Consider the following 57,671-nt stretch of genomic DNA (forward strand, 5'->3'; position numbering starts at 1 on the left):
GGCTTAGATGCGTATAGTTCATGGTTGCAATCTCACTTTGGTCGGTGGATAAAGACTTTGATGCTAGCGCATCTAGGTCTTTTTTTCACCTTGCATTTGGTATTGCACTTCATGTGTTAATCTAAGAATAAATAAGTTGCACGCTCCACTGCATCAGTTAACTATACGTAATAAACACTCTGCGACACATCTGCACGTTTTAGGATCCAAAGGTAGGAATGGCTTCACTCTCGTTGAACTTATTGTTACTGTAACGGTATTGGCTATCATAGTAGCGATTGCAACGCCAAGCATATTGACACAGTTAACGCGTATGGAAGCCAAACGCGTCAAAACCCAATTACAGAACACCCTCGCTTTGGCAAAAGCTGAAAGCTATATCACTAGACAGGATGTATTGGTTTGCTTGTCAAATAATGGACGACGCTGCAATAGAAATGCTGACGAAACCCTTTTGGCATTCGTAGATACAAATGATAATAAACGTTTTGATGCTCGAGTAGATACTCTATTAATTCAAGAGCAGCTGAACTTGAAATATAGCACCTTGAAGCTAAGAGTCGGGAGCAGACGTCACTATACAAAGTTTTGGGGTGATAGTGGCAAGCCTCGAGGTCACTTCGGCCATATCAAATACTGCCCTACATCTTCTTATAATGAATCGATGTATCAAATCTCGTTTAATCAAGCAGGTATTGTTAAATATAAGCTTAATTCAGATCATCCTACTGACTGCTAGCTGTGCTAAGCAGTAAAGAGATTCAAAAATAATAATCTATCTATTGATAACGTTGCTGCTGTTGCCATAGCAGCCGACTTTGTAATGGTTGATAATCAAGTAGATGATCTATCAGATGCCGATGCAGCTTTGACCAGTTATTGAGTGTCGATATCGTTATACCTAGGTAGGCCATCTCTATAATGTCGATACCCCTAAACACAGTCTGACCAGTGTTGCTTTCTAAATGCTCAGACTCTGTAGCATTCTGCATGATTGGCAGTAACCCCACATCAGGTAAAAAGCGATACACACTATCAGGTTCGATAGTATCTTCGATGTTGTCATGCGTTAGCGTTAAGGTAAAACCTAACTCATTGAATAGGTGCTGCTCAAATTGGCGCAAACATAAACGAAGCTCATTATTATCTAAAGGTTGCTTCAGCTGCTGTAGACTGTCCTGATAATGTTGCCACAATACTGGCATTGGATCTTCGGTCGGTAACAACCGCCACAGTATCTCATTAAGGTACAACGCCGCATATTGGTGCTGTCCATTGATATTACTGTAAGGCACAGTAGACAGTGCGGCAGAGACACCCTCTTTTTGCTCGTTATTTGTTTGACGAGTGGTTTGCGAAGTAATCTGGATTTGAGTGAATGTTTTTAGGTCGCGTTTGCCAGTGGCAAATAGCTGTAAAGGCATAAATAATGGTGCGCCTTTTTTCCCAACACCATGTATCACACCATGCTGCTGAGAAAAAAGATAATACAACGCACGCTTTTCTTGATAAGGACGCTGATGTAATAAATAGCCAATTAATGCTTCGTTACGCATCGTTCATTACCTCAGCATTTAGCATATGGATAGCAATATTACCGTACTATCCTTGATTGCTATCAATATCCCAAACTGGTTAATGCACGTTCGTCATCAGACCAGCCACGTTTAACTTTGACCCATAGCGTTAGCATGATTTTTTTATCAAACAGCTGCTCCATATCTTTACGAGCATCCATACCGACTTGCTTGATGCGTTGACCTTTATCACCAATGACAATGGCTTTTTGACCACTGCGCTCAACATAGATAGTTGCATCAATAAAAGTACATGCTTTACGTGGACGCCCTGTCTTTGGATCTGTATGCGCAGGCTCATCTTTAAACGCATCGATCTGTACGGTCAAGTCGTATGGCACTTCATCACCCGCACTACGCATGATTTTTTCACGAATAATTTCACTGGCTAAGAATCGCTCTGAACGGTCAGTGATTTGCTCTGTATCATAAATAGGTGCAGCAACTGGTAAATGTGAGGCGATCACTTCTTGCAAACGATCTAAGTTTTGGTTCTTGAGCGCCGATACTGGAACGATATCAGCAAAGTCAAAACTTTCATTAAAGGTTTCAATAAGCGGCAATACGCTGCCTTTATCTTTTAAGGTATCTGACTTATTAATAACCAATACAACAGTTAAATTGGTATCACCAAGCTTTTGCAACGTCAATAGATCATCATCACGCCATTGATCTGAGTCAACAACGAACAATACTAGATCAACATCTACTAGAGCAGATACTGCCGCTTTATTCATACGCTCATTAATAGCCCGTACTTCATTGCGATGGATGCCTGGCGTATCCACAAATACTGCCTGCATCTCGTGATTGGACAAAATGCCATGAATACGGTGGCGCGTCGTTTGCGGCTTACGCGAAGTAATAGACAGCTTTTGACCCAATAAGTGGTTCATCAACGTTGATTTACCCACGTTTGGACGTCCAACAATGGCAACATAACCAGCTCTGAAGTCGTCAGCCATACGAGCATTCGTATTTGGCGCAAAAAACTCTTCAATCGCCATATCGTTGTCGATTGTGATGTCTTCTACGTTATCGGCATTCGTATCGACATCTGTATTTTCAATCATATTTTGAGTACTATCTTCATTATTCGATGGCACATCAGGGTGATTGCTCATAAGTTGATCCTATAGGGTTCATATCCGGCCAAATATGACTTAATAGTTTGTCGGTGCAGTTACTATTAGATATCGGCTGGTAATATTTGAAATAAGTAGTATATAAGGTAAATTAAGTCTATGCCGCTTCAGGTCTCATCACTCAAAAGCGGCATTGTTGACTCAGAAATAAGCCTGTAATCGCCTGCGAATATTTGCTAAGAGCGTTTTTTAGCGGATCCTGGAAGTTTATGCAGCTGATTGATCATAAGCTCTGCTGCTTTTTGCTCAGCGATACGGCGACTTTCACCAGATTCAGTAATATCAGGGCAGTTTTGAATATTCACGTGGCAACGTACCACGAAAATTTGATGGGGAGCGTTGCCACGTGTTTCCATAAGCTCGTAGTTTGGCAAATCAAATTGCTTAGACTGTAACCACTCTTGCAAACGGCTCTTCGCATCTTTTAGTGCTTTTTGGTCATTAACGTTGTCAATCAGGTCTCCATACCAAGAAAGTACGCAGTGACGAGTAATATCCATATCTTGACTGTCCAAATAGATAGCTCCAATCAAAGACTCTACCGCATCCGCCAATATAGAAGCACGATTACGGCCGCCACCTTTACGCTCACCCACGCCTAATATGAGATGGTTAGACAGCTCCAGATTTTGCGCGATAATAACCAATGATTCTTGGCGAACCAAAGTTGCACGCATACGGGTTAGACGCCCTTCGTTTTGATTAGGATAACGATGGTATAAAGCCTCACCCACAATCATACCCAAAAGCGCATCACCTAAAAACTCTAGACGCTCATAGTTTTTTTTGCTGTCAAATGAGCGGTGCGTCAATGCAAGCTTTGGCAGGCTCAAATCATTAAACACATAGCCTAACTTGCGCGTTAAGACTGCTAAGCGCTGAGTAAATTCTGAGCTAACAACAAGCGTGTCGACAGACGTGCTATTTTTTTTAGGAGTAAGAACCGCTTGGGAATGTTGCGAAGTTGGTTTCATGCGTGGCTTGTGGTTATCCCTTCTGTTTTACAGATTTAGTTTAATAAGAGTATATATTGGATTTTGTTGAGAACGCTAAAGCGCTGTCCCATATTATGATTATTTATTCTGCTGTAGCCATATCGATGTCTCCTTCGAAACGATTTACGATATCGACATTGCTAAAGAACGTATTGGTTACTTCATATTCTTTATGAATGGCCAACTGGCCTGTTTTTTTATTGGTAAAAGTGAATACATCTTCAGCATTGGTGTCATAGTCAGCATTGATGGATAGCTGTTTGTTAACACGCTCAACGAATTGCTTGGCTGTCTCGTTATTGTCATTGGCTACTTTAAGCTCTGCACTCAAGAGCTTAGTCAACTGATAGTCACCAATTTGAGCAGGTACAATGGCCACCAGGAGTTTAACCGCGATACCCAACATCATAATAATGAGAACGATGTTTGTCACACTAGCACCGCGCTGCGTGGCAAGACCAGATAACTGCTGCATGATGGAAATCCTCGATTGATAGATGACTATTTTTGATAGCGTTCTATATCTATAAATTAGATAGTAGAACGCTATTTATTGAATAGTAACGATATTAGCATAAAACTATTATCGATAAATCAATCAATAGATACTCACGATACTAATCAATAGTACCATTGCGTTCAAAGGTTGGTAGATTTAGTCCAGGTGGCTTATGCATCCATATATAGACAGCTTTACCCGCTAAATTTTCATCAGGGACAAAACCCCAAAAGCGACCATCTGCACTGCGATCACGGTTATCACCCATGACAAAGTACTGACCCTCTGGCACCTTAATACGCCACTCTGTACCTTCTGAACTCACAACTTCTGGTGATTGTTGCTGCAAGAAGGGAGCATACTGAGAGCTGTTCATACCATTTAAGTAGCGAACAAGGTGTGTGTTTTCACCCTGTGTCTCTTGGAAATACTGTGCGGCGTCCTCTTCTTCCTGACCCATCGCAGCAGCACTCTCTTCTGTGAGCACCTGACCTGGACCAACTTGTCCTGGCAAATAAAGTTGTGACGTCAATTCTGCACTTGCCGAAAAATCGACAGGCGTCGTCTCCACTGGTACATCATTAATAGAGATTGTACCTTGATTGTAGCTGACGGTATCACCAGGCAACCCAATCAAGCGCTTGATGTAGTAGATGCTTGGGTTTTCAGGATAACGGAATACCACTACATCGCCATGCTCAGGCTCGCCAGTATCCAATACTTTATTATACGTTAGCGGTAAACGGACGCCATATGCATACTTATTGACAGCAATAAAATCACCCGTATATAACGTCGGCACCATGGAGGATGATGGAATATTAAAAGGCTCAATTAAAAATGAGCGTACTATTAATACCACTGCCAACACAGGAAAGAAGTCATAAGCCCAGCGTACCAGCAGGCTCTCTTTGCCTCGTCCGCGAGTTCTACGCTGTTTAAACGCAAGCTTATCTAACAGCCAGACAATCCCTAAGCCTATAGTCAACGGCACTAAAATTAAATTGAAATCAAAATCCATACCAAATTGCCTATTAACATGCTGCTTGTCTAGCTGCTTTGACGATAAAATTAACGATATTCAACTGCTGCTATGTACAAAAATTATCTGAGATAGAACTGTCTATTAACTATCAACTTGCAAGACAGCCAAGAAGGCTTCTTGTGGAATCTCCACGTTACCTACTTGCTTCATGCGTTTTTTGCCCGCTTTTTGCTTAGACAATAGCTTTTTCTTACGTGACACATCACCGCCATAACATTTGGCCAATACGTCTTTGCGCATGGCTTTTACTGTACTACGACCGATAATTTGACTACCAATTGCTGCTTGAATCGCCACATCAAACATCTGACGTGGAATCAATTCTTTCATCTTGGTCACTAGCTGGTTACCGCGGAAACGTGCTTGATCTTGGTGCACAATCATCGCCAAGGCATCAACTTTATCACCGTTGATTAGCACGTCAACTTTAACCAATTTATCAACTTGATAACGATCAAAATTATAGTCCAGTGATGCAAAACCACGCGAGACTGATTTTAGACGGTCAAAGAAATCCATGACCACTTCACCCATCGGAATATCAAAGATAACCTGAACTTGCTTACCCATAAAGCGCATATCAACCTGCACACCGCGGCGCTCAATACATAGCGTCATGACGTTACCCAAGTAGTCTTGCGGTACTAAAATTTGACAACGCGCAATTGGCTCACGGAACTCTTCGATGTTATTGGGCTCAGGCAGTCTTGATGGATTATCAACATAGATGACCTCGCCGCCTTTCTTTTCAATCTCATAGATCACTGATGGGGCGGTAGTGATCAAATCCAAGTCATACTCACGCTCTAAGCGCTCTTGGATAATCTCCATGTGTAGCATGCCTAAGAAGCCACAACGAAAGCCAAAGCCTAACGCGTCTGAGGTATCAGGCTCAAAGAATAACGAGGCATCATTGATTTGTAGCTTCTGCAACGCTTCACGGAATTTTTCAAAATCACTAGAGTCTACTGGGAACATACCAGCATATACTTGCGGCGTGATTTGTTTAAAACCTGGGATACGATCGACGTCAGGGGTCTTTGCATGGGTAATCGTATCACCAACTGGCGCACCAGCAATGTCTTTAATACCCGCGATAATAAAGCCTACTTCACCCGCTTCTAAGATACCAGTATCGACAGGTTTTGGCGTAAATACACCGATAGAGCTTACTGGATGAGCATCGCCAGTTGATTTGATATAAATCTTATCACCTTTTTTCACGGTTCCTTGGCGTACACGTACTAAAGAGACCACGCCCAAATAGCTATCAAACCATGAATCAATAATCAACGCTTGTAGGGGTGCTTCACGATCGCCAGTCGGTGCTGGAATAAACTCGACTAAGGCTTCCAATAACTTGTCGACACCTAGACCGGATTTCGCTGATACACGCGGCGCATCTACTGCATCAATACCGATAATATCCTCAATTTCTTGAATAACGCGCTCAGGCTCGACTTGTGGCAAATCAATTTTATTAAGGACTGCCATCACTTCTAAACCTTGGTCTACTGCCGTATAGCAATTGGCAACCGACTGAGCTTCTACGCCTTGAGCGGCATCAACAACCAATAGCGCGCCTTCACAAGCGGCTAACGAGCGCGATACTTCGTATGAGAAATCGACGTGACCCGGTGTATCAATAAAGTTCAGCTGATAACGCTCACCATTTGGGTGATCATAAAATAATGTTACCGATTGTGCTTTGATAGTGATACCGCGCTCACGCTCAATGTCCATCGAGTCGAGCACCTGCGCCTGCATCTCGCGATCTTGCAAGGCACCGCACATCTGGATAAAACGATCGGCAAGGGTCGACTTACCATGATCAATGTGGGCAATGATTGAAAAGTTACGAATATTGGCTAATGCAGTCACAAAGCGCCTACTAAATTAAAGGTGATAGAATAATTAAACGAAAGAACAGATATTGTCATGTGCAATCAATAAGATACTTTTGCTTCGTTGAGAGTAGACCAGTTAAAACGAGCCGATTTTACTAATATCGTCGCCTAGAATATATAGCCAAGCATGTTAACTCTTATGCGCACGCATGAAAGAGTATTCTAGCAGTTTTCAACCACAAAGTAAGGCGATTTTAGTAGCAGAGGTATGATTTGCAGGTCAAGGAAAGTATTTAGAAACAATAAAATTAGAAAACCAGACGTTCATTGAAAGTTCATCAACATATAGATTCTGAATAAAGTGCCCATGAACAGAATTAAATGAACTATTTAGGCAAACTGTTTTTGGAAAAATCTTCCTCTATATTATAGTTTTTAGCTTGATGTAGATATTTATACATCCATGGTGATCTACCATAGAAAGCACCATTTATCTGGGTCTGCTCTATCAGATATTCACGAAACCTTAGATAAAACTCATTGTCTGGACTCTTAGGCTGTTGCCAAAAACCTTTGAGTGGCTGCTGATCTGTTAGTTTTGGAGTATCGTAGATTGCTCGGCCCATAACTTTGGTAGGCTTTTTATGATAAACCGATTGTAGCCCAGTAGTGCTATTGATAGTAACCATACCGATACTATATTTCATAAGCGTTGGTAGGTGCATATCACAGCCATAGAACACTCGGTGTGCCACTTGATAACGCTCAGCCAAACTAGCTACCAGCTCACGGTAGTCACGATGACCACGATCTAGTGGGTGATGCTTAAACACAAGCAATTGCTTTTTATTAGCATAGTCTGCAAAGCTTGCAATAGACTCATCAATGAACTGTACCACATCACGATAATCACTGTGATGAGTAATCTGTGAATCATTATGAACTTGCAAACTGATCAGAAAATAATTGTTACTTTCATATTTAGTAAGCCTATTTTGCAACTGTTTGTCGGGTATATAATCTCTCAACTTGCGCCATGGTGCTTTGAGCCAAGCGATTGCTTCTTGCCATGCGGTCATACCACGATAATGTGAATAGTGAGGATAGCGTCTCTTATAGAGCCAAGCCACAATATAGTAAACGATAGCAGCGATACTCAGACGATAAAAACGATTATGTGTATATAGCGGCTTATCATTGGCTTTTTTGAGCGCTTTAATATCATCTATACTTAGGCGTGAATAACCATTAATGCCATGTTCTTGTAAAGTAATATAATCAGGACGCAAATAGCCCTCTTCAAATACGAAAAATGAAATGCCTAGTCGTTCACTTAAACATGCCGCCTGTGTATGATGCGGACGACAATCGCCAAAACAAACAATTGCATCAATATCATGCTCTTTGATAAAAGACTTTAGCCAAGAAGTGAACTGGGCTAAAGTATCAGTATATTCATAAGTGTTGTCATGGTGATAAAAAAAAGCATCGCCAGCATTGAAATTAACTTTACTAACTTTGATATCTTGCGTTTGCAAAAATGATGAAAAGCGATTAAAAAACCCACCCATTTTCCCTTGTAGTAGCAAGACATGTCGATGAGTGAGCAAGTGAGACATCGAAGCTGCCATAATATGAGGCTACCATTAAATGAAAGAGGATATACAGAGGTAAAAAGAGTTGGTTAATAATATAAAAATACATAGTGTAATAATTATTATACCGAAAAATTACATCGTTGTCGCAATGGAATTACATAGTACTTTTGATGTTAATTAATGAGATATTTTACGCAGTCGCCATCGGTGCCGCTGCTGCATAAAACCTATGGCAGCTTGGCGCTTGATCTGTTCAGGTAGTGCTGATATAAGTGATATTGAATCTTTAACTGAATTATTTACGCTATTAGATACTTTATTTTGAACTTCTTCATTGCCCTCAAGTAGACACAAGTTTTTGGGAGGGTATAAATAGTCAATCACCTGCTCTACTTGTGCAAGACCATAACCATCAGGCAAACGGTATAATGGATAACGTATTAGCGAACAATATATTAACTGCTCAAGAGACAATGGTATGTCTCGTTGACGTCTTTCTAGATATTCAGCTTTTGGCGATAATTTTGCGTCGATATCTTTAGTTAAACCCCAGCCTGCATAAAATGGTAAACCATAGCAGGTAACATCCAAACCGCGGAGCAATGCCTCGAAACCAGTTAGTGAGCTAATCGTATGTACTGCATCGACCCACTCTAAGCAATCAGGCATCGCGGTATCATAAGCAACAGCCTCCACCTGACCTAAGCATGCTTCTGTGACCTTACCCGCTCGCAGTCCTGCTTCTACATCTGGGTGCGGCTTATAAATCAAGTAAGCATCTGGATTATCTTGTCTTACACGTTCAATCAAACCACTATTTGTCTTTATTGTTGAGCCACAGTACTGTACTGATAAATCATCTTCTACCTGACCGATAATAAGAATGCGCCGTTTTCCAGATACTTTGGCATCCTGCATCCAAGAGTTATGTCGGATACTAGAAATACCTATACCCGCGCCAACATTATATTTGCTCACTCGCTGAGTCAGCAGTTTTTCTTGAAGCATTTGTACGCGTGCATGTTGCTGTGAGCTCAGCGTCTGACATTCACGTAGAGATGTCTCTAAGTCTGAAGGCTGTGTCGCATCATAATAAATACCTTGTTTATCTACCACAACAGACAGTGGTGCCAACAGTGTGGCACCTAAACCATTCGAGCGAATAAACCCATCTTCCATACAATAAATAGTTGGTATACCTGAGGGCTGCTCGGTAGCTTTTTTCTGTAGTTTCTTATATATCTGTAGACGTTTTGCTAGTCCCCATACTAATAAAGGTTGATGGTAGTTGACACGGAAATGATCTGGATGTAATAAATTTTTTAGACGCGGTTTTGGCTTAATAAATAAAGTCGTGCGTGGAAAATTTGTAAATGCTTTTACAAACGGCAGCTTCCAGCGACTAAATTCATATATCGTCAAGTTACCATCCAGACGTGCTTGCCAGTATCGGTTCGTAATTAGCCAATTAATAGCCGTATCAATATCACAAGCTTGTTTCGTCGCTGGATCTACATATCGGCTATAATCAATATAAGCACTATAGAATAACGTTTCCAATGTAGTATTTCGCACCCTACGTGACACTGTAGGGAGCAATGCTAGACGACGTTGCTTTACTATTTTTAGTAAGCGTTTGGGTGCCCCAATATCATCAGTTAACCCCCAACCACTGTACCAATTAATTCCAAAGCAATGGACCGTTTTACCTATCATTAAGGCTTCAAACCCCATATGGGAGCTAACTGTATAAACATGATCCACTTGTGATAGTAATGCTATTGGATTGAGCGCTTGAGTCAGTATTTTGACATTTTTGGGCAATTTCAAACTGGTTAAGTAGCCTGATTTTGACGCAGGATGAGCTTTTATCCAAATATGAGCATGAGGGTGCTGACGGCAAGCTGATTTTAACATTTGCTTAAACTGGCGTTTGTTAGCACCAGCACCTTTGACAGATGCATCACCAGCTACTTGGTCAATTAATAAAACATGCGACTTTAACGAGCCTTCTTTTACATGAGTAGCTGCTTCATTGACTAAATCATCCAATAACGGACAATCGATCGTTGAGTTATATTTACTAAGCTTTTCGTCACAGATACGTGCCATCAATTGCTGAGCACGCGTTTCATCTAATTCGCAACTATTTTTATCAACAGTTTTTGCACGCTCTATAATCAACTGCTCAAGGCGCGAGGGATGCGTCATATCAAAGTAAATGCCAATATCATCGACAACCACACTCAAGCTATGGCGGCTACTGACACCTGAGTCTAATGAGCGCAAAAAACCATCTTCAATACTTAACGCGCTCAAATTCTGACGTGTAGCGGCTTTGCTAGCTCGTTGAAAACTTTTTTTATGGCCCCATCCAATAAATGCATCAGGTTGTAATGTTCTTTTATGACTCGCTAAGCTTTGGTGCAATTTTGACCATGGATACCAGCGATGGATGTCCGCTTGCAAAACTTGTGATAACAATAAGTTGTTCTGACGCATCCCCTTACCGATCACTGCAAGTTTCTTTGGTGATTCTTGATTGGTTGATGTCAAAGGTAGCGCATTATTAGAGGTAGATACATTTAATACCTTGTCTTTATCCGCTACGCTTTTTGCCATTTCTGATACCTCTATACATCACTTTTTCATTCAGTTGATAAAGTCGCTGCTTAACAAACAATGACTAAACAACCATTATAGATCTAAAATCACTTTGGCAGCGATTGCTAATTGATAAACAATCTGCGACAAACCACGAGCAATCTCTACGCGCTTAGTTTTGACTTTTGGTAATACCATAATTTCGTCGCCTTGCTGAATACGATAAGCAGTGTTCACAACTTCACTGGCACCATTTTGATGAATAATTAGGATATCTTTGCTATCAGCATTATCAGAGAAACCACCAGAATTGGCCACATAATCACCAACAGTATAGTCTGGGTTGAAAGTAAGCGCACCTTGTGCTCGTACTTGACCGTTGACTGTAATAACTGATGTTTGTGCTGGTATCTCAATGATGTCACCTTGTTGCAAGATAATATCCTGCCACGAGTTTGGCACCACGACAATTTGACCGTCAGTTTGTACATTGCGCGCTTTAGCAACAAACTGCTTGACCAATGCAGCATCATCTTGACGTAGTGCTGCCTCCTCACGAGTCGTAGACTGTGTCGCTAACGTTAGCTCTTCTAAACGATCAAGCGACTCGTTAATCATACGTTTTTGTTGTTCAGCAACAGATTGACGGTATATCGTCAAGTGTGTCAGCTTGGCCAGTGGGCTTGGCTGCAATTGTGGCACGATATCTTTTAAACGTGCACCATATGGCACGACCATTGCACCATTACCAGTATGTGCACCTTTTACCTGCACAGCGATAGTACCTGCATAGCGATCGGACGTTACTACCATTTGATCGCCGTTATAGACAGGTACGTTTTGAGCTTCGCTTAATGAGTAATACTCTGCCGTTTGTGCCCGTCCTGCACTGCGAGTAATACTGACATTAGTAGCGTTGGCTGCTGGATTGGAAACTTGCAATACATCCCCAATAGTCAAATCGTTCACATCAAACTCAAAAGTATATTCGTTTTGAACTTGTCCGCTTACGACAAACGTTTTTTTCTGTGGAGCGACAGTGATCACATCACCATCACGAAATGAAAATGCCTGCAATTTACCCGCTAGCAGGAAATCATAAAGATTGACTTGCTGTAGCATTTGACCGTTACGTTTGATTTGAATGTCGATATAACTGCCGCGTGTTGGATCAACACCGCCTGCTCTATCTAAATAAGACAGCACTGAATCTGCAGCAAGACCGCCATAGTAACCTGGCTGTTTGACAAAACCTGTGACAAATATTTTGACTGGTTGTGCCTGCTCTAGTGATGCATAAACGCCCACGTTTGAACGATAGATACGACTGACTGCACTCTTAACAACGTTTTGTAGGTTGCCATTTTGTACACCAGAAATACGAACTGGACCAACATTTGGTAAGAAAATATTACCCTGTGGATCAACCGTCATAGTAGCTGCATACTGATAGGCACCCCACATTCTTACTTGAACATTATCGCCAGGGTTTATCACATAGCTATCATTAAAAGTAGAACCAGAAGTGGTCGAGAATGCGCCGCGAAACAACTGCTCACCAAACATCATATCTTGCGTATTGATATCTTGGTAAGGGCGCGTGGTATTGATTACCGACTGACTTGGTAAACTTGCGGCATTGACCGCCTCTTGAGTGGTGGCCTGCCCCGGAACACCACCTGCAAATGCCTGCGTTGACACATTGATATTATTACGGTTTTGGTCTTGAGCCATACTATTGCTGCTTGTACCAAAGCCTGACCCTGATATTTGATCGGCATAACTGCTTGCAGCGGTTGCTGACATGCTAGTCGCTGCCATTGCCAGACTTGTTGCTATCACGATAGAACGTGGTTTCATATTCATGCGTTATATTCCTTTCCTGATCTATCGATCATTACTGGTATCTGGTTTGTCAAAACTAGCTACGATGATCACGGACAACCGCCATCACCAAACGTACAAACCCATAGAGCATTAAAAGTAAAGCCAACGATGTCCATATCAGATAGGCTTGGCGCGGATATGACGCCTCTTCAGCCTCATACGGCGTTGAAATCACAATCAAGTTTTTCATTTTCTTGAAAGCCTCCAATCTCGACTTTTCAAGCGATGATAATGATAGCTTATATAGCTCTGTTGCAAAGTCGACATCCGCTTTAATGGTCTCAAACTGTACAGCCTGTCTATTCAATTTAGTCGTGTTAGGTGAGGTTAGTTTGGTTTGCTCTTGGGCAATTTGTTCCTCAACTGCTTTTATCTGACTTCTTAGTGAAACCACTTGCGGCGCATCTGGATTTAGGTAGCTCAGTAATTGACGCTCTTCAGTGCGTAAAGAGCTCAATTGCGCCTGCAGGCTGCCAATCAGCTGATTAACAATCTGCGCATTAGCTTGCGGATCATAAATCTCATTTTTATTTTGATAATTTAATAATTGCTCTTTGGCATTATTTAGACGATCTTCTGATTCATCTAACTGAGTTTCTGCGAATGCCAATTGATCACGAGCCACCTCTTGTGAGATACGATTTACGAAACGCTCAGACTCACCTAAGATAGCTTTGTTCAGCTCAAAAGCATATTTTGAGTCAAAGCCTTCTGTCGATACCGAAAGCACATAACTTTGCTCATCAAGATCAATGTGTACACGTTTTTTGAAGTATTCGAGCAAATCCTCTTGAGTTGCATCAGGATCAATTTCATAGATAGGGTCTGAGCCATCAACATAATAAGCTTCACGGAATTTGAACTTATTATCGAGGCGCTTTACCATATCATTCGACAGAATGTATTCTGTCAAATACGTTGCATCTTCTTTACTGGTACTATTTACGCCCAATAGAGCTGATAATCCTCCACCAGACGGCACACTTGAGTCACTGACTTGTTTGACCACCACATCGGCAGTCGAAACGAAGCGTGGATGAGCAAGAGTCATCACATAATATATAACGAGCAACCAAGGCAGGATGACCAAGCCAATAAATAGCGAGAAGTTAATTATCTTACTTTTTTGCTTTGTGGATATGCTTTTCATAAACCTCAATCGCTTCTGTTGTATCGTCAAACACGTGTGCTGTTTGATCCATTAGTACAATACCAATATCGCAGTTTCGTTTGATATCGCCAATATTGTGCGACACTATTAAAAATCCGGCCTGTGCGCGGCGGGCCGCTAAAATCTCTTCGCTACGCTTACGGAATGCAGCATCACCAACCGCTCCTGCCTCATCGAGCATATAGTAATCAAAATCAAAGGCTAAGCTCAGCCCAAATGTTAGACGAGCTTTCATACCAGATGAGTAACTCTTAACAGGCATGTCGAAATAATTACCGATATCAGCGAATTCTTGAACAAAGCGGATTTTTTCATCAATATAAGGGCCGTTGGAGTATAGTCGGCAAACAAAACGTACGTTTTGACGACCTGTTAGGCTACCTTGAAAACCCCCTGCGACTCCAACGGGCCATGAGATGGTCGAGTTGGTAATAATCTCGCCATGATCGGGCTTGTCTAGTCCACATATAATACGCAACAGTGTTGATTTACCCGCCCCATTACGACCGAGCAAGCCCACACTTTTCCTATCACCAATGGTCAAATTCAAATCTTTGAATAGATAATGCCGACCTTCCTTGGTCATAAACGACTTGGAGACGTTTTTGATTTCAATCATTCATTTGCCTGCTATTACTTTGATCGAATAAGGTCTTTCTCGACCGCTTTATACATTAATAGGCCTAAAAAATTCACACCCACCATCCATTTCAAAAAATATCCTATATCAATGTGATAAGCAGGATAAGTAGGGGCCAATGCATTTCTCATTAGCTCAATATTATGGACGAACGGAACATATAATATGTAGCTTAAATAAGGTTCAGGAATAATATGAATGGAATACATAATTCCAGATGTAAAGTACAGGATAGTGAAGATTAAACCAATAACTTTACTGATTTCTCCACCATAATAACCGACCACCATCATGATCAACGCCAAGCCAAAACCAAATAAAAACAAGGTTAGCCAGCAAAACAATACTACATGTAAATGAGCTAGGCTAATAGGTATCCCTATAAAAGCCAGTATGACTAACAGCAGTATGAATGTGAAAAAATAAATCACCAACTCTAAAAACGATCTTGCAATAATAACATCGATGTGACGTACTGAACGATACATTAATAGACCTTGATTGGCCTCTACTGCTCCCAATGATCGCGTTGCTATTGTACTCATCATACGAAATGGTACTAAGCCTGCAACCAAAAACAGCATGTAATCCATTCCCGGAAGTACACGAGTCATAATAGCGCCAAATATTATTAAATAAATGGCAACTTGAAACATGATTTCTAATGGAGCCCACAGATAGCCCAAACGATAACCACCAAAGCGCGTTTGTAGCTCACGCATCAGCAACGCATGAAATGCTGCACCCATGACTTTCAAGCCACTGCGATGTTTGATAGGACGATAAGGGGGTAATTGGACAGACATGGCGTTACAGGACTTTACCGAAAACAGCCCCTATGATAAGTAAGCGCGACATAAGTTACAAGAATTAATCTGTACATAGACAGATAAACCTATGATTTGGTAAGAAATCTGTAAGTTATTAGATATGGAAGCTTAAGACACTTAGTTATAAATATTTATTTCAGGCAAAAAAAAGCCAATCCCAGAGAGATTGGCTTTTTTGATACTGCTATATATGGTGGCGATGAAGAGACTTGAACTCTTGACCTCACGATTATGAGTCATGCGCTCTAACCAGCTGAGCTACATCGCCGTTTTAGGCTGCACATTATGCCTAAGCTGCTGACTGACGTCAACCCCTAATGGGCATTTTTTGCAAAAAAATGAATGTAATTCAAATTAACTGCAAATATTACTACGACAAACGATAAAAAAGGTTTGGTAAACCGATAAGCCGGGTTCTGTCGTGGACGATCATTCCTCTAGGCGTATCATCGCTAATACGCTCAAGCAACCTACCCGCATCGAACGCGGGCCGCGCCATGCCGATGCCTATTTGGTCTTGCTACGCGTGGAGTTTACCATGCCGTGAGATGTTGCCATTCACGCGGTGCGCTCTTACCGCACCCTTTCACCCTTACCGATAATACCCTAAGATACTAAAGGCGGTCTACTCTCTGCTGCACTGGTCGTCAGATTACTCTGCCCAGCCGTTAGCTGGCACGCTGCCCTATGTAGCCCGGACTTTCCTCCCCTGCTCATCTGTTGCCAGTGTGCAGCGGCGATCGCCTAGTCTACCAAGCGCGCTAGTATAGCAAAACTAACGCCTGTATGGGAATGTCTTTTCGTCTTATTTTCAGGATGGCTGAAACTACCTCAAAAACATCTTAAAAACTTAGATAAACGCTGTTGGCAAAGGTATATCGATATTGCCTGAATGTTCATTTGATTGTTTGGCTAAAACCAGCCAATGCGCTTCAGGATAATAATTGGCTAAATACGCTTGTAGAAAATCAATAGTACTATTTGCGATCTCAGTATCCGTTTGCTCAGCATCATCATGAATATGATTGTAAATAACACTGTGTACCGTTAAGCCGCGCGATTTTATCGCCTCCAAACTAAGCAACGTATGGTTAATGCTGCCCAATCGACCAGAGGTGACTAAGACGATAGGATAGCCTTGCTCAGCGATATAATCCAAGGTCAATAATTCAGTAGTAATGGGAACTAACAACCCGCCTGCCCCTTCTAGCAACACCACCTCGTAATCATCCTGCAATGCTTTCGTGGCTTCAGTAATCCCTTCAATATTGAGAGGTTGGTTGGCCAGTGCTGCGGATAGATGCGGTGACGCGGGCTTTTCGTAGCGATAAGGACAAGTGGTAAAATCAATATCACACGGCTGTAATGGCATTCCCATCAATTGACGGTGACTTAAAATATCATCTGCAATGCCTAGCTCGCCATCTGCTTGTTTACTGATGCCCGTTTGTACCAACTTTTGCGTGATAACGTTCACACCCTGTTGCATCAACGCTTTGGCAAGTAGGCCAGTGGCATAGGTTTTACCAATATCGGTATCGATGCCGGAGATAAATAGCACGCTCATGATTGATCTCTGTTTTCTAAATACGTATGGACCACTTTTACCAATGCTTGGCATAAGGTCGTCAGCTCATCATCAGTAATCACGTAGGGTGGCATAATATACACCAGCTTCCCAAAAGGTCTGACCCAGATACCGTTATCAATCAATAAAGACTGAAAAATGGGCATATCAACGGCGTCATCTAACTCAATCACGGCGACTGCACCCAAACAACGTACCTCGGCAACCCCTGCTAGCTGCGCAGCTGGGGACAGTTGTTGCTCCATCGTACGCTGCATATTGGCGGTACGCGTTTCGATATCATAAGACAGGATCAAATCAATCGACGCACATGCGACGGCACAGGCCAGTGGATTGCCCATAAAGGTTGGACCATGCATGAGGGCTGGATAATCACTATTGTGAATGGTATCGGCGATATTGCGGGTACATAGCGTTGCGGCAAAAGTCATATAGCCACCCGTCAGCGCTTTACCAATAGTAATAATATCAGGACAGATATCAGCATGCTCACACGCAAATAGTTTGCCACTACGACCAAAACCAGTGGCGATTTCATCCGCAATCAAGAGCACATCGTACTCATCGCACAATTGACGCAGCAACTGCAAATATTCAGGACTATAAAAACGCATCCCACCTGCGCCCTGAATAATTGGCTCAATGATGAAACCCGCCAGCTGCGCTCCATGCGCTACAAAAAACTGAGACAGCGTGTCACGCTCATCTGCCGTCAACGCGCGATCAAAGCCAAGTGGCGGTGCTGGGACAAAATGCTGCATCGGTAATTGCTTACCATACAGGCTGTGCATCCCATTGATAGGATCACAGACACTCATGGCATGCCATGTGTCGCCATAATAGCCTGAATGGGTCGAGGCAAACTGCTGCTTGTTTGGGCGTTTGGCAGCTACTTGATATTGCAGTGCCATTTTCAATGCCACTTCTACGGCGATACTGCCACTGTCTGCATAAAAAATTGCATCGAGACCAGTAGGCACAATATCGAGCAGTTTTTTGCCCAAATCTATCGCTGGCTGATGGGTCAAGCCACCAAACATCACATGCGCCATTTTGCTCAACTGCTGGGTCAGCGCGTCGTTTAGCTTGGGGTGATTGTAGCCATGGACGCTTGCCCACCATGACGACATACCATCGATCAGGCGCGTGCCGTCTTCAGTGATGATATAAATACCTTCAGCGCGATCGATAACGATATTGGAATAGGTGGGTGGCAGGCTGGCATATGGGTGCCAAAGATGTTGCTGATCGAACTCATTCGCTGCTTGGATGGATGTGGTGGTCGTGGTTTTTTTGGTCATCGTATCGTCCCTAAAACATGGTAAACCCAATCGTCATCGCTCACTTATAAATAGCTACTGACCCGTAATCCGCTTATATTTAGATAACAGATCACTCTTGGTTTCGACATGATTGGGATCATGAGGGATACAGTCGACTGGACAAATCACCACGCATTGCGGCTCGTCAAAATGTCCGACACATTCTGTGCATAAATCAGGGTCAATGACATAAATATCATCGCCTTCTGAGATTGCCTCATTTGGACAGGCAGGCTCGCACACGTCACAGTTGATGCACTCATCAGTGATTAATAGCGCCATAAACTGCTCCTTATATTGTTGATTGTCTGACACATCACTGGCTTTTTACCATCATGGCAAATCTTGCCAGCGAACCACTTATTAAATATTTAACTTTTTGTCAAAAGCTTGCAAGACACAAGGCGGCACAAATTTACTAACATCGCCACCGAGTTTGGCAATTTCACGAATCATGGTAGATGAGATAAATGAATAGTTCTGAGATGGGGTCAAAAATACTGCTTCAAAGTTTTCATCCAGCTCGCGGTTCATATTGGCCAGTTGAAACTCGTACTCAAAATCTGACATCGCACGCAGCCCGCGTAGCACTGCGGTGGCGTGTTTTTCGCGCATAAAATCAACGAGCAGCCCTTCAAAGCCAATCACTGAGACTTGCGGTAAATCGGCAAATACGGTCTCGACCAAAGCGACACGCTCCTCAAAATTGAACAAGGGTTTTTTATGATGCCCCGAGGCAACCGCGATCACGACTTCATCAAAAAGCTTGGTTGCGCGTGTCACCAAATCCACATGACCATTGGTAATGGGATCAAACGTACCAGGATATAGAATTTTGGTGTGTAGCTTTGAGGAATTGGGAGAAATAGAGTGGCTCATAGCATGGCTAATATAATCGGTAATATTAGGCCATATGCTAGCAAATTTTGCTCAAACTTAATACTTATCTGCTACATTTGTCCTAACAGCCGATTTACCTTTTCACCAGAGGCTTTGATACAATAGACGGTTCGACTCATCTGACTTATAATCCAAATAAAATTCAATACCATTGAATGGGTTAAGATGAGGAATTAGTAGGACTGGTCAAATAAGGCGCCTGTGTTTTTAGGCAATCCTTATGGAGAAATTATGTCAAAAAAATCAAAAAAACCTGATAATCAGATTTGCGCTAATAAAAAAGCGCGTCATGAATATTTTATCGAAGAAACCTTTGAAGCAGGGTTAGCACTACAAGGCTGGGAAGTCAAAGCTATCCGTGCAGGAAAAATGACCATCACTGAAGCGTACGTCATATTTCGCAATAACGAAGCTTTCTTATTTGGTGCGCACATTCAGCCATTACTGTCGAGCTCAACGCACGTTAGTCCAGACAGTATTCGTACCCGTAAACTGCTGCTCAATCGCCGTGAAATCGAAAAACTGTCTGGAGCAATCAATCAAAAAGGTTACGCTTGCGTACCGCTGTCTTGCTACTGGAAAAACTCGCTAGTGAAATGCCAGATTGGCCTAGCACTAGGTAAAAAGCAGCATGATAAGCGTAAGACGCTAAAAGATCGTGACTGGGAACGTGATAAGCAGCGCGGCTTTAAACAGCATTTAGATTAAGCGTTATTTAGTCTATATATCAAAAAGGACGGCTCAGCAAATATTGAGCCGTCCTTTTTTATACCTTATTAATGCTCATAACTATTAACTAATAATACTCGTTATTGACAATACTCATTAACTAACTAGCTACTTACGCGACCTGTCCTTTGATCGCCAATGGCACACTTTTACGAGCGCGAAGCTGCTTTATCCCATGAGCAATCAAACAAGCAATGCCTAACCAGATCAACCCATAGCTATAAATCATCGCTGATTCAAACGGATTACCAAGTACCGTCACCGCCAATATAAATAGCAATGCAGGTTCTATATAACTCATCATGCCATAAATATTGACTGGTAGCATTTGGCTGGCATCAATATTGGTTTTCATTGCTAGGATACTCAAAACGCCAAGACCGACTAACATCATGATCAAAAATCCAGACCCTGCCACCATTACCAAATTACTGGGTGCAACAAAGTATAAATAACCGAGCGCAAATGGGGCAAACAAGGTCAGATCGACTAGCATACCTGTGATGGCGTCAATGCCTTGGAGTCTACGCACGATATAATATATCGGATAAGTACCACACACCCACAACGTCGCCCAAGAGACACTCTGCGTACGGATGATCTCACTAAACACCCCTACCGCCGCAAATGCAACTGCCAGCCACTGTAGACGACTGAGCTTTTCGCCAAACAGCAGGCAACCGAACACCACCATCATGAGTGGAAACAAAAAATAGCCCATGGCGGTTTGGACGCCCTGCCCATTAACTGGTGCCCACATAAATAGCCAAAGCTGACTCAAAAATATCGGCGTAGGTAGTAGCAGCCATGCCCACTGTTTGAACGAGCGCAGCGCACGCAATTTGTCGATGTGCATACTCAGCCTACCGCTCACCAATAAATAGCCGACCAGCACCGCCCACATTGCTAGCATCCGCCAGATAAACACTTGCGTGCCTGACAAAGGCGTCAGAAAGCTGCTGTATGCATAGAGCACGCCAAACAAGATATTGGATAAGATGGCAAATGATACTCCCAACATCAACGTCCGTTGCTGCGCGTTACCAGTCGTCCAAATCGCAGGCAATGGCAAACGTGAAGCAGTGGTTGCTAGCGCATTAGCGAATACATTGGAGAGCATTGAGATAGACATGATAAGCACCCTAGCTATTAATAGATGATAAAAAAACAATTGCTAGCTCTTTTTTTTAAAGCAGCTCTGATTGGTACGGACTATTTTACTAGGGTGCTTTGATATATTATTTCTATAAAAACTTATTTATGGATAAATTTATCAAAATAATGTCATATAAATAACTATTTTCTTAAATTTAAATTATTAGTGATAATATTTATAATCAATAACCTAGCAATAACAATTAATGAAGGTACATTATCATGAGCCATATTCTAGACAGCACTGATAAAGCCATTTTAAATCTGTTACAAGACGATGCGACATTACCGCTTAAAACTGTCGCAGAACGAGTGCACGTATCTATTGCGACAGCTCAGCGTCGTATTCAAGCATTGATAGACAGCGGCGTGATTACCAAGCAAGTCGCCATCGTTAATCCCAACAAAGTGGGCTACGGTCTGACCGCAGTGGTGATGATAGAGATGGAGCGCTCCAATACGTCGATGCAACATCGATTTGAGCGTTTGATGGATGCGCAGTCGCAAGTGATGAGCTGTTATGAAGTATCTGGCGATTTTGATTTCATGCTGATGGTCAATGCCAAAAATATGAGTGACTACCACCAGTTCACCCGCAACTTGCTGACCTACGAAAATAATGTACGCAACTTCAAAAGTCAGTTTGTGATGAACTTTACTAAGAGTGGGACCAAGATTACCTTAGACTAAATACATCTATCTGTATGAGTTGGTATCAGCTTTTTTATTAATAATTGGTGTTTAAACTGCATTCAAAACTTGTAAAAAACTAACATAAGTTGGATAATATTAGCAATTTTTATTCACCGTAGTAGACAAGGAAGCCTGAGCATGACCTCTCAACCAGACTACCCTCATAAAACAAACAGCAGGTACAGCACTCTAAATCAAATAAGCCCAAAAGCATTGATAACAGGAACTATACTGGCTTCAATGCTTGCAATGTCAGGCTGTGCGACCAGCTCATTGCTAGAAAGTAATAACCATGTCCTCACTACTAAACAAACATTATCAGAAGACCAAATTATTGCCTTTGGCCGTCCAGCGCAGGCATTGCCAAAAACACCAAATGCGACGATGGTTATCGTTGGTGAAAAAAACAGCTACGTACTCACCCAAGGTGGGACTGAGATGATCAGTTTGCTTAGCAATCTGACGCAAAAAAACATCCACGTTGACAATGACATGAATTTTTATGTACCTAATAACGATGGATATTTCCAAGGAGAGATGAGGCTGTCTTATGCCAAACTAAAAGACGAGTTTGGGCGCACGGATTATCAGTTCTTTTTACAAAATAATGGCCGAGAATGCACATCAGCCAGTGACCAACGTATTGGTGCCCAGCGCTTTTGTTTTAATGTCCCCGTTAAAGGTGCCATATATCCGCAAGTGAGTAACTTGAGCTTGATTCAGTCAAATTATCGCGCTTTAACCAAGCCTTATACCGTAAGCTTTTATACTCAAACGCAGCAAAAAAACACAAACCGTCATGGACCAAATAGTGCGCAAAAACTGGTACTACTTCCCTTTGCGCTCGCTTTTGACGTGGTGACTTTCCCGCTTCAGCTATTAGATAATTAAAAGCTATTAGCCAACTCGCTGGCTCACCTGAAACCATAAGGCACGTTACGAGGCGATATCCGTACTTGCTCGTAACGTGCGCACTTGGTACGTTAAAATAATTTTTCGACGACGGCTTTTGGATAACTTTGCTTGGCCGTTTGTGCTGCTTGAAACAGTATCTCATCAGCTTCTACGGGACCAGTAATATCGCACAAGCATACGTAGGCAAGTTGCATCAAATTGTTTAACAGGTGCTCATTGTCCGGTACAGGTGGACGATTACCTTCCAAAAACTGATTGATATTGATGTGATGCCCTTTGAAGGTGCGTTCTTGCGAAACAGTTTGGTGCATACTATGAAAAAAGCTGCGACTGTCTGCTGCCGTTAGCTGGTTGCGAAGCGCTTCTATCACGGTATAAAATGCGAGAACGGGCTCAGAGACAGGTACGGGTACATTGATTGCCTCTTTATGGCCATTGTGACTGTCAGACTCCACTGCCTGCTGATTGTCCGCTTGCAACGTAGCCCAAAAGCCTTTACGAATTTCAGACTTGTGATCTTGTAGTTCAGGATAGCGCCTTGTCGCATCTAAGATGCACTGCTGCATCATTTTGACAGAGACAGTCGAGTACTGTTGCCATTGCCTCTTGAGCAAGCGCACCTCTTCAGGATGTAAATACTCTGACAGTACCTCTGCCATTGCGGACACGGTTTGGTCGACGGATTGAGTATCAATATTCATCAGCTCTCTCCTATAAATGCCGCTCTGTTAAACTTTTAGTGTCGAACATTTGCTTTTGAAACTCAGGGTAGCCAAGCTCTGCATGCTCGGTATAATCAAGACCACGCTGCTCATGTAAGCGGCTGGCCTTTAACCCAAAGCTCATATCGATCAGCTTATACATCACCAGACCCAACCCTAGCCCCCAAACTAACGCCACGCCCACGCCTAGCGCTTGTACGCCCAGCCGTGATAAGTTAAATAAGTCCCCTGTATAAAATAATCCAGCCGCGAGTGTGCCCCATGCACCGCCGAATCCATGCACTGCCACTGCTGATACCACGTCGTCTATTTTGAGCTTCAATAATGCCTGTGTGGATAAGATATAGACCACGGAGGCGATGGCACCGATGACAACGGCGAAAACAGGCGTCGTCGTGGCACAGCCTGCCGTGATGGATACCAGACCGATCAAACTGGCGTTGACACTATCACTGAGCAAAATGGCTTTGTTCAGTGTCCGAGCAATCAGCATGTAGCTAACCACCGCACTGACCGCGGCAACAAATGTATTGACGGCGATTAGACCGACATTGCCAGTAATAGATAACGTCGATCCAGCATTGAAGCCAAACCAACCAAACCATAAGATAAATCCGCCAAGCGCCAATAGCGTCATGTTATGACCTGCGATGAGTCTTGGCGTGCCATCTGGTGCAAAACGCCCCAATCTTGGCCCAATGATCAAAATACCTGCCAGCGCCAACCAACCCCCGATAGAATGCACCACTGTCGACCCAGCAAAATCGATAAAGCCAAGCTCAGCTAGCCAACCAGTACCGCCGAAATACCCACCCCACACCCAACTGGCAAACACAGGATAGATAAATAGACAGATCAAACAGGCGGCGACTGCATAGCCGATAAACGAGACACGCTCTGCCATGGCACCACTAGCGATGGTCACCGCTGTCGCCGCAAACATCATCTGAAAGAACATCAGCGCCCAATCCATATTAGACAGATTGACTGGCATAAAATGATCGGTACCGACAAATCCAGAGTTATTGGTACCCATCATCAGCCCAAAACCCACCAAATAGAACGCCAGACCACCGATACACATGTCGGTGTAATTCTTCATCATCACATTTACCGCATTCTTTGCGCGCACGGAGCCGCTCTCTAGTAGCGCAAAACCTGCCTGCATAAAAAACACTAATACCCCGCCCCAGATAATCCAAGCGATGTTTTGATATTCGAGTAGCTGCGCCACCGTCAATGTGTCTGCCTCCGCAGCTTGTGCACTAGCTATCGTACCAAACAGTAGCGTACTGAGCGCTAATATCTTACCTAGTGATGACTTGAGTAACTTCTCCAATACATCCAGCCCAACAGATGATGTTCTCATTTTATCTCCAAACACTTATCTAGCCGTTCAATTTTTATCGGTGCACCATTTTCACTCATTAATGCACACAAATAAGCCCTAACGGGGTTGGAGCAAAAGCTATGCCAAAAGCTATGGATGAAAATTAGAACGGCTAACAAACATGAGAAAACAAATGACCAGTACTGGCCAAACCCATACTTTGATAACTGTACTTTAACAACCATACTTGCGACGATATGACAGTTCTGCTGAAACCATTTTTACCATTATTTGGCTGGGCTAGCAGCTTACTTTGCATAAGCAGTTTATCTCGCGCTATCAATAACTTATCGACAATCACCCTTCATAGAATAGGTCGCATAGTGAAGGTGATTCATGTTAAAATGAGCCCTTTTAAATCAGCCTTTATCATCAGTGATGTATAAGGGTTGTATTTTTAGTGCCATTTTTCTAATTAACAGGTCCGCCCATGTCTGCCGATACCATCGCCCGCACTGCCTTTAAACAAGGCACCAAGCCACTTTATGATTATGACAAACACTGGGCGAGCTGCTACGAGCCTGCGCCTTACCTGCCGATGAGCCGTAAGGAAATGGACGATCTGGGCTGGGATGCTTGTGACGTCATCATCATCTCAGGCGATGCTTATGTCGATCACCCAAGCTTTGGTATGGCGATTATCGGTCGCTTGCTTGAGTCACAAGGCTTTCGCGTCGGCATCATCGCGCAGCCAGATTGGAAGAGCAAAGACGCCTTTATGGAGCTAGGCAAACCCGTCTATGCTTACGGCGTGACCGCTGGCAACATGGACAGCATGATCAACCGCTATACCGCCGATCGCAAAATCCGTAGTGATGATGCCTACTCTCCTGGCAACGTGGCTAATAAACGCCCTGATCGCGCAGCTATCGTTTATAGTCAGCGCTGCCGTGAAGCTTATCCTGATGTGCCGATTATCTTAGGCGGTATTGAGGGCAGCTTACGCCGTATCGCGCATTATGATTATTGGTCAGACAAAGTTCGCCGTAGTATCCTGCTAGATGCGCGTGCGGATGTCTTACTCTATGGTAATGCTGAGCGCGCTATCGTCGATGTGGTACATGGTCTGTCGAAAGGCTATAGCTTTGAGCAAATGAGTAAGTTACGCGGCACCTCTTATCTATTGACTCCCACTCGTCGTCATTGGCAAGCGGATATGACTGAGGTCGCGAGTAACGATGTCGATACCGTTGGCCGTGTCGATCCAATTATCAACCCGTATGTCATGACCGAAGACGTTGATAGCTGCTCAATTGAGCAGAACAAACCATCGGACTCACCTGTTGGGCAAGCCATGCCGTCATCTATGTCATCACAATATCAGGGTTTTGTCGCTGAGCCAGTCACTGATAAAATCATCAACGCCGACCAAGTGGACACTGATACCCAAGTGGTACAAATGCGCGGCTTTGACAATGTGTTTGATAAGCCAAAAACCGCCCGTAAGCACAAAATCAAGATGCCACCACGTGAGCAAACGGTGATTCGTCTGCCTGATTATGAGCATGTCAAATCTGACCCTGTACTCTATGCCCACGCCAACCGTATCTTGCATTTAGAGACCAATCCGGGTAACGCTCGCGCCCTCGTACAGCGTCATAGCAGCGGTGCAGGTAACTCGCATACCTCAATCGATGTCTGGCTGAACCCGCCACCGATTCCACTCTCGACAGAAGAGATGGACTATGTGTTTGACTTGCCATATGCCCGCCTACCACACCCAAGCTATGGCGATGCGCGTATCCCTGCTTATGATATGATTAAATTTTCGGTTAATATCATGCGTGGTTGTTTTGGTGGTTGTACGTTCTGCTCGATCACTGAGCACGAAGGCCGTATTATCCAAAACCGCTCAGAAGAATCAATCTTGCGCGAAGTAGAAGCGATTCGTGATACTGCACCCAACTATACTGGCGTGATATCTGATCTTGGTGGCCCAACGGCCAATATGTATCGTCTGAGCTGTAAAGACGAGACGATTGAAAAGAACTGCCGTAAACCGTCTTGCGTCTATCCTGATGTCTGCGAAAATCTACTGACCGATCACAGTAATTTGACCAAACTATATCGCAAAGCACGTGATATTAAAGGCGTGAAAAAAATCCTGATTGCTTCAGGTTTGCGTTACGATCTGGCGGTAAAAGATCCTGAATACGTTAAAGAACTGGTCAGCCATCATGTCGGCGGTTATCTCAAGATTGCTCCTGAGCACTCTGAAGAAGGCGTGCTATCAAAGATGATGAAGCCGGGCATGGGCAGCTACGATCAATTCAAAGCGATGTTTGAGCAGTACAGTCAAGAAGCAGGCAAAGAGCAATATCTGATTCCTTATTTCATCGCCGCCCATCCGGGTACGAAAGATGAAGACATGATGAACCTTGCGCTGTGGCTAAAAAGTCATGGCTATCGCGCTGACCAAGTACAGGCGTTTTATCCAAGCCCGATGGCGACTGCGACCACCATGTATCACACGCACAAAGACCCACTACATAAGATCAGCCGTAGTGAAGGTGACATGGATATTGTCAAATCTGGCAAGCAGCGCAAACTGCACAAAGCGTTCCTCCGTTATCATGATCCCAAAAACTGGGTACTACTTCGTAAAGCCCTACAAGACATGGGCCGTAGTGACTTGATTGGCAAAAACCGTGGCTGCTTGATTCCGCCGTTCAATGCAAGCTTAGAAGGTCGCGATGCCGAGCAAAACAGCTATCAATCAGCGCGCAAAAAGAACAGTCGCCTAGGCAATGATTCAGTGAAGCGTAGCAACAACTCGTCAAACCCTAATGCAACAGCTAAAGGCGCAGCGGGCAAAAATGCTATCGGTAAAAACACCAAGAAAAAAGTTAGCAAAGGCAACTTCCAAACTCAGCATACAGGTCTGCCACCGCGCAAAACCAAATAGCTGATTGAGAAGCTACTGTGTAAAGCATCGCTTTGACGATATAAAATAATATAAAAACACGGTCTAAACGTAGGTCGTGTTCAGTGAATAAAAAAGCACCTATCAGCGCTCAGTTGATAGGTGCTTTTTTGTCTGACTTATTAACGAATAAAATTCAAATGATTATCGTTTATCTTTCAATATGTTGGCGATGGTAAGTTACATTAGTCAGCGATTGGGTAACGAAGCTAATAGGTAATGAACAATTTCTAACACGGCAATACTTCGTTTTCGCTACTATAAGCCTCATATGCTAAACGCATTATTAAGAACAAGTAAATGACACCAGTAATACTTTGGAGAGAACGATGAATACCATCACTAAAATTGCAACTGCCCTACCTGCGCTTGCCCTACTTAGCGCTTGTGCGACTACCGCACCAACTACCCCAGATGCAACTGATACCCCTGCGCCAGAAAAAGTCACTGCCGCTTATGATCGCATGGCAGCAGCCCCATATACCTGTACCGATGGTAGCACCATCATGGCAAAGCAGTCTATTAACAAAAAGCAAGTCATGCTCAATGCCACCTTACCTAAAGTAAAATGGACAGAGCAAAAGCTCGTCTTAAACGGTGATGTAAAAGGTGACGTCGCAAGCTATGTCAACGACTCAAATCCAAAAGCAGTCTATGCATGGCACATGAAAGGTGACAAAGGTATCTTTGCGATGAAATGGGCAAGTGGTCAAGAATATAAAGTAAACTGCCAACTCTAATCAATCAAAGATAAGCAGAAATCTATAAAAAATAAAACAGTCACCCTAGAGTGGCTGTTTTTTTATGCGTGCTTTTTATAAATCTTGTCTGTCTGATATTTTTATAACCATGACTTGTTTGTCTCATTTCGCTAGAGAACCATCAAAAAAGCTGTCAAAATAGCCTTAGCACACATTAATGATGATCAATAATAAAAAGGATAATCCGATGGCGACGCGTCTGATAACGATGATGGTAATCGCAACTGCTAGTATGTGGACGCTAACAGGCTGCGATAATAGCACCGAAACCCCTAACCAAGCCTCCGAAACAGCGGCGACCGCATCAGACTCGTCAACACCCGCAGCCGATCAGATAGATTGGTCGTTAGTCGACAGTGGGACAAAGCCTGCTGATCCTACCAATTATAAGTATCCATTTGCGATTGATAGTCAAAACGTCCGTGATTATGCAGAGTACTTCGATGTAGATCTTGCCACCGCTCAACACAACCTCACTATCAGCATGGCAAGTAACGAAGCGCTATCCAAAGCCTTGGATCAGCTGAGCGAAACCTATGTCTCACATGAGTTGACCGATGGTAACGAGATGACACTGGTCATTCACACCACATCCGATGTCGCTGCCAGTCGCTATGATTATGTGCTGTCTGATGACTTTGCCAAAGGGTTGGTATTACCTATCGTGATTAAACCAGATGGCAAAAAAGGTGACGCAAAGGCGCATGGTGAGATGGCGGAGTAGCGCGTTGTATTTATTACGCATCATCTAACCACTTGATTATAATAAAGCGCGAATCAGCATATAACCACCCATGCCGAACATCATGACGTTTTCGGTTAAAGAGATCGCGCCCAGTGGCACATTACTATCGCCGCCGACGCAGGCGCATTTTAGCTCACGCTTGTCAATATAGACGGCTTTAATAACCGACACCCCGCCGATCAAACCGATGATAAAGGCGACCAGACCCGCAATCGGATTGAGCCACGGCTGATCGGCAAGCATAGCGATACCGGCAAATGCTTCTAAAAATGGATATACATAGGCGTAGCGTACCATGCGGCGTGCGAGTAAATCATACCCCAAAAACCCAGTGGTAAACCCTTCCAAATCCTCAAGTTTTTTAATCGCCAATACACACATGGATAGCGCGACAAACCACATAAGCGCTTGTATCGAAAAGACGCTGACGGCAAAAGCCCAGCATAATGCCAGTGTCATCAGCGCGGTAACAGCAAATATCGCAATAATGGGCGCGTACGTGGTGTCGTCGTCTGTCTCAGGTTCATGATTGCCCAAAAATACTTGCAGATCATCATTGCCGCCAACACGCTTGCCATCAATAAAGGTCTGCGGCGTGGTCTTGACCCCAAGCGTCTCTTTAACTAGTGTATTCTCATCTTGGGTCGTAATATGGCGATCAATGATGTCGTAGCCTGCGTGCTTGAGCGCATCAATTGATTTGAGTCCAAACGGGCATAGGTGATCTGGCATCACCATCCGAAAGATAATGGCAGACTGCACGCCTTCTTTGCCGATATGCTCGCCTTGTAAGGTATCGATGAGATGCTGTACTTTTTGGCTTTGGCTGTTGTCTATGGTGTCGGACTCAGACTGATGATTGGTATGGTCTGCCATAACGCGCTCCTTACGTTTTGCTTATTCGCTACTTGATAATAGTTTTTCTTATGACTGTGACTATTATCTTATAAGCATCGATAGGGGCGCTCTGAATCAGTCTTGTTAACTTTGTTAGGTTTAATGATAAGTAAAATTTACTTTCAAACTAAAAACTGTGGCCTGCATTTTTAAACTTAGTGAATTGGAAGCAACTATCGAAATACATTTCCTGATACCTCAACTGGTACATCGACATTTTTTAGAATGTTATCGAAGTATCGTTTATGTTGGAGCGCAGCAGGGGCTATATAGATTTTATCGAGATGGTCTTTAACGCTAGGTTCATACTCGACATATAGAAAACTACCATATTCCATTGTCACTTCAGGTCTATCAATCGAAGTAATATAAATCATCCTACATTCTTGCTCCTCACGAAATGCTGAATGTTTGATTAAATACTTTAAAGGTAGAAGTATTTCATCCACCAAAATAGCTAATTCTTTCTGTTTTAAGCTACCAAGGGTAAATCTCACGTTATTGATTTCTGTTTCTACTTCTTTGTAAGTAGTTTTGAGAATTTGATAAGCAACTTCAAATTTTTCAGTAATGATCTTTATATACTCTTGATAAACACCCCACTCATATTCAGCTTGAGACTGTTTCGTACCGTTCTTTATTACTATGTTATCCCCAAACTCTCTAAAGAATGTCAAACGGTTGCGCTGTGCTAAATGAAAATAGTCTGATGTTGGGTCTAAATAAACGCATCTCATTACTGATCGTCTAACTAACTCTTGATCATCATTTTCGTTCTTAATTTTTTGACCTTGTATATCATGTGACTCTTTAACATTTATATTTGAAATAGCCTCGGTGATTTTCAATGTATTATCAATTGATAAATAGGATATCCCTCCTATTAAGTTTTTAGATTGGAAAAAATCTTTTTTGAAGACTAGGCTCATTCCAGAAGCCTCTTTGTTATCTTGTTTGCCATATAATCTAAACTGATTCAGGCTATCATGGTTAAAAGTAAAGCAACTGATAAAAGCATGGAACTTCTTATCAAAAGCTAATGGAACGAAGCTATTATCTTTTACATCTTTCAATTTCCTAATAAGTAGTTGACCTTCACTAGGATCGTTAACATTGTTAATCGTATTCAGTCTAAATGAGCTGGGGCGAGTATTATTCTTATCATTACCCAATAGTAGGTTAGAAGTATACGTAGACGTGTAATGAGCAAGCTTTCTCTCGAAAGGCTTTTCTTCATCGGCATACTTGCTAAAATTTAAAGTCAAAATATCAACTATATCTAACACTATATTTAATAAATCTAGCAAGCTCAAACCAAAGCTCTTTGTTTCTGGAACTTCTAATAGTTCTAAAATTCTTATATAAGATCGAGCTTCATAAGAAAACACCTCTCTTGCTAATTCAAAACAGGTTTTAGCAGATGTATAATCTGTCAGATCATTATTACTAATTAATATTCTTGCTATCCTATATTGGGCATTACCATAAGCACTTGAATCGTATTCATATTTAATATTGCGGAATGCTTTTACAGCACCCTTTATATCACTATTCTTACCTAACAGAATGCCAATATTAAATTGTGCTTTCGCATACGCTTCAGCATCATCCATAAGCTCAATAAGCTGTAACTCTTTAATTGCTGCTTGCTTATATTCAAACGATATTAGGAAACTTGCAATTTTAAACTGTGCCTTGGCATATGCTTCTAAATCATCTAAACGTTCAACGTTGCACCATGCTAATAGTCCACCTTGATAGTCTCCCTGTTCTGTCAGAGTATTTCCAATCCTCAATTGAGCCTTGGCATAAGCTTCTGAATTATCTTTCTTTTCAATATTATGCCAAGATAATAACGCACCTTCTACATGCTTTCTTTCTAATAAATTACTTCCGATATTATATTGAGCTTGAGCATACAGCTCTGGATCATCCAGACGAGTTATATTACTCCAAGCTAGTAAAGCCTCCTCTTTATTTAACTTCTCCGATAAACAAATCCCAATATTAAACTGAGCTTGAACATACTGTTCAGGGGCATCTGCATGAGTAATATTACCCCATACAAGTAAAGCTTCTTCAATGTCATTTTTTTCGAATAACACAAAGCCAATATAAGATTGAGCTGCAGCATATATTTCTGGGTTATCAGAATGATTAATATTTCTCCAAATACTCAATGCAGACTCTATGTCACCATTACTCTCTATTATTTCACCAATATGGTATTGAGCAGCTGCATATAATTTAGGACTGTGTAAGTGTTGAATATTAGAAAAAGCTTCTAAGGCTTCTTCAATATTTCCATTTTTTATGAATGTTGCTCCAAGATTGAACTGGGCCTGTGCAAAAAACGCATTTCCATGCTTCTCAGGTGTAATCCTCCGTAACTCTTCAATCTCTTTGCGGGTTTCTTCGTCCAGACTTTCCATGTCATCAATATTCATCATCTACTCCCCAACCATCGCCAAAAACGCTTCCTCAGCCACAATTTTGACACCCAATTTTTCCGCTTTGGTCAGTTTAGAGCCAGCCTTATCCCCTGCTAGTAGCGCAGTGGTTTTTGCGGAGATGCTGCCCGAGACTTTTGCGCCTAGCGCTTGTAGTTTGGCTTTGGCTTCATCACGCGCCATGCTATCGAGCGCACCCGTAATAACCCACGTTTGCCCATCGAGTGGCAGCCCTTCTGATGCGACCTGCTCGACCTTATCCCAATGCACGCCAGCTTCACGTAATGCCGTGATGACTTCAATATTGTGCGGCGCACGAAAGAATTTATAAGTCAGCTCGGCAGTGATTTCGCCGACATCTGGCGTTTTTATCAAGGTCTCAATATCAGCAGTCATTAATGCGTCAAGATCACCAAATTGCTGCGCAAAGTTCTGTGCCGTCCCTTCACCGACACCGCGAATACCCAGCGCATAGATAAAGCGTGCCAGCGTGGTGTGCTTGCTCGCCTCAATAGCGTTGATAATATTTTGTACTGATTTTTCACCCAGTTTTTCAAAGGTGATCATCTCATCTGCATGGTTGTGCAACTGATAGATATCAGCGACGGTTTTGACCAGACCATGCTCAAAGAAGCTAATGAGCCAACTCGCGCCAAGCCCGTCGATATCCATCGCACGGCGTGAAACAAAGTGAATGAGCGCCTCAGTCTGCTGCGCAGGGCAAAACAGACCGCCTGTGCAGCGCGCCAATGCCTCATCTTCTGGCAGGACAACAGGCGAGTCGCAGACAGGACAAGTCGAGGGTAATGTGACTGGCTCGCTGTCCGCTGGGCGCTGCTCGTGCCAGACGCGGGTAACTTTAGGAATGACATCGCCTGCACGGTGCACGCTGACCATATCGCCTGCACGTACGTCAAGACGCTGTATTTCACCAAAGTTATGCAAAGTGACATTGCTGACGGTGACGCCGCCGACTTTGACAGGTTCGAGCTTGCCAACTGGCGTGATTTGCCCTGTACGGCCGACTTGCCATTCGATATCGTTGAGGCGCGTCATCACCGTTTCAGCAGGGAATTTGTAGGCCGTTGCCCAGCGCGGTTCACGAGATAAGAAGCCAAGCTGCTGCTGTAGAGCGAGGCTGTTGACCTTAATCACCATACCATCGATCTCAAATGGCAAATCACTACGACCCTCTATCACTGACTCATAATAGGTCTGCGCGGCGCGTGGATTGGCGACCACTTCTACGGCGCTGACCGTGAAGCCAAGCTCGGTGAGCCACGCTAGCGCCCCTGATTGGGTGTCTATACTTTCAGGTAATCCTTGATTGACCGAATAACCGTAAAAGGCCAGTGGACGACTGGCTGCTATGGCAGGATCAAGCTGACGTAAGCTACCAGCAGCGGCATTGCGCGGATTGGCAAAAGTTTTACCCTCGTTCTCTTCTGCCAATCGATTAAGACGCTCAAACCCTGCCTTTGGCATCAATACTTCGCCGCGCACTTCTAACAGCTCGATATCGGCGGCATCCGCTATCCATAGTGGCAAATTGCGAATGGTTTTGGCATTTTGGGTAATGTCTTCACCCGTCTGCCCATCACCGCGCGTGACCGCTTGGACAAATTTGCCATGTTCGTATTTTAGCGAGACTGCTAGTCCGTCCAACTTTAGCTCCATCTCATACTCAGGGTTTTGCTGTGAGACGCTAAGGCGGTCGTTGACACGGCGCATAAAGTCACGTAAATCATCGTATTCAAAAACATTACCCAGCGATAGCATGGGAATATCATGCGTAACTTGGGTAAAGGCAGATAGCGGCATATCGCCGACTTGATTGATCGGACTGTCAGGTTGTATAAGGTCTGGATATGCTTCTTCGAGTTCAAGCAACGAGCGGCGCAATTGATCGTATTCACTGTCTTCTAAGATCGGATTATCCAGCACATAGTAAGCATAATTGTGCGTTTTTATCGACTCGATAAGCGTGCGCATTTGCGAGATGATCTCTGTGCTGTTCTTGGCACTGTCATCGGTCAAACTGGCCATGTTAGATGTTGCACTTTGTACTTGAGCAGATAGGTTTTTAGAATTATTTGGTGAGGTAGCGGCAGTCATAGTCGGTGTCTTTTTTGTCATTCAAGATGCCGATATGATAACAAGTTTGCAGGATACTCGGATATAGCCAATCCTATATAAATCAGCTACTGTGTCAGGCTCGCTCAGTCTACTACGTGTAGTACTTTCCCCTGCCTTCCTTGTATCTAAATTATCTTGAACTAACTCTAAATTTTTGCAGAAACTATAGCCCATTAAAAAAGGCAAATAACGTGAATCGCTATTTGCCTTTTTAACACTTTATAACCACTTTTAGCAGTTGGCTTACTTAGCCATTGAACTATGAGCCTTTGAGCACTTAGCCTTCATAATCACGAACTTGGTTACGCAGCTGCTGCTTGTATTCAGGCGTGATTGGTTGGTTCTCTTCATCGAGCATAATCGCATCAAGATCGCTTGCCATCATATAAGCAATGCTCATCATGCTATCAAAGCTGCGCACGGCTTGTGGATGTGGCAATGACAAAAACATAACAACACCATTGTAAGTGTTGGTTGCGACACTATGTGGATCAAATGGCGCGATACCACTGTCGGTGATACCCATCATGCTAAACCACAGCATACCCGTACCGTCTTTTTGCTCATAGCGATGGAACATATTCATCGCGCCATAGCGTAAACCATATTTATCAATCAATGCTAGCAGATCACGACCACGGATAATCGCGGTTGGACGATCACGATATTGGTGCGGCAATATGGTGATGTTGATGTTGTCTTTGGCATTGATCAAGGGGCCGTTTTGCGCGTCATCGCCTGACTCTGATAAATGCTGATCCAGTATCGGGCTGTTGTTGTCAAAGCTTGGCTCTTCTGCCGTGTCAATTGATGGCATTAAGCTATCTGTTGCTGACATGAGGCTAGAGAATGCATCAGGCTCTTGCTCGATATGCATCTGATCAGCCGCTTCTACAAACTCAGCGTTATCAGCGCGACGTTGCTCTTCTTGCCAGCGCGCATAGTCTGCATTGTCGATGACGTCATGATCTTCATCTGCCATAGTGTTGCGTTCAGCGGTCAGCTGTATATCGACGTTGGTATGAGGCTGCGTCAATGGCTCTTCTTCAACGACAGCATTCAGATAAGTGCGGTCAGGGCCAATGCTCGTCTCGCCAGCGACTGTATCATCAAAGTCTGGCTGATCAACGATATTGCGCTCATGACGCGGTATGATGGGAATACCGTTTTTATCATAGTTGACCGCAGCAGCTTCGGCACCATTACGGCGCTTAAAACTGCGAATGACCATAAACAGCCCTGCGAGCACGATAAACGCGGCAATGGCAATCAATACAAACTGAATAGCGGTCATGATAAATACATCCTAGTATATATAACAAAAGGGAATACACAAACGAGCATAAATGGCAATATTCTAGCATGGCTGACCCATATCGTCACCACATTGTGTACTTTATAACCAGCATGCTGGACTGAGGTCAAGCATATTTGTATTTATGCCGACGGATTGATTATATTTGCATCGCTTTGATTCTCATAGCTCTTTTAGTTTTGGCTTTTTTGCTCTTAGCTCTCTACATAACGCGCGGCTTCATCCAGCGACACACTGACTAGTGTAGAAATACCGGCGCTTGGCATGGTGATGCCTTTGAGCTCATCAGCGATCTGCATCGTCAGTTTGTTATGACTGATAAAGATAAACTGCAAATCATCTGCCAGCTCATGAATGAGGCTAGTAAAACGCGCGACGTTGGCATCATCAAGCGGCGCATCGACCTCATCAAGTACACAAAACGGTGCAGGATGCTGCTTAAATATCGCAAAAATTAGGCTAAGCGCGGTCAGCGTTTTTTCACCGCCAGAGAGTACGGCTAAGCGACTATTGCGCTTACCCTTTGGCTGCGCCATCAAAGTAAGTCCTGCCCGCCATTGCTCTGATTTTGGCGTATTGGCTGGCATCTCGTCTGTGTTCAACGTCAGACTGGCTTGCCCGCCGCCAAATACTTTAGCAAACAATTTAGCCAGCTCATTATTGACCACATCAAGTGTCTGCATAAACAGTGTCTTGGTCGTCTCATCGATCGAAGCAATCGCTTCAGTCAACGTCTGCATACTGGCGGCGATATCGGTGGTCTGCTGCGCGAGTGGCTCCAAGCGCTCATTGACCTCAGCCAACTCTGCGACGGCAGCAAGATTGACAGCACCAATCTTGCTTAACTGCTGCGCAAGCTTGGCACGTTCGGACTCCAGCTCAGCAATTTTGTCTGGGCGCACACGGCGATCATGAGCGATAAAGTCTGCCAATAAGTTTGAGACACTCATGGTTTGCTGCGGCGAATGATCTGCTGGTGCTTTATATTTCTCACTCACTCGAGTATAAGCATCTAGAGCGCTCTGCGTATGCCTACTTGCATCCTCCAAACGCGCTGCACTCAGTGCCAACTCAGTCGCATGTTGGGCAAGTTCACTTTGCTGCGTCTGCAAGGTATTTTGCAATGTATCAAATGCCGTCTGCTGCTCAGCATACGCTTGCTTTAGCGCTGTGAGCGCGCTATCACGCTCAGTCAATAACGCTTGCTGCTCATCACGCGTTGTCTGTGCGCTATGCAATGCGGCTTGCAGCTCTGGCAATTTAGCTTGCTGCTGCTTGTGACGCGTCTGTAGACTCTGCTCATTCTCTAATGACTTATCATATTGCTCGGTTGCACGAGCCAGACTGCTAACACTATGCTCTAGGCGCATCTCGTACTGCTGAATACGTAGCTGTAACGCCTGCCAAGCCTCATCATCGGCTTGGCGCGCACGATTTAGCTCACTGCGCTCAGATTGTAATTGCTGATTGGTCGCTCGTGCCTCTGTTATTTGCGGCGTAAGTGTGGCGATCTTGCGTTCGATATCCTGCTGCTCACGAATAAGCGTTTGCGCCTCATGCGCAAGCTCTTGCTTTTCTTGCTCAAGCGCCGCTTTGTCAGCATTTAGGCGTTGGCTGTCTGCTTGCAAGCGCTCCACATTGGCGCGCTGCGTGGTCAGTTGTTGCTGGTATTGATGCTTATCACGGGTTAATTGCTCAGCTTGTGCGCGCGTCTCTTCTAGACTGACCATCAACGCATCATAGTCGCGCTGGTCTTTTGCAATAGATTTTTGCTGATCGTGGATTTTGCTTTCAAACTCATCAAGCAAGTCTTCTAGCGTTTGCAAACGCGTGCGCTGCGCCAAACGCTGGGTGAGAAACTGACTGCTGCCCTCGATTTGATCGTCTTGCGCGCCAGCGAGCTTACTTAGATTAAACGTGCCTTGACAACTAATAATCCAACCATCGGCAGTCAGCAGAAGCGCTGATGGTGGTAATGATTTTAAGACATCGGCAAACACGTTAATATCATGCTCACTAGCAGACTTAAACTGCGCTGTGTATAGATAACACTGCTGCCAAAGCGTAAGCGCAGGCTGAGCAATCAGATGTGATAATGGCAATACTTTATCACTTAAGCTATCTGGTAAGTCGCTAATAAAGGCATGATCACTGCTATCGTTTTGCTTCGCAGGCAACCATAGGCTATGACCCGTTGCTAGTGTTTTTTCTTTTGTACTGGCTGACGTGTTTTGTACGGTTTGATAAGTCAGTAAAGCGCTAACGTCATCTTCAAGTACTTGCCATAAGCTGTCAGCTTTTTGAGAAACGCCATTAGCGTTATTAACGCCTGATTGCTTGATTTGATTAGCTTGTTGGCGAGCAACCAGCACATGGCTATCTAGCCATAACGCCAAGACACTATCGAGTAGCTGTGCGTGCGCTTGCCCCTTCGCGCTCAGTCCAATCTGTTCACGTAGCGTCGTAATAGCCAATTGCTGTGTATTTACAACGCCACTATCGGTATTATTTGTTATAGCTGCTTTGTCTTGAGAGTTCGTTGTAGGTTTAGGGTGCAGTATCTGATGCAGCGTATCGTATTCGCCTGCGAGTAGTGCATGACGTTTTTCATCATCGCTCAGCTCACGTTGCTGCGTGTTCAGTCGCTGCTGCAAATGATGCGCTTGCGGTTGTATGTCAGACAGACGTTCGTCCACACCCTCTTGTTGACGCTCGATCTGCTGTAGCGTTGTGCTCAGTTCAGTGACTTGCTGCGCTAGCGCTTGACTTAAGTCGCGCTTATCCGCTGCCTGACTTGCATCAGCACTGGCACTAACAGCATTATCACTGGCAGATGGCGCTATAGACTGCTGCAATTGCTGCCAGAGGTTTTGCCAATTTTGCTCGCGACGTTGCCATTTATCATCGCTTTGGTGATGGCGTTTTTGTGCTTGGGTATTAATCGCCTGCTGCTGCTCAAGCGTCCGAGCCTTGTCTTGCAAGCGTGATAGCTGGTTTTGTGCGTTGTGCCATGCGCGCTGCAATGGTTGCTCATTACGCTTGTAGTCATTACGCTTGTGAGTCAGCTCCGCGAGCTGTGGGCGTAACGCTTCTAGCGCTTGCTTCTGCTCAGCTTGTTCAGCGTTAAGCCGCTCGATATCAGCGAGTGATTGCTCGCGCTGCTGCGCTAAGTGAGACAGTTGCTGCTCAATGGCTGCCAGCTGTGAGGTGGCATCACTCAATTGATGCTCGGCATTTTGGTAGCCCAGCTGCTGCTGATAGTGCGCGCTTTGGGCATCATCTTTGAGCCACTGCTCTTGGTTGATACGAGCGGTGAGCTTGTCTTGCTGAGCTTTTAACGTGTCATAATCGGCTTGCAATGTTGACACCTCAGCAGCACTACGCTCATGCGCTATTTTTTGCTGCTGCTGATTGTGCTTGGCTTGATAAAGCTGCTGAATGGCAAGCTGCTGCTCAATATCAGCCAAGCTGAGAGAGATTTCTTCGTAACGCTGCGCGCTCGCTGCCTGTTTAGACAGTGTCTTTTGTTGGCGAATTAGTTCGCTTTGCATATCGTGCAGACGCGCCAGATTGTCTTTTGTTTTCTCAAGCTTCTTTTGCGTTTCTTCGCGGCGCGCCTGGTAGCGCGAAACCCCAGCCGCTTCTTCGATAAACTCACGCAGCTGCACGGGACTGGACTCAACAATCCGACCAATCATGCCCTGCTCAATGACCGCATAACTGCGCGCACCTAGCCCTGTCCCCAAGAACACATCGACCACATCTCGGCGACGACAGCGCGTACCATTGATAAAATAATCCGAGCGACCATCCTTATTTACCTGACGGCGAACGGACAGCTCTTGGTACAAGTTAAACTCATGGCGAATGCCCGTCTGCTCATCTTGAGTATGCTCAAAGGTCAGCTCAACACTGGCAACGCTCTTGGCCGTTTTATCTTGCGTACCGGCAAAGATGACATCACTCATCGCCCCGCCGCGCAGCTGCTTGGCAGAGGTTTCACCCAGCACCCAGCGAATGGCATCAATCACATTTGATTTGCCGCAGCCGTTTGGCCCGACGATGGCGGTGATACCATGACGAAAAGTAAAGGTCGTTGGATTGGCAAAAGATTTGAAACCTGCCAGCTTTAGAGATTTTAAACGCATGGATAGTCAGTTGATATGGCGAAAACAGGCGGCTATTCTACCTGAAATTGTTGTGAGTTTTTAGGGTTAAACGTCTAAGTGCATAAACGATTTTGCCTTCAGGCTCTGGTGAAACCCAAGCAGCAGTTTTTGCTCCACTTGGCAGACGTTATTTTCTGCTAAGTAGCGCTGATTGAACTCAATCAATGCCGACCACGTGATACTGGCCACTTGTAGATGATCGACGATTTCTAACAGCTCTGGTCTTAATAGATGCTGATACTTCTTGGGTCGTTTGTGACACAGTGCCAGCTCTCGGTCGGCTAAGCGCTGCTTGTTGTGCTCTAGCTCACTGCCACCGATGAACAACAGCAAAAACTTGGCACCTTTATCGATAAAGCCTTTTTCGAGCAAATGCTCATACATCACGCAGTACTTGAGCAGCTGATCTGGGTTTTTTCGACCATTAAATTTTAATTCATTGGCTACCAGCACATTTGACTGATGGTTGTAGGCCAAATTGTCCATATACATCGCTTTTAGCTCTGTGCTGGCCTCAAACAATCCGCTGTTGCCATGTGTCGACCACGACCCATTTGGCTCAAAGGTGATGAATTGCTGATAAAATGAGTCTAAGTAGACATCACTACATAAACTCAAAAAGATATCGAACTCTTTATTCAAATAATCTTCAGAGAAAAACGCGACTCGGCGAATAGCTTCTCTAGGATCGCAGATGCCTACCGTTTTCGGTGAATAAGTATTTAACTGCTCAGACTCATGCATTTTTGCATTGAGCTTCTTAATGACGGCGTGTTCAACTTCTTCTAGGTTTTTTCCTGCTAGCTCTGGATCGATTGCCCATTCGATGATTTGGCGCACATATTGCTTTTTGGTGATACCAAGAATTTGCTTTGGCTCCCACGCCAAAAACTCTACCATGTTTGTGAGACCAGTCGTCCATGATATCTGGTCTTTTAAATGATTTATTGATCCAAAAACACGGCGATATTTTTCTGCTGCTTTCATACTAAGAGTGTCTCATGGTTTACATTTTTTATAATAAAAATTTGGGGTTGCTACAATACGCCCAGTCCACTCAATAACAACTGCCCTCCTGCAAATATCAATAACACGCCAAATGCGCGCTTGAGCATCAGAGCAGGCAATACATGGGCAAGCTTGGCGCCCACCTTTGCCATCGCAAAGCTGACCACTGAAATACACAAAAACCCTGTGACATGGACAAACCCGATGGTGCCCTCGGGCAGATTGACCACATCTTGACCAAACCAAGCAAATCCAGCCGCACCAGCTAGAGCAATAGGAAGACCACACGCCGCTGACGTACCGACAGATTGCTTCATCGGCAGTCCTGCCCAGTTCAAAAACGGTACGGTCAAACTACCACCGCCAATACCGAAGATAGACGATGCCATACCAATGCCCGTACCTGCGCCAAACTGTACTCCAGCAGGCGGCAACGGCTTACCCACTTGCTCTTTGTTAGAAAAGAACAGCATTTTTAGCGCAACCAATAGCGCGCCAACACCGATGATGGCTTGTAGCGCCTGACCATCAATCATATCTGCGATACCAGCGCCGACCAAACTCCCCACCACCAAGCCGAGCGCCATCTTGCGCCATACTTCCCAGCGGACACCGCCGCGTTTATTGTGAGCCGTCAGTGAGCTGATCGACGTGATCACGATGGTCGCAAGAGACGTACCAATGGCTAAATGTGTCACCACTTCTGGCGAAAAGTCATAAGCGGTAAAAATCCAGACCAATGCGGGAACGATAATCATGCCGCCGCCCACGCCAAATAACCCTGCGCTGACACCCGCAAACGCCCCTGCAATCACAAACCACACATATAACATCATAGAACAAACCTTTTATAATACTGGTCTAGTATTAATTTTATTTCATACTTACTGGTTTCTTTGTGCACTCAACTGTATTTGCCAAATCTTAACGTGACCTTTATGCTGTCTTTGACAACCGCCTAGTATATCAAAGTTTCTCTCAACCACATCGACTAAACCTATGCCAACACTCACCAGTTTTTCAAGCCGTTTATCCGATCTCAACCACCGTCACGTTGCCAGTAGCGCCTCAACCAATAGCGAGCTGATCGAAGCACTGCAAGATAGGTCGTTAGATATCGCAACCGTGCACGTTTTAACCGCAGATACCCAAAGCGCTGGACGTGGACAACATGGGCGCTCATGGCAATCACCGCGCGGCAATGTCTATCTGTCGCTATATCACCCCGTGCATATGCCAGTTAGTGGTTTATTGTCTTTAATTATTGGCCTTGAGCTGGCAAAAATGCCTGTTATCCAAACACTGAATGAACAGCTACTAGCGCAAGGATTGATGCCAATTGGGGTGAAATGGGCAAATGACTTAGGGTTTTATCCATCTCAAGATGTTAAGCATGCGTTATTGGATAGCGGTGAGGCACATCAGCAAACACTACCCTTTCAAAAACTCGCTGGCATCTTGATAGAACCCGTAACTAAATCTGGCAAGTTGGTTGGTGTGGTACTGGGTATTGGGTTAAATGTACAAGCCGCACCAAAGCTCACCGCTCAAACGTCTGAGGGCATGAGTTATCAAGCGATCAGCTTACAAGACATCCATGGGTTGCTACATCCAGAAGTGGCAGCTGCCACGAGCCTGCCAGACTTACAAACACTGTATCAGCAGATGAGCAAAGCCTTGATGGCGGCGATGACCCGCTTTGAGCATTTGGGTATAGAAAAACCAACGGGTCATACGTACTATTTAGACGGATTCTTACAGCAGTTTGCTGCGATGGACGCACTAGCAGGTCTGCGATTGCGCGTTACCCAAGACTATAATAATAAAAAGCAAGTGATGACAGGGTTAGCTTGCGGCGTGGATACTCATGGGTGTTTGCAATTGCAGCAAGATAACGGTAAGATTTCTACGCTTTTTACTGGACGCATTGACGTTATTTATTAGGCTTAACCACCAAACTGACGAGCACTATTATTAACGAGCGCTATATAAAGGGATTTTTATGCTCTGGCTTGATCTTGGCAATACCCGCCTAAAATACTGGCTGACCGACGATATCGGGCAGATAGTCTCACATGATGCCAAGCAGCATCTACAAGCACCCGCTGAATTACTCATGGGTCTGACTGACCGCTTTGAGCGTTATGCGCCCGATTTTATTGGTATCTCGTCGGTACTGGGCGATACGCTGAATACCCAAGTATCAGAGACGCTCAGTCGTCTGAACATTCCATTTGAGTTTGTCCATGTTGATGCTGCGCACCCACTGATGAAAAGTGCTTACAATGACCAGCAGCTCGGCTGTGATCGCTGGCTACAGATGCTAGGAGCCGTCGATAAGAAAAAGCGCCAATGCGTGATCGGCTGCGGTACGGCGGTGACGATTGATTTGATTGATCACGCTGAGCATTTGGGTGGTTATATTTTCCCCAGTATTTACCTACAACGCGAGTCTCTGTTTTCTGGAACCAAGCAAATCACCATCTCTAACGGCACGTTTGATAGTGTCAGCCAAGGCATGACTACCCAAGACGCGGTGCACCGCGGTATCTTGCTCTCTATCGTTGGTGCGGTCAATGAGATTAGCCGTCGTCACCCAAACTTTGAAGTTATCATGACGGGTGGCGATGCAGCCACTATCTCGCAGCATGTCAACCGCCCCGTACGCTTACGTGATGATTTATTATTAAATGGTCTGGCACGGTATTTTGATTATCGTAATAAATCATAGATAAGCCAATATCACATAAAAAAAGCAGCACGTTTAAAGCGTGCTGCTTTTTTGGTTTAAGCATACTGTAAATTATTTCTTGTCAATTTAAATATAATGACTATGGTGCTGCAAATGCAATCGGTAATGTAACATTCCCTTTCACTGCCCGCCCTTTTATCAAAAAAGGCTTGAAACTAGCCCTTTTAATTTCTCTAGTAAAAGCAGCGTCTACCTGTTTTATACCACTACTCTTAATCACGGTTATGTTTTTGATACTACCTTGCTTATCAACTTGTAATAAAAAAGCCATTTCTAGATCTGTTTTATCACAAGGTTTGACAACGTTCCCATCTTGGTCATATGAACAACGAATCAGATATCGATTGAGATAAGCTGGTATATTTTCAAATCTTGGCGATCTCAGCCAGCTAGCATCTCGAGTAGAAAGTTGAATAACTGGTTCAGGATTAGACAAATCAATCAACTCAGCCTGTGCTGGCGTCATACCAATCGTTATCGTAGAAAATGCGAATAAAGTAACCAACATGCTATAAACACCGATAGAATTTATATTGGTTAGAAAGTAGAAAACGGTGTGAAGTGCTGGCTTGGTATGTAATTTATAGGTCATGGTATAAGTATTTTATCCAAATCATCAAAAAATGCTACGCTATGAGAAACATAACGTAGCACGTTTTTAGATCTTAAAACAAAAAACGTTCGAATAAAAGTTAGGCTATCAACAACCAGTAGTATCTATTTGGTCTCGTTAAACAGCTCACGACCGACGAGCATACGGCGAATCTCACTGGTGCCTGCGCCGATCTCATATAGCTTGGCATCGCGCCAGTAGCGACCAAGCGGATACTCGTTGGTATACCCATTACCGCCAAATATCTGAATGCCCTCACCCGCCATCCATGTGGCTTTTTCGGCGCACCACAGAATCACACTGGCACAGTCTTTACGCACTTCTCGGCTGTGTCCTGCGCCGCGCGCGTCTAGCATATCGAGGTTTTTACCCACAGTGTATAAGAAGCTACGACCTGCTTGCAGTATGGTATACATGTCAGCCACTTTGCCTTGGATAAGCTGAAACTCGCCAATTGCTTGACCAAACTGCTTACGGTCATGGATATAAGGGACGACATTGTCCATCACCGCCTGCATGATACCGATAGGCCCTGCCGCCAATACGGCACGCTCATAATCTAGCCCGCTCATGAGTACTTTCACGCCTTCATTGAGACCGCCCAAGATATTGTCGCTTGGTACTGTCACATTGTTAAAAGTCATCTCACCCGTATGGCTACCACGCATGCCAAGCTTGTCTAGCTTTTGCGCTGTACCAAAACCTTCCATGCCTTTTTCAACGATAAAGGCGGTCATACCTTTGGCACCCATTTCAGGATTGGTCTTGGCATAGACCACCATCACATCGGCATCGGGACCGTTGGTAATCCACATTTTGCTGCCATTCAGCACGTAGCTGCCGTCTTTTTCTTCGGCTTTGAGCTTCATACTAACGACATCTGAACCAGCACCAGTCTCGCTCATTGCCAATGCACCGATGAACTCGCCGCTGATGAGTTTTGGCAAATACTTTTGTTTTTGTGCCTCTGAGCCGTTACGTTTTATTTGGTTGATACATAGATTAGAGTGCGCACCATAGCTAAGCGCTACCGATGCCGACGCACGGCTTATTTCTTCCATTGCAACCATATGAGCGACATAGCCCATGTTGGAGCCGCCGTACTCTTCAGGAACGGTGATGCCATGTAGACCGAGGTCGCCCATCTTTTGCCACAGATCCATAGGGAACTCGTCGCTACTATCAATCTCGCTTGCACGTGGGGCGATTTCATTTGCCGCAAATTGCTGTACGACATCACGTAGCGCGTCAATATCTTCGCCAAGCTGAAAATTCAATCCAGGTAAACTCATAACCATTCCTTGTTTTTAGTATTTAATTTTTACGATAATTTTTTAAGACTGACGCTTATTGATTAAGGCACGTGCCACATTTGAGCCATTTGGACGTTTTAAAAACGCACTAATACGTTCGCCTGCTACAACCAACTTATCCAAGTCGATACCCGTGCTGATACCCATACCATGCAACATATACACCACATCTTCGGTTGCGACATTACCCGTTGCGCCTTTGGCATACGGACAACCACCAAGGCCCGCCACCGAGGTATCAAATTCGCTGACACCCATTTGTAATGCCGCTAAGGTATTGCTGAGTGCTTGACCATAAGTGTCATGAAAATGACCTGATAGCATCGTGATATCAGCGTATTCAAGCGCTGCTTGTAGGGCGCGCTGTACTTTGAGCGGTGTACCTACACCAATTGTATCAGCAATACCAATCTGCTCTGAGCCAATCTCAATCAACCGTTTAGTGACATAAGCGACTTGGCTGGGGTCAATCTCGCCTTCATAAGGACAGCCAACGGTACAAGAGATAACGCCGCGTACCTTGATACCTTGCGCTTTTGCTGCCGCAGCCACTGGTGCAAACCGCTCAATACTCTCATCGATACTGCAGTTGATATTTTTTTGGCTAAAAGTTTCGCTGGCTGAGCCAAAAATGACGATCTCATCAGGACAGTGCAAAATAGCATTTTCAAAGCCGCGCATATTGGGTACCAGTACCGAGTAGCAAACGTCCGTCTGCCGCTTTGGTGCAAGCGAATCCAGTAAGGCGCTGTTATCACCCATTTGTGGCACCCACTTTGGCGAGACAAAGCTTGTCGCCTCCAGTTTTTTAATCCCTGCATCAATCAAATCGTTGATTAAGGCTTGCTTGACCTCAGTCGGTACTGTCATGGATTCGTTTTGTAGCCCATCACGCGGACTGACATCAACGATGGTGACATGGCTTGGATACGAGTGGCTCATGCTTATTGTCCTTTTCTATTTGCTTTCACTATTGATGCGCAATAGCTCATCACCATCAGCGACCAAATCACCTGCTGCAAATAATAACTCTGCTACCACGCCATCTGTTGGCGCGGTAATGGTATGTTCGATTTTCATGGCTTCGATGACGGCAAGTGGCTCGCCTTTTTTGACCGTGTCACCTACTGCGACTTTAAAGGCAACAACTTGCCCTGGCATCGGTGATTTTAAGCTACCAACCGCTGCTGTGTCTTCGCCCACATGTGCCATGATGTCAATTAAGGTAATCTCATCGCGTCCGCTATCTGTAAACACATAGACCGTCTCATTATTGACCCAGCTTTGGGCACTGATACGTGCACCCTCTAACCATAAGGTATGATTGTGCGCATCACTGCTGTCATAACTGACTTGTCCTTCATAAACCGTTTCGGTCTGAGCAGCGACATTGATATTGCTATCATCCTGCGTATTCGCGATTTCTTTGCCAATGACAAGCACAAAGCTACTGAGATTATCGCCGCCTTTTTTGCCATCAGCACAACTCGCATTGTGCCAATTGCTGATACGAGCAATATATGACTGCTCATCATAAACCAAGCTAAATGAACGAGTATAATCACTATAAGCACGGAAACCTGTCGGCTTACTAAAGGGGTCGTTGTCTGTCTTTTGTGATACGGCTTCGCTCGCAAGCTGCTGCGTAATAGCTGTCACCACAAGCGTTGATAATCCAAGCGGATGCTGATCAAAAAGTTTATCCTGCTCGCGCTCTATCAATGCCGTATCAAGATTGGCGTTGCTAAATGAATCGGTATTTAAAATATAACGCAAAAATGCTACGTTATTTGGAAGACCGACGATACGCGTCTGCGCCAATGCCCGATCAAGTCTTGCTAATGCTTGTTCACGCGTGGGCGCATGCACGATAAGCTTAGCAACCATAGAGTCGTAGAAAGGGCTGATGACATCACCCGCGCGAACCCCATCATCGATACGTACATCAGCGATGTTAAAGGTGCTGTGCTCAGGCTTTTGATAGGTAAACAAAGTCCCTGTCGCTGGCAAGAAGTTATTGTCAGGGTTTTCAGCGCAGATACGCGCCTCAATTGCATGACCGTTGATAGCCAGATCGTCTTGCGATTTTGGCAATGGCTGACCCGCAGCGACCAATAGCTGCCACTCGACCAAATCCACACCAGTAATGGCTTCACTGACCGGATGTTCAACTTGCAAGCGCGTATTCATTTCCATGAAATAGAAATTCATCGTGCCTTCGCGCTGCTCAACGATGAATTCAACCGTACCTGCCCCAACGTAATCAACCGCACGCGCCGCTTCGATGGCGGCTGTGCCCATTGCTTCACGCATTGAGGTATCTACGCCCGGTGCTGGCGCTTCTTCTAATACTTTTTGATGGCGACGCTGTACTGAGCAATCCCGCTCAAATAGATGCACATAGTTGCCATGCGTATCACCAAATACTTGGATTTCAATATGACGTGGTTTTAGCGCATATTTTTCGACCAATACTTGATCATTGCCAAAGCTGGTAATTGCTTCACGGCGACACGAGTCTAATAGATCGACAAAATCACTGCTTTGCTCAACGATACGCATGCCTTTACCGCCGCCGCCTGCACTCGCTTTGATCAATACTGGATAACCAATAGCATCTGCTTGCTGCTGCAAAAACTGTGCATCTTGATTGTCACCATGATAGCCCGGTATCAGCGGCACGCCAGCAGACTCCATCAAGCGCTTGGACTCAGATTTGCCGCCCATGGCGCGAATCGCCTCAGCAGAGGGTCCTATAAAGACCAAACCAGCATCTTGGCAGGCCTGTGCAAAATCGGCGTTTTCACTTAAAAACCCATAGCCTGGATGGATGGCCTCAGCACCTGTTTGCTTAGCGATGGCAATAATGGCATCACCTTTGAGATAGCTGTCTTTTGGCGCTGAACCGCCCAAATAAACTGCCTCATCACAGACAGCCACGTGCTTGGCGCTACGATCAGCATCAGAATAAACAGCGACGGTACTGACGCCAAGACGCTTAGCAGTCGCGGCCACTCGGCAAGCAATTTCACCACGGTTGGCAATTAGAATTTTAGAAAACATAACTATCCCTGTATCTTGTCGTTGTTATTTGACGTCTTGTCTATTTGTCCGTTTATCTATTCGTCTATCGTTAGTCTGCTGTCAACCAATCCGGCTTACGCTTTTGTAAAAAGGCTTGCACGCCCTCGCGGCCTTGTGTTGATGAGCGAATATCAGCAATTCCTTTGACCGTGTCGGCAATCAACTCATCAGTAATGGGCGCACCGGCGATATCATGCAATAAGTGCTTGCAGGTCTTGACGGCATCGGGACTGTTTTTAACCATTTTGGCACAAAGTGTCGCGACCTCATCATCTAACCATTCTTCGCTGACGCGCTCATGGATAAAGCCAAGCTGACGTGCTTTTTTGGCATCAAACACTTCTGCACTTAAGAAATAACGCTGCGCAGCTCTAGCGCCCATCGCTCGGATGACATAAGGACTGATGGTCGCAGGCGCCAATCCCAAACGCACTTCGCTAAGGCAAAAGTTGGCAATCTTCACGGCGATGGCCACATCACAAACGGCAACTAGCCCCATGCCACCAGCATAGACATCGCCTTGTATCGCTGCGATCGTCGGCTTGGGACACTCATAAATTGTTTTGAGCATTTGCGCCAATTTATCCGCATCCGCTAAATTCTCTTCATAGCTATAGTCCGCCATCGCGCGCATCCAATTAAGATCAGCGCCCGCACAAAATGCCTTACCAGCAGCGGCTAATACAATGACACGTACGTCATCGTCAGCACCAAGCACAGTGAAAGCCTCTGTCAGCTCGGCAATCATTTCATCATTAAAGGCATTACGTATCTCAGGACGGTTCAATGTCACCGTCGCCACGTGTTGTTCAACGCTGACCAGCAGGCTTTTATAATTATTAATATTTTTCGATTTCGCTTCTTTCATAACTTTCTCTATATTCCTATTCATATATGCGTATGTAAATATTTAGCCCAACGTTTGGGTCATCCATCATAATGCCCATATAAGAAAGTAAGATGTCAAAACCCGATGTCGCGGTAGAATTGTATTTTTAAAAGGTGTCGCACCACTCTCTCATTACGAGCAGACCTTAACGCTTACATTCTAAAGACCCCAAACGTCGTCTCTTCAATCGGAGCGTTATAAGCGGCGCTCAGCCCCAAGGCCAGTACATGACGAGTATCAGCAGGATCAATTACGCCGTCATCCCACATACGTGCAGTGGCATAATACGGATGACCTTGCGCTTCATACATTTCACGAATCGGCGCTTTAAAGGCCGCTTCGTCTTCCTCACTCCACGCTTCGCCCTTGCGATCAAAATTGTCACGCTTGACCGTTGCCAATACTGATGCCGCTTGCTCACCGCCCATGACAGAGATACGCGCATTTGGCCACATCCACAAGAAACGCGGACTATAAGCTCGGCCACACATACCGTAGTTACCCGCGCCGAACGAGCCACCGACGATAACAGTGAATTTTGGTACTTTTGCATTGGCGACTGCCATCACCATCTTGGCACCGTGACGGGCAATGCCTTCGTTTTCGTATTTACGCCCAACCATAAAGCCTGTGATATTCTGCAAAAATACTAAGGGAATTTTGCGCTTACAGCACAGCTCGATGAAATGCGTGCCTTTTTGCGCAGACTCGCTAAACAGAATGCCGTTATTAGCAATAATACCCACAGGCATCCCTTCGATATGAGCGAATCCACAAACCAACGTCGTACCGAAACGTGCTTTGAATTCATCAAATGCACTGTCATCAACGATACGGGCGATGATTTCTTTGATATCAAATGGCTTGCGCTTGTCCGTTGGAATCACGCCGTACAGCTCTTTGGCATCATAACGTGGTGGCTTGGGTACAATTTGATTGGGGATATGTTTGGCAGGACGATTCAAATGACTGACAATATTACGAGCGATTGATAACGCATGAGTATCGTTTTGTGCTAAGTGATCGACCACGCCTGAAAGCCGCGTATGGACATCGCCGCCGCCCAAATCCTCTGCGGTCACCTCTTCGCCTGTTGCTGCTTTGACCAGTGGCGGACCACCCAAAAAGATCGTGCCTTGCTCTTTGACAATGATAGATTCATCGCTCATGGCCGGGACATACGCACCGCCAGCCGTACAGCTACCCATGACCACAGCAATTTGTGGAATACCTGCCGCACTGAGGTTGGCTTGGTTAAAAAAGATACGGCCAAAATGTTCTTTATCGGGGAATACGTCATCTTGGTTCGGTAAGTTGGCACCACCTGAATCGACCAAATAAACACACGGCAGATGATTTTCTTGCGCGATTTCTTGGGCACGTAGATGCTTTTTGACCGTCATTGGGTAGTACGTGCCACCTTTTACCGTGGCATCGTTACAGACAATCATACACTCGACACCATTGATACGACCAACGCCTGCAATCACACCAGCCGCTGGAATCTCTTCGCCATACATGTCATGCGCTGCCATTGGCGCCACTTCCAAAAACGGCGTCCCCACATCAAGCAAACGCTCGACCCGCTCGCGTGGTAGTAGCTTGCCGCGTGCTAGATGCTTGGCACGTGCGCGCTCTGAGCCGCCTTGGGCGACTTTACGCAAGTGCACATACAAATCATCGACGATCTCTTGCATCGCTGCACTGTTTTGCTGAAAGTCGCTTGAGTTTGGACTCAGTTTACTGGTTATGATAGCGCTCATGATATCCCTTTTCTTTAATACATAGATACGTAAATGCGAGTAGCTTTTATATGAATGATGCCAACTGCTATTTTTTAAGTATGACTCACATATTTCATCTTTATTGTTTTAGAGCCGATAAGTAAGCTTACTACAAACCCAACTCTTCTTTCATTTGCTCAATGATTTTATACTTTTGAATCTTGCCCGTGATGGTCATTGGATACTCAGTGACAAAGCGATAGTAAGCTGGCACTTTATAATGAGCAATATGCTCACTGCAGAATTCACGGACTTCCTCTTCGGTCAAGCAGCCCGGCTCTTTCGGGATAATCCACGCCGCCAGCACTTCGCCGTAACGCTCGTCTGGTATCCCAACGATTTGCACATCGCGAATTTTTGGATGACGATAAAGGTAGTTTTCGATCTCAACCGGATAGATATTTTCACCACCGCGAATCACCATGTCTTTACTACGACCAACGATTTTTACGTAGCCATCTTCGTCCATTGTGGCCAAATCACCTGTATGCATCCAGCCATCTTGAATGGCTTCGCGCGTTTTAAAACGGCTGCCCCAGTAGCCTTTCATCACTGAATAGCCACGCGTGAGTAGCTCGCCGGTCTCCCCGATAGGCACAATCTCACCCGTCTCGGTATCAATAACCTTGACCTCAAGCGCTGGTTGCACCAATCCGACGGTCGAGACTTGCTTATCAAGCGGCGTATGCTCATTGGTCTGGCAAGAGACTGGGCTGGTCTCTGTCATACCATAAGCGATAGTGACTTCACTCATATGCATCTTGTCGATGACACGGCGCATGACCTCAATCGGACAGCTGGAGCCTGCCATGATGCCCGTACGCAGGGTAGACAAATCAAATTTTTCAAATTCAGGATGATCAAGCTCTGCGATAAACATCGTGGGCACACCATGTAGACCGGTGCACTTTTCTTCTTCGACGGCTTTTAATACCGTTAATGGCTCAAAACCATCGTTTGGATATACGATACAACCGCCATGCGTCAGAATCGCCAAGTTACCAAGCACCATACCAAAGCAATGATACAGCGGTACTGGGATGCATAGTCTATCCTCTTCAGTGAGATTCATGGCCTCACCGATGAAGTAGCCGTTATTGAGAATATTACGGTGGCTAAGCGTTGCGCCTTTTGGTGTACCTGTCGTGCCACTAGTGAACTGCACGTTGATGGCATCGGTATTTTTGAGTTGAGCTTGACGCTCGGCAACACGTGGATCATTGGCATCGCCCTCGCTCATCCATGCAGAGAATTTTTGCATGAAACCAAACTCCTCATCAGAGTCTGGCTCATCAATCCAAATGATACGTTCAATCGTTGGAATCTCAACCAAATCAAGCTGAGTATAATCTTTATGATAAATCTCAGGACAGAGCTCACGGATCAGACCAGCGTAGTCACTGGTCTTAAAATGGCGCATAAGCACCAGTGCTGAGCAGCCGAGTTTATTTAAGGCATATTGCAGCTCAAAGGTACGGTAGGCAGGATTGATGTTGACAAGGATAACGCCGACTTTTGCGGTCGCCAGTTGCATCAGTAGCCATTCAGCATTGTTGTGTGACCAGATACCGATGCGATCGCCAATCTCAAGCCCCATCTCAATCATACTACTGGCTAGCTGATTGACCTGCTGCTGTAGCTGTTGATATGTCCAGCGGATGTTTTGATGACAGACGACCAGCGCTTCACGCTCAGGGTATTTCGACACAATAGCATCAAAAAAATCACCGATGGTCGCTTCAATCAGCGGTACATCAGGACCTTTATCATAACTTTGGGAAAGCGGCGCATTTGCTGAACGTGCGCCCATATTGATACTAGGGATATTATCTAAAATAGCATCGAAATCAACGTGAGTCGCATCGAAATTAGAATTTTGAGTCATAACGAGTCCTTTCGTTTTACTTTTTATAGTATTTATAGATAGTGCTGATTAATCGCTGGCAAGCAAACCTTCTTCCTTGATTCGGTCTGATATAGCATTCAGCTACTATAACGCTATAAATGAAAGCATGTCAACAATATCAATACGGTATGTATCATTTAATTGGATACTCGATATTCATGCTTAGTAAAAGGTAACATAAAATCATGGCAAGTTTTTGACATAAAAAAGCCAGCCACATCATAAATAAGGGCTGGCTCAATCTTAAATGTTGTCTTTTAAACTTACTTTTTAGCAGAGTCTATCATTATGCTTTAGGAGTGGCAGGCGCTTTGATCGTCACGGTTGCACTCACTGCGTCATTATCATCCAGCAAATCCATGATGAGTTCATCATCGCTTTCCGTCTTCACTTGCCAATTCCCAGCCGCGTTTGGCACACCCGTTACCATCACCGAAATCGCTTTATTCTTTAGGCGAATCATCGGTGGCTTATGGTCATAACCGCTGTGCTCGTGCCCTAAGATATCATCAGCAATGGTCGCAGCCTGTGCGCGTAGTGGTGCCACATAGCGACATGCGACCCCATTGATCGACATACAATCACCAATGGCATAGATGTGTGCGGTGTCGGTGCGCAATGTCGCTTCATCAACCACAATACCTGTACGACGGTCAAACGTAACGCCCGCTGCCGCTGGTAATTGCCCATCGACCGTCAGACCTGTACTGGCAATCACATGGTCTACGATCAATGTCTCAGGTTGCTCTGCATCGGTACTGTCTTCAGTTAAGGCAAGCGGTGCGTAGTCTACTCTTAGCTTTTCGCTATCGCTGCTGTCGTCATTGCTACTCAAACGGGTAACAGCAGATACTTGAGAGCCACCCAAAAATTGAATGCCTTGTGACTCAATCGCTTTGGCAATACGTGCCGTCGCTTTGGCTGGTAGCATTTGTGATAATGGCGCATCATTCAAATCAATCAAGGTCACTTGATGACCTGCTTTTAGCAAGTCTTCCGCGATTTCTGTTCCCACCATACCAGCACCAACGATGGCGACGTGCTGACTACCGGTTGCCAGCTTCTCTTGTAGCTGACCGAATTGCTCAATGTGATTAACATGCCAGACCAAATCCTCTGGTAAGCTTTTGGGGAAAATAGGATGCGCACCCATCGCTAGCACCAACTTACCATAATTGATCGTCGCATAATCCGTATGGGCTGGATCTGGTCTATTAGCAGAGATAAGCTGTAACTGCTGCGTAGCCGTATCAATGTCTGTAACCTGTGTGTCGGCAAGCAACGTCACGCCTGCGGTTTTTGCCGCATCGCTACCAGATGCCCGTACCAAGTCTGATGCGCGCTTGTTTTGGCTGATCGCCATGGTCAGCATCGGCTTGTGATAACGATCGCCACTATCGGAAGTGATCAAGGTAATTGGAATCTCTGAATCTTTTGCACGAATAGCATCAATCACATGCCAGCCTGCCAAGCCTGCGCCAATGATGACGACGCCATTTTTTGATGAGGTTGCCGATGCTACAGATAGATTATCTACGCTCATAAAAACTCCAATATGGTTTGTGAATTATTTTAATTATCAACAAGGATGGGAGACATTGTATCAGTAAACAGGCATGCACTCACCTATCTAACCGTATAACCAATTACATACTCATCTAAATCAAATTGCTAGAGTAACGCCCATAAAAAAGCGCCTATTAATAGACGCTCTTTATTGATGATTTCATTTGTGTTTCAAGCACTAGTGCAAATACAGCCAAGGTGATTAATGATTCAAAATCTTTGATAAGAACATCTGCGCACGATCACTTTTCGCGCCTTCAAAGAACTCATCCTTACTACAGTTCTCGACGATGTGCCCTTCATCCATAAAGATAATACGGTTGGCGACCTGACTGGCAAAGCCCATTTCATGGGTCACGCACATCATGGTCATACCATCACGAGTCAGCTCGACCATGACATCGAGCACTTCTTGAATCATCTCAGGATCGAGCGCTGAGGTTGGCTCATCAAACAGCATCGCCACAGGGTCCATAGCCAGTGCACGGGCAATCGCGACGCGCTGCTGCTGACCGCCCGATAGCTCCGCTGGATATTTCGCCGCTTGTACCGTCAGACCGACGCGGTCTAGATACGCCATGGCTTTTTGCTTGGCTTCACTCTCTTTACGACCCAATACTTTGATCTGTGCCACTGTCAAATTATCAATGATGGTCAAATGCGGAAATAATTCAAAATGCTGAAACACCATGCCGACACGGCTACGTAGCTTGGGCAGATTTGTTTTTGAATCACCGACAGAGAAGCCGTTGACCATGATTTCACCTTTTTGAAAAGGCTCAAGTCCATTAACGGTCTTAATCAACGTCGATTTACCACTACCTGAAGGGCCACAAACAACGACCACATCCCCTTTATGCACGTGTGCAGTACAGTCAGTTAGTACCTGAAAGTCTCCATACCACTTGCTGACATTTGACATTTGAATGACCATCTCATCAGTCGCATGGCCATTGTTAGTCACCAGTCCACCAAAGGAATTTATGTATGTATCAGCATTGCTCATCACTGGCTCCTAACCACATTATTATCGATAACCGTCGTTTAAAAATTAAATCAAAATACCAAACTACAATCTTAACGCTCAAAATCCTAAGCGAGATATCTATTAAAACCGTAAACGCTTTTGTAGTTGTTGCACACCAATCGATGCACTCAAACTAATCACAAAATAGACAGCGCCAGCACCTAGGATATAAGGTGTGAGTAATCCCATGAGCTCACCGCGGACGTAGGCGGCGCGGAAAAAGTCGGTCAAACCAATAGCGAATACCAATGTCGTATCTTGGAATAAGATAATACATTGCTGCAAAATCAGTGGTAGCATTTTGCGAAAGGCCTGCGGCAAGATGACCAGACGCATGGTCTGTCCATAAGTCATGCCTAGTGCTTTAGCAGCGTTGACCTGACCGCTACCAATCGATTGAATACCCGCACGCACCACTTCTGAAAAGTAGGCAGCCTCAAACATCATAAAGGCGACCACACAAGACGCAAAAGCGGCATTGATCTGAAGATACTTACCTGCGACCCAAAAATAAATCATCGGTACGGCAAAATAAAACCACAGTAGTACCAATAGCAGCGGTACTGAGCGGAAATAATTGACGTATAACTTCGAAGGTACTTCAAGCGCCTTTATACCAGACAAGCGCATCAACGCTAGTATCGTGCCTAAGCTGATACCACCAATGATTGCCAAAAAAAGCACTTTTAAGGTGGTTATCATGCCGCCCATCAAGCCAGGATAGGCTGTTGCTAACTCGGTCATATTCATTTCTGACCTCCCGCAATAAGCCCAGGTACACGCAATTTACGCTCAATTAAGCCCATGATAGCGATCAAAGATAAATTGAAAACCAAATAGACAATCGTCGCATAGGTATAAATCTCGATACTATTCTGCGTATATTCACTGATGGTTTTTGTTTGGCTAATCAGCTCCATTACCCCGACGAGCGATGCGACAGAGGCGTTTTTAAAACAGTTGGTCAGCTCAGAGCTGAGCGGCGGTAAGATAATACGAAAGGCTTGCGGTAGCAGCACTTCTTTATAGACTTGCGGAATGCTAAAACCCAATGCATATGCGGCATTGGTCTGCCCATCAG

General features: G+C 44.6%; 46 protein-coding genes, 1 tRNA gene and 1 other RNA gene (1 of these 48 running past the window's edge). 9 read left to right on the plus strand and 39 right to left on the minus strand.

Annotated elements, in window-relative coordinates; all coding sequences use genetic code 11:
- The first annotated feature begins 190 nt into the window (after positions 1-190).
- Positions 191-739, plus strand: coding sequence for a GspH/FimT family pseudopilin (locus JMX83_RS02545; RefSeq protein WP_265089480.1), 549 nt, complete (start codon positions 191-193; stop codon positions 737-739).
- A 40-nt stretch (positions 740-779) separates the two neighbouring features.
- On the opposite strand, the gene recO is transcribed toward JMX83_RS02545, so the two are convergent.
- The 18 genes from recO to coaD form a co-directional block, all read right to left on the minus strand.
- Entirely contained in the window at positions 780-1,556 is a 777-nt protein-coding gene (gene recO / locus JMX83_RS02550; protein ID WP_201598822.1) for a DNA repair protein RecO, read from the minus strand.
- 62 nt (positions 1,557-1,618) lie between these two features.
- Complete coding sequence (gene era / locus JMX83_RS02555) at positions 1,619-2,584, minus strand: GTPase Era (protein WP_227675693.1); 966 nt, start codon at positions 2,582-2,584, stop codon at positions 1,619-1,621.
- A gap of 314 nt (positions 2,585-2,898) precedes the next feature.
- The gene (gene rnc, locus JMX83_RS02560; protein WP_201598824.1) at positions 2,899-3,696 is read right to left on the minus strand and encodes a ribonuclease III; all 798 of its coding nucleotides are present in this window, start codon (positions 3,694-3,696) and stop codon (positions 2,899-2,901) included.
- 103 nt (positions 3,697-3,799) lie between these two features.
- Complete coding sequence (locus JMX83_RS02565) at positions 3,800-4,192, minus strand: DUF4845 domain-containing protein (protein WP_227675680.1); 393 nt, start codon at positions 4,190-4,192, stop codon at positions 3,800-3,802.
- Positions 4,193-4,334: 142 nt separating this feature from the next.
- Positions 4,335-5,237, minus strand: a complete 903-nt coding sequence (lepB, locus tag JMX83_RS02570) for a signal peptidase I (protein ID WP_201598825.1) — start codon at positions 5,235-5,237, stop codon at positions 4,335-4,337.
- A 105-nt stretch (positions 5,238-5,342) separates the two neighbouring features.
- Positions 5,343-7,142 (minus strand): translation elongation factor 4, encoded by a 1,800-nt coding sequence (gene lepA, locus JMX83_RS02575; RefSeq protein ID WP_201598826.1) that lies wholly within the window; start codon positions 7,140-7,142, stop codon positions 5,343-5,345.
- A 352-nt stretch (positions 7,143-7,494) separates the two neighbouring features.
- Complete coding sequence (locus tag JMX83_RS02580) at positions 7,495-8,739, minus strand: capsule biosynthesis protein (protein WP_201598827.1); 1,245 nt, start codon at positions 8,737-8,739, stop codon at positions 7,495-7,497.
- Between the two features lie 144 nt (positions 8,740-8,883).
- Positions 8,884-11,328 (minus strand): capsular polysaccharide biosynthesis protein, encoded by a 2,445-nt coding sequence (locus tag JMX83_RS02585; protein WP_201598828.1) that lies wholly within the window; start codon positions 11,326-11,328, stop codon positions 8,884-8,886.
- Positions 11,329-11,403: 75 nt separating this feature from the next.
- Positions 11,404-13,176, minus strand: coding sequence for a polysaccharide biosynthesis/export family protein (locus JMX83_RS02590; protein ID WP_201598829.1), 1,773 nt, complete (start codon positions 13,174-13,176; stop codon positions 11,404-11,406).
- A 55-nt stretch (positions 13,177-13,231) separates the two neighbouring features.
- Positions 13,232-14,347: a capsule biosynthesis protein gene (locus tag JMX83_RS02595; protein ID WP_201598830.1), complete on the minus strand. Its 1,116-nt coding sequence runs from the start codon at positions 14,345-14,347 to the stop codon at positions 13,232-13,234.
- Positions 14,316-14,987, minus strand: a complete 672-nt coding sequence (locus tag JMX83_RS02600) for an ABC transporter ATP-binding protein (protein WP_201598831.1) — start codon at positions 14,985-14,987, stop codon at positions 14,316-14,318. The genes JMX83_RS02595 and JMX83_RS02600 overlap by 32 nt, the downstream gene beginning before the upstream one ends.
- A gap of 14 nt (positions 14,988-15,001) precedes the next feature.
- A complete protein-coding gene (locus JMX83_RS02605) occupies positions 15,002-15,814 on the minus strand; it encodes an ABC transporter permease (RefSeq protein WP_201598833.1) in 813 nt (270 codons plus the stop codon).
- 215 nt (positions 15,815-16,029) lie between these two features.
- Positions 16,030-16,106: transfer RNA gene (locus JMX83_RS02610), tRNA-Met, on the minus strand.
- Between the two features lie 121 nt (positions 16,107-16,227).
- An RNA gene (gene rnpB, locus JMX83_RS02615) (RNase P RNA component class A) lies at positions 16,228-16,594 on the minus strand.
- A gap of 94 nt (positions 16,595-16,688) precedes the next feature.
- Complete coding sequence (gene bioD, locus JMX83_RS02620) at positions 16,689-17,405, minus strand: dethiobiotin synthase (protein ID WP_201598834.1); 717 nt, start codon at positions 17,403-17,405, stop codon at positions 16,689-16,691.
- Positions 17,402-18,727 (minus strand): adenosylmethionine--8-amino-7-oxononanoate transaminase, encoded by a 1,326-nt coding sequence (gene bioA, locus JMX83_RS02625; RefSeq protein ID WP_201598835.1) that lies wholly within the window; start codon positions 18,725-18,727, stop codon positions 17,402-17,404. The genes bioD and bioA overlap by 4 nt, the downstream gene beginning before the upstream one ends.
- A gap of 54 nt (positions 18,728-18,781) precedes the next feature.
- Entirely contained in the window at positions 18,782-19,030 is a 249-nt protein-coding gene (locus JMX83_RS02630) for a YfhL family 4Fe-4S dicluster ferredoxin (protein WP_201598837.1), read from the minus strand.
- A gap of 81 nt (positions 19,031-19,111) precedes the next feature.
- A complete protein-coding gene (gene coaD / locus JMX83_RS02635) occupies positions 19,112-19,627 on the minus strand; it encodes a pantetheine-phosphate adenylyltransferase (protein ID WP_201598839.1) in 516 nt (171 codons plus the stop codon).
- 252 nt (positions 19,628-19,879) lie between these two features.
- Here coaD and smpB point away from each other — a divergent pair, with 252 nt between their 5' ends.
- A complete protein-coding gene (gene smpB, locus JMX83_RS02640; RefSeq protein WP_057758370.1) occupies positions 19,880-20,356 on the plus strand; it encodes an SsrA-binding protein SmpB in 477 nt (158 codons plus the stop codon).
- 133 nt (positions 20,357-20,489) lie between these two features.
- On the opposite strand, the gene rarD is transcribed toward smpB, so the two are convergent.
- The gene (gene rarD / locus JMX83_RS02645) at positions 20,490-21,509 is read right to left on the minus strand and encodes an EamA family transporter RarD (RefSeq protein WP_265089476.1); all 1,020 of its coding nucleotides are present in this window, start codon (positions 21,507-21,509) and stop codon (positions 20,490-20,492) included.
- A gap of 245 nt (positions 21,510-21,754) precedes the next feature.
- On the opposite strand from rarD, the gene JMX83_RS02650 reads away from it, so the two are divergent.
- Entirely contained in the window at positions 21,755-22,222 is a 468-nt protein-coding gene (locus JMX83_RS02650; RefSeq protein ID WP_201598841.1) for an Lrp/AsnC family transcriptional regulator, read from the plus strand.
- 141 nt (positions 22,223-22,363) lie between these two features.
- A complete protein-coding gene (locus tag JMX83_RS02655) occupies positions 22,364-23,116 on the plus strand; it encodes a YidX family protein (RefSeq protein ID WP_227675681.1) in 753 nt (250 codons plus the stop codon).
- 92 nt (positions 23,117-23,208) lie between these two features.
- Here the strand turns inward: JMX83_RS02655 and JMX83_RS02660 are convergent, their stop codons facing one another.
- Together JMX83_RS02660 and JMX83_RS02665 are read right to left on the minus strand one after the other, a co-directional pair.
- Positions 23,209-23,841: a hypothetical protein gene (locus JMX83_RS02660; RefSeq protein ID WP_201598843.1), complete on the minus strand. Its 633-nt coding sequence runs from the start codon at positions 23,839-23,841 to the stop codon at positions 23,209-23,211.
- Positions 23,842-23,851: 10 nt separating this feature from the next.
- A complete protein-coding gene (locus JMX83_RS02665; RefSeq protein WP_227675682.1) occupies positions 23,852-25,231 on the minus strand; it encodes an ammonium transporter in 1,380 nt (459 codons plus the stop codon).
- Between the two features lie 451 nt (positions 25,232-25,682).
- Between JMX83_RS02665 and JMX83_RS02670 the strand changes: the two genes are divergently transcribed.
- The 3 genes from JMX83_RS02670 (at position 25,683) to JMX83_RS02680 (ending at position 29,660) form a co-directional block, all read left to right on the plus strand.
- Positions 25,683-28,157 (plus strand): YgiQ family radical SAM protein, encoded by a 2,475-nt coding sequence (locus tag JMX83_RS02670; protein WP_201598845.1) that lies wholly within the window; start codon positions 25,683-25,685, stop codon positions 28,155-28,157.
- A 347-nt stretch (positions 28,158-28,504) separates the two neighbouring features.
- Entirely contained in the window at positions 28,505-28,915 is a 411-nt protein-coding gene (locus tag JMX83_RS02675; protein WP_201598846.1) for a hypothetical protein, read from the plus strand.
- Positions 28,916-29,093: 178 nt separating this feature from the next.
- A complete protein-coding gene (locus JMX83_RS02680; protein WP_227675683.1) occupies positions 29,094-29,660 on the plus strand; it encodes a hypothetical protein in 567 nt (188 codons plus the stop codon).
- A 36-nt stretch (positions 29,661-29,696) separates the two neighbouring features.
- Here JMX83_RS02680 and JMX83_RS02685 read toward each other — a convergent pair whose 3' ends face one another.
- From JMX83_RS02685 to JMX83_RS02715, 7 genes are all read right to left on the minus strand, one after another.
- A complete protein-coding gene (locus JMX83_RS02685; RefSeq protein ID WP_265089477.1) occupies positions 29,697-30,557 on the minus strand; it encodes a glutaredoxin in 861 nt (286 codons plus the stop codon).
- Positions 30,558-30,751: 194 nt separating this feature from the next.
- Entirely contained in the window at positions 30,752-33,025 is a 2,274-nt protein-coding gene (locus tag JMX83_RS02690; RefSeq protein ID WP_201598847.1) for a tetratricopeptide repeat protein, read from the minus strand.
- A 3-nt stretch (positions 33,026-33,028) separates the two neighbouring features.
- A complete protein-coding gene (gene ligA, locus JMX83_RS02695) occupies positions 33,029-35,074 on the minus strand; it encodes an NAD-dependent DNA ligase LigA (RefSeq protein WP_406947614.1) in 2,046 nt (681 codons plus the stop codon).
- A gap of 367 nt (positions 35,075-35,441) precedes the next feature.
- Positions 35,442-36,458, minus strand: coding sequence for a cell division protein ZipA (locus tag JMX83_RS02700; RefSeq protein WP_201598849.1), 1,017 nt, complete (start codon positions 36,456-36,458; stop codon positions 35,442-35,444).
- A 215-nt stretch (positions 36,459-36,673) separates the two neighbouring features.
- Complete coding sequence (locus JMX83_RS02705) at positions 36,674-40,627, minus strand: AAA family ATPase (RefSeq protein WP_201598850.1); 3,954 nt, start codon at positions 40,625-40,627, stop codon at positions 36,674-36,676.
- Between the two features lie 66 nt (positions 40,628-40,693).
- Positions 40,694-41,635, minus strand: coding sequence for a hypothetical protein (locus JMX83_RS02710; protein WP_201598851.1), 942 nt, complete (start codon positions 41,633-41,635; stop codon positions 40,694-40,696).
- Positions 41,636-41,685: 50 nt separating this feature from the next.
- Positions 41,686-42,489, minus strand: a complete 804-nt coding sequence (locus JMX83_RS02715; protein WP_201599077.1) for a sulfite exporter TauE/SafE family protein — start codon at positions 42,487-42,489, stop codon at positions 41,686-41,688.
- Between the two features lie 166 nt (positions 42,490-42,655).
- Between JMX83_RS02715 and JMX83_RS02720 the strand changes: the two genes are divergently transcribed.
- Both JMX83_RS02720 and JMX83_RS02725 read left to right on the plus strand, forming a co-directional pair.
- The gene (locus JMX83_RS02720) at positions 42,656-43,600 is read left to right on the plus strand and encodes a biotin--[acetyl-CoA-carboxylase] ligase (protein ID WP_201598852.1); all 945 of its coding nucleotides are present in this window, start codon (positions 42,656-42,658) and stop codon (positions 43,598-43,600) included.
- A gap of 58 nt (positions 43,601-43,658) precedes the next feature.
- Positions 43,659-44,387 (plus strand): pantothenate kinase, encoded by a 729-nt coding sequence (locus tag JMX83_RS02725; protein WP_201598853.1) that lies wholly within the window; start codon positions 43,659-43,661, stop codon positions 44,385-44,387.
- A gap of 100 nt (positions 44,388-44,487) precedes the next feature.
- On the opposite strand, the gene JMX83_RS02730 is transcribed toward JMX83_RS02725, so the two are convergent.
- The 11 genes from JMX83_RS02730 to JMX83_RS02780 form a co-directional block, all read right to left on the minus strand.
- Entirely contained in the window at positions 44,488-45,000 is a 513-nt protein-coding gene (locus JMX83_RS02730) for an energy transducer TonB (protein WP_201598857.1), read from the minus strand.
- Positions 45,001-45,125: 125 nt separating this feature from the next.
- The gene (locus JMX83_RS02735; protein ID WP_201598858.1) at positions 45,126-46,313 is read right to left on the minus strand and encodes an isovaleryl-CoA dehydrogenase; all 1,188 of its coding nucleotides are present in this window, start codon (positions 46,311-46,313) and stop codon (positions 45,126-45,128) included.
- A gap of 42 nt (positions 46,314-46,355) precedes the next feature.
- Positions 46,356-47,276 (minus strand): hydroxymethylglutaryl-CoA lyase, encoded by a 921-nt coding sequence (locus tag JMX83_RS02740; protein ID WP_201598859.1) that lies wholly within the window; start codon positions 47,274-47,276, stop codon positions 46,356-46,358.
- Positions 47,277-47,291: 15 nt separating this feature from the next.
- Complete coding sequence (locus JMX83_RS02745; protein ID WP_201598860.1) at positions 47,292-49,397, minus strand: acetyl/propionyl/methylcrotonyl-CoA carboxylase subunit alpha; 2,106 nt, start codon at positions 49,395-49,397, stop codon at positions 47,292-47,294.
- A gap of 70 nt (positions 49,398-49,467) precedes the next feature.
- Positions 49,468-50,286, minus strand: coding sequence for an enoyl-CoA hydratase/isomerase family protein (locus JMX83_RS02750; protein WP_201598862.1), 819 nt, complete (start codon positions 50,284-50,286; stop codon positions 49,468-49,470).
- 173 nt (positions 50,287-50,459) lie between these two features.
- The gene (locus JMX83_RS02755; protein WP_201598864.1) at positions 50,460-52,070 is read right to left on the minus strand and encodes a carboxyl transferase domain-containing protein; all 1,611 of its coding nucleotides are present in this window, start codon (positions 52,068-52,070) and stop codon (positions 50,460-50,462) included.
- Positions 52,071-52,200: 130 nt separating this feature from the next.
- The gene (locus JMX83_RS02760; RefSeq protein ID WP_201598866.1) at positions 52,201-53,976 is read right to left on the minus strand and encodes an AMP-binding protein; all 1,776 of its coding nucleotides are present in this window, start codon (positions 53,974-53,976) and stop codon (positions 52,201-52,203) included.
- Positions 53,977-54,283: 307 nt separating this feature from the next.
- Positions 54,284-55,540 carry an FAD-dependent oxidoreductase gene (locus JMX83_RS02765; protein WP_201598868.1) on the minus strand — a complete coding sequence of 419 codons (1,257 nt, stop codon included), beginning with the start codon at positions 55,538-55,540 and terminating at the stop codon, positions 54,284-54,286.
- 225 nt (positions 55,541-55,765) lie between these two features.
- Positions 55,766-56,497 (minus strand): amino acid ABC transporter ATP-binding protein, encoded by a 732-nt coding sequence (locus JMX83_RS02770; protein WP_201599078.1) that lies wholly within the window; start codon positions 56,495-56,497, stop codon positions 55,766-55,768.
- 174 nt (positions 56,498-56,671) lie between these two features.
- Positions 56,672-57,340: an ABC transporter permease subunit gene (locus tag JMX83_RS02775; RefSeq protein ID WP_201598870.1), complete on the minus strand. Its 669-nt coding sequence runs from the start codon at positions 57,338-57,340 to the stop codon at positions 56,672-56,674.
- Positions 57,337-57,671, minus strand: the 3' end of a protein-coding gene (locus tag JMX83_RS02780) for an amino acid ABC transporter permease (RefSeq protein WP_201598872.1). The gene runs 412 nt beyond the window's last position; 335 of the gene's 747 nt are visible here — the last part of the coding sequence; its start codon lies beyond the right edge, outside the window — the gene reads right to left on this strand; its stop codon occupies positions 57,337-57,339. Before JMX83_RS02780 ends, JMX83_RS02775 begins: the two co-directional genes overlap by 4 nt.

Source organism: Psychrobacter piscatorii (genome assembly GCF_904846415.1).
Lineage (GTDB): Bacteria > Pseudomonadota > Gammaproteobacteria > Pseudomonadales > Moraxellaceae > Psychrobacter > Psychrobacter piscatorii.

Excerpts from the sequence above, each read along its gene's own strand:
- JMX83_RS02760 (WP_201598866.1), bottom strand. The coding sequence starts at position 53,976 with ATGACTCAAAATTCTAATTTCGATGCGACTCACGTTGATTTCGATGCT.
- JMX83_RS02715 (WP_201599077.1), bottom strand. The coding sequence starts at position 42,489 with ATGTTATATGTGTGGTTTGTGATTGCAGGGGCGTTTGCGGGTGTCAGC.
- rnc (WP_201598824.1), bottom strand. The coding sequence starts at position 3,696 with ATGAAACCAACTTCGCAACATTCCCAAGCGGTTCTTACTCCTAAAAAA.
- JMX83_RS02680 (WP_227675683.1), top strand. The coding sequence starts at position 29,094 with ATGATGATCAATAATAAAAAGGATAATCCGATGGCGACGCGTCTGATA.
- JMX83_RS02605 (WP_201598833.1), bottom strand. The coding sequence starts at position 15,814 with ATGTCTGTCCAATTACCCCCTTATCGTCCTATCAAACATCGCAGTGGC.
- JMX83_RS02600 (WP_201598831.1), bottom strand. The coding sequence starts at position 14,987 with ATGATTGAAATCAAAAACGTCTCCAAGTCGTTTATGACCAAGGAAGGT.
- JMX83_RS02665 (WP_227675682.1), bottom strand. The coding sequence starts at position 25,231 with ATGAGAACATCATCTGTTGGGCTGGATGTATTGGAGAAGTTACTCAAG.
- recO (WP_201598822.1), bottom strand. The coding sequence starts at position 1,556 with ATGCGTAACGAAGCATTAATTGGCTATTTATTACATCAGCGTCCTTAT.
- JMX83_RS02685 (WP_265089477.1), bottom strand. The coding sequence starts at position 30,557 with ATGGCAGACCATACCAATCATCAGTCTGAGTCCGACACCATAGACAAC.
- lepB (WP_201598825.1), bottom strand. The coding sequence starts at position 5,237 with ATGGATTTTGATTTCAATTTAATTTTAGTGCCGTTGACTATAGGCTTA.
- JMX83_RS02770 (WP_201599078.1), bottom strand. The coding sequence starts at position 56,497 with ATGGTCATTCAAATGTCAAATGTCAGCAAGTGGTATGGAGACTTTCAG.
- bioD (WP_201598834.1), bottom strand. The coding sequence starts at position 17,405 with ATGAGCGTGCTATTTATCTCCGGCATCGATACCGATATTGGTAAAACC.
- rarD (WP_265089476.1), bottom strand. The coding sequence starts at position 21,509 with ATGTCTATCTCAATGCTCTCCAATGTATTCGCTAATGCGCTAGCAACC.
- JMX83_RS02775 (WP_201598870.1), bottom strand. The coding sequence starts at position 57,340 with ATGAATATGACCGAGTTAGCAACAGCCTATCCTGGCTTGATGGGCGGC.
- JMX83_RS02565 (WP_227675680.1), bottom strand. The coding sequence starts at position 4,192 with ATGCAGCAGTTATCTGGTCTTGCCACGCAGCGCGGTGCTAGTGTGACA.
- JMX83_RS02745 (WP_201598860.1), bottom strand. The coding sequence starts at position 49,397 with ATGTTTTCTAAAATTCTAATTGCCAACCGTGGTGAAATTGCTTGCCGA.
- JMX83_RS02700 (WP_201598849.1), bottom strand. The coding sequence starts at position 36,458 with ATGACCGCTATTCAGTTTGTATTGATTGCCATTGCCGCGTTTATCGTG.
- JMX83_RS02655 (WP_227675681.1), top strand. The coding sequence starts at position 22,364 with ATGACCTCTCAACCAGACTACCCTCATAAAACAAACAGCAGGTACAGC.
- bioA (WP_201598835.1), bottom strand. The coding sequence starts at position 18,727 with ATGACCAAAAAAACCACGACCACCACATCCATCCAAGCAGCGAATGAG.
- JMX83_RS02660 (WP_201598843.1), bottom strand. The coding sequence starts at position 23,841 with ATGAATATTGATACTCAATCCGTCGACCAAACCGTGTCCGCAATGGCA.
- JMX83_RS02730 (WP_201598857.1), bottom strand. The coding sequence starts at position 45,000 with ATGACCTATAAATTACATACCAAGCCAGCACTTCACACCGTTTTCTAC.
- JMX83_RS02705 (WP_201598850.1), bottom strand. The coding sequence starts at position 40,627 with ATGCGTTTAAAATCTCTAAAGCTGGCAGGTTTCAAATCTTTTGCCAAT.
- JMX83_RS02725 (WP_201598853.1), top strand. The coding sequence starts at position 43,659 with ATGCTCTGGCTTGATCTTGGCAATACCCGCCTAAAATACTGGCTGACC.
- era (WP_227675693.1), bottom strand. The coding sequence starts at position 2,584 with ATGGCGATTGAAGAGTTTTTTGCGCCAAATACGAATGCTCGTATGGCT.
- JMX83_RS02650 (WP_201598841.1), top strand. The coding sequence starts at position 21,755 with ATGAGCCATATTCTAGACAGCACTGATAAAGCCATTTTAAATCTGTTA.
- JMX83_RS02675 (WP_201598846.1), top strand. The coding sequence starts at position 28,505 with ATGAATACCATCACTAAAATTGCAACTGCCCTACCTGCGCTTGCCCTA.
- JMX83_RS02670 (WP_201598845.1), top strand. The coding sequence starts at position 25,683 with ATGTCTGCCGATACCATCGCCCGCACTGCCTTTAAACAAGGCACCAAG.
- JMX83_RS02710 (WP_201598851.1), bottom strand. The coding sequence starts at position 41,635 with ATGAAAGCAGCAGAAAAATATCGCCGTGTTTTTGGATCAATAAATCAT.
- JMX83_RS02755 (WP_201598864.1), bottom strand. The coding sequence starts at position 52,070 with ATGAGCGCTATCATAACCAGTAAACTGAGTCCAAACTCAAGCGACTTT.
- ligA (WP_406947614.1), bottom strand. The coding sequence starts at position 35,074 with ATGGCCAGTTTGACCGATGACAGTGCCAAGAACAGCACAGAGATCATC.
- JMX83_RS02580 (WP_201598827.1), bottom strand. The coding sequence starts at position 8,739 with ATGGCAGCTTCGATGTCTCACTTGCTCACTCATCGACATGTCTTGCTA.
- JMX83_RS02765 (WP_201598868.1), bottom strand. The coding sequence starts at position 55,540 with ATGAGCGTAGATAATCTATCTGTAGCATCGGCAACCTCATCAAAAAAT.
- JMX83_RS02750 (WP_201598862.1), bottom strand. The coding sequence starts at position 50,286 with ATGAAAGAAGCGAAATCGAAAAATATTAATAATTATAAAAGCCTGCTG.
- coaD (WP_201598839.1), bottom strand. The coding sequence starts at position 19,627 with ATGAGCCACTCTATTTCTCCCAATTCCTCAAAGCTACACACCAAAATT.
- JMX83_RS02595 (WP_201598830.1), bottom strand. The coding sequence starts at position 14,347 with ATGAAAAGCATATCCACAAAGCAAAAAAGTAAGATAATTAACTTCTCG.
- JMX83_RS02630 (WP_201598837.1), bottom strand. The coding sequence starts at position 19,030 with ATGGCGCTATTAATCACTGATGAGTGCATCAACTGTGACGTGTGCGAG.
- JMX83_RS02590 (WP_201598829.1), bottom strand. The coding sequence starts at position 13,176 with ATGAATATGAAACCACGTTCTATCGTGATAGCAACAAGTCTGGCAATG.
- smpB (WP_057758370.1), top strand. The coding sequence starts at position 19,880 with ATGTCAAAAAAATCAAAAAAACCTGATAATCAGATTTGCGCTAATAAA.
- JMX83_RS02720 (WP_201598852.1), top strand. The coding sequence starts at position 42,656 with ATGCCAACACTCACCAGTTTTTCAAGCCGTTTATCCGATCTCAACCAC.
- JMX83_RS02690 (WP_201598847.1), bottom strand. The coding sequence starts at position 33,025 with ATGAATATTGATGACATGGAAAGTCTGGACGAAGAAACCCGCAAAGAG.
- JMX83_RS02740 (WP_201598859.1), bottom strand. The coding sequence starts at position 47,276 with ATGAGCCACTCGTATCCAAGCCATGTCACCATCGTTGATGTCAGTCCG.
- JMX83_RS02735 (WP_201598858.1), bottom strand. The coding sequence starts at position 46,313 with ATGAGTTTACCTGGATTGAATTTTCAGCTTGGCGAAGATATTGACGCG.
- JMX83_RS02585 (WP_201598828.1), bottom strand. The coding sequence starts at position 11,328 with ATGGCAAAAAGCGTAGCGGATAAAGACAAGGTATTAAATGTATCTACC.